46 protein-coding genes and 4 pseudogenes are annotated in these 45505 nt (G+C 57.5%); 30 read left to right on the forward strand and 20 right to left on the reverse strand.

Annotated features, from left to right (window positions below):
* The first annotated feature begins 347 nt into the window (after positions 1–347).
* The 3 genes from PMI32_RS00765 to PMI32_RS30135 all read left to right on the forward strand — a co-directional run bounded on the left by PMI32_RS00765 (position 348) and on the right by PMI32_RS30135 (position 2489).
* Positions 348–1625: a peptidase MATCAP family protein gene (locus tag PMI32_RS00765; RefSeq protein ID WP_008035502.1), complete on the forward strand. Its 1278-nt coding sequence runs from the start codon at positions 348–350 to the stop codon at positions 1623–1625.
* A gap of 224 nt (positions 1626–1849) precedes the next feature.
* Positions 1850–2140 carry a hypothetical protein gene (locus PMI32_RS00760; RefSeq protein WP_008035503.1) on the forward strand — a complete coding sequence of 97 codons (291 nt, stop codon included), beginning with the start codon at positions 1850–1852 and terminating at the stop codon, positions 2138–2140.
* A 187-nt stretch (positions 2141–2327) separates the two neighbouring features.
* On the forward strand, positions 2328–2489 hold the full coding sequence (locus tag PMI32_RS30135; RefSeq protein ID WP_008035506.1) for a DUF2986 domain-containing protein: 162 nt from the start codon (positions 2328–2330) through the stop codon (positions 2487–2489).
* 8 nt (positions 2490–2497) lie between these two features.
* Here PMI32_RS30135 and PMI32_RS00755 read toward each other — a convergent pair whose 3' ends face one another.
* Positions 2498–5395 (reverse strand): sensor domain-containing phosphodiesterase, encoded by a 2898-nt coding sequence (locus PMI32_RS00755; protein WP_008035508.1) that lies wholly within the window; start codon positions 5393–5395, stop codon positions 2498–2500.
* A 220-nt stretch (positions 5396–5615) separates the two neighbouring features.
* On the opposite strand from PMI32_RS00755, the gene PMI32_RS00750 reads away from it, so the two are divergent.
* Complete coding sequence (locus PMI32_RS00750) at positions 5616–6128, forward strand: GNAT family N-acetyltransferase (protein WP_008035510.1); 513 nt, start codon at positions 5616–5618, stop codon at positions 6126–6128.
* A gap of 389 nt (positions 6129–6517) precedes the next feature.
* Here the strand turns inward: PMI32_RS00750 and PMI32_RS00745 are convergent, their stop codons facing one another.
* The gene (locus tag PMI32_RS00745) at positions 6518–6859 is read right to left on the reverse strand and encodes a hypothetical protein (RefSeq protein ID WP_008035511.1); all 342 of its coding nucleotides are present in this window, start codon (positions 6857–6859) and stop codon (positions 6518–6520) included.
* 209 nt (positions 6860–7068) lie between these two features.
* On the opposite strand from PMI32_RS00745, the gene PMI32_RS00740 reads away from it, so the two are divergent.
* The 4 genes from PMI32_RS00740 (at position 7069) to PMI32_RS00725 (ending at position 9114) form a co-directional block, all read left to right on the forward strand.
* Entirely contained in the window at positions 7069–7305 is a 237-nt protein-coding gene (locus tag PMI32_RS00740) for a hypothetical protein (RefSeq protein ID WP_008035512.1), read from the forward strand.
* Positions 7306–7459: 154 nt separating this feature from the next.
* Positions 7460–7678: a DUF4287 domain-containing protein gene (locus PMI32_RS00735; protein ID WP_008035513.1), complete on the forward strand. Its 219-nt coding sequence runs from the start codon at positions 7460–7462 to the stop codon at positions 7676–7678.
* Positions 7679–7837: 159 nt separating this feature from the next.
* Positions 7838–8467: a LysE family translocator gene (locus PMI32_RS00730; RefSeq protein WP_008035514.1), complete on the forward strand. Its 630-nt coding sequence runs from the start codon at positions 7838–7840 to the stop codon at positions 8465–8467.
* Between the two features lie 110 nt (positions 8468–8577).
* Entirely contained in the window at positions 8578–9114 is a 537-nt protein-coding gene (locus tag PMI32_RS00725; protein ID WP_008035515.1) for a P-loop NTPase family protein, read from the forward strand.
* A gap of 174 nt (positions 9115–9288) precedes the next feature.
* Here PMI32_RS00725 and PMI32_RS00720 read toward each other — a convergent pair whose 3' ends face one another.
* Positions 9289–9864 (reverse strand): TetR/AcrR family transcriptional regulator, encoded by a 576-nt coding sequence (locus tag PMI32_RS00720; RefSeq protein WP_008035516.1) that lies wholly within the window; start codon positions 9862–9864, stop codon positions 9289–9291.
* Positions 9865–10010: 146 nt separating this feature from the next.
* Here PMI32_RS00720 and PMI32_RS00715 point away from each other — a divergent pair, with 146 nt between their 5' ends.
* From PMI32_RS00715 to PMI32_RS00700, 4 genes are all read left to right on the forward strand, one after another.
* Entirely contained in the window at positions 10011–11111 is a 1101-nt protein-coding gene (locus PMI32_RS00715; protein WP_008035518.1) for an alkene reductase, read from the forward strand.
* Positions 11112–11182: 71 nt separating this feature from the next.
* The gene (locus tag PMI32_RS00710; RefSeq protein ID WP_008035520.1) at positions 11183–11971 is read left to right on the forward strand and encodes an SDR family NAD(P)-dependent oxidoreductase; all 789 of its coding nucleotides are present in this window, start codon (positions 11183–11185) and stop codon (positions 11969–11971) included.
* A 47-nt stretch (positions 11972–12018) separates the two neighbouring features.
* Positions 12019–12888, forward strand: a complete 870-nt coding sequence (locus PMI32_RS00705) for an alpha/beta fold hydrolase (protein WP_008035522.1) — start codon at positions 12019–12021, stop codon at positions 12886–12888.
* A gap of 77 nt (positions 12889–12965) precedes the next feature.
* Positions 12966–13964: an NADP-dependent oxidoreductase gene (locus PMI32_RS00700; protein WP_008035523.1), complete on the forward strand. Its 999-nt coding sequence runs from the start codon at positions 12966–12968 to the stop codon at positions 13962–13964.
* A 291-nt stretch (positions 13965–14255) separates the two neighbouring features.
* On the opposite strand, the pseudogene PMI32_RS00695 reads toward PMI32_RS00700, so the two are convergent.
* Positions 14256–14633: pseudogene (locus PMI32_RS00695) on the reverse strand (tetratricopeptide repeat protein); the annotation flags it as partial.
* Between the two features lie 190 nt (positions 14634–14823).
* On the opposite strand from PMI32_RS00695, the gene PMI32_RS30830 reads away from it, so the two are divergent.
* Positions 14824–15222, forward strand: a complete 399-nt coding sequence (locus PMI32_RS30830; RefSeq protein ID WP_081501806.1) for a hypothetical protein — start codon at positions 14824–14826, stop codon at positions 15220–15222.
* Between the two features lie 156 nt (positions 15223–15378).
* Here the strand turns inward: PMI32_RS30830 and PMI32_RS00690 are convergent, their stop codons facing one another.
* Positions 15379–16233, reverse strand: coding sequence for a LysR family transcriptional regulator (locus tag PMI32_RS00690; RefSeq protein ID WP_008035527.1), 855 nt, complete (start codon positions 16231–16233; stop codon positions 15379–15381).
* Positions 16234–16329: 96 nt separating this feature from the next.
* On the opposite strand from PMI32_RS00690, the gene PMI32_RS00685 reads away from it, so the two are divergent.
* On the forward strand, positions 16330–16971 hold the full coding sequence (locus PMI32_RS00685; protein ID WP_008035528.1) for an FMN-dependent NADH-azoreductase: 642 nt from the start codon (positions 16330–16332) through the stop codon (positions 16969–16971).
* Positions 16972–17303: 332 nt separating this feature from the next.
* Here PMI32_RS00685 and PMI32_RS00680 read toward each other — a convergent pair whose 3' ends face one another.
* Complete coding sequence (locus PMI32_RS00680; protein WP_157214387.1) at positions 17304–17822, reverse strand: hypothetical protein; 519 nt, start codon at positions 17820–17822, stop codon at positions 17304–17306.
* Between the two features lie 396 nt (positions 17823–18218).
* The gene (locus PMI32_RS00675) at positions 18219–18842 is read right to left on the reverse strand and encodes a glutathione S-transferase family protein (RefSeq protein WP_008035531.1); all 624 of its coding nucleotides are present in this window, start codon (positions 18840–18842) and stop codon (positions 18219–18221) included.
* Between the two features lie 294 nt (positions 18843–19136).
* Here PMI32_RS00675 and PMI32_RS00670 point away from each other — a divergent pair, with 294 nt between their 5' ends.
* The 4 genes and pseudogenes from PMI32_RS00670 to PMI32_RS30840 form a co-directional block, all read left to right on the forward strand.
* Entirely contained in the window at positions 19137–19760 is a 624-nt protein-coding gene (locus PMI32_RS00670; RefSeq protein WP_008035532.1) for a hypothetical protein, read from the forward strand.
* Between the two features lie 12 nt (positions 19761–19772).
* Positions 19773–20000, forward strand: a complete 228-nt coding sequence (locus tag PMI32_RS30835; RefSeq protein WP_274517655.1) for an OST-HTH/LOTUS domain-containing protein — start codon at positions 19773–19775, stop codon at positions 19998–20000.
* 174 nt (positions 20001–20174) lie between these two features.
* Entirely contained in the window at positions 20175–20768 is a 594-nt protein-coding gene (locus PMI32_RS00665) for an Sbal_3080 family lipoprotein (RefSeq protein ID WP_008035534.1), read from the forward strand.
* Between the two features lie 86 nt (positions 20769–20854).
* A pseudogene (locus PMI32_RS30840) lies at positions 20855–21085 on the forward strand (NYN domain-containing protein); the annotation flags it as partial.
* A gap of 53 nt (positions 21086–21138) precedes the next feature.
* Here PMI32_RS30840 and PMI32_RS00660 read toward each other — a convergent pair.
* Positions 21139–21660: a hypothetical protein gene (locus PMI32_RS00660; RefSeq protein ID WP_238541049.1), complete on the reverse strand. Its 522-nt coding sequence runs from the start codon at positions 21658–21660 to the stop codon at positions 21139–21141.
* A gap of 889 nt (positions 21661–22549) precedes the next feature.
* On the opposite strand from PMI32_RS00660, the pseudogene PMI32_RS30385 reads away from it, so the two are divergent.
* From PMI32_RS30385 to PMI32_RS30845, 4 genes and pseudogenes are all read left to right on the forward strand, one after another.
* Positions 22550–22684, forward strand: a pseudogene (locus PMI32_RS30385) (IS5/IS1182 family transposase); the annotation flags it as partial.
* Positions 22685–23342: 658 nt separating this feature from the next.
* Positions 23343–24152, forward strand: a complete 810-nt coding sequence (locus tag PMI32_RS00650) for an NYN domain-containing protein (RefSeq protein WP_008035540.1) — start codon at positions 23343–23345, stop codon at positions 24150–24152.
* Positions 24153–24435: 283 nt separating this feature from the next.
* Positions 24436–25242 carry a hypothetical protein gene (locus tag PMI32_RS0129330; RefSeq protein WP_032829243.1) on the forward strand — a complete coding sequence of 269 codons (807 nt, stop codon included), beginning with the start codon at positions 24436–24438 and terminating at the stop codon, positions 25240–25242.
* An 87-nt stretch (positions 25243–25329) separates the two neighbouring features.
* Positions 25330–25401, forward strand: a pseudogene (locus tag PMI32_RS30845) (transglycosylase SLT domain-containing protein); the annotation flags it as partial.
* A gap of 334 nt (positions 25402–25735) precedes the next feature.
* Here the strand turns inward: PMI32_RS30845 and PMI32_RS00645 are convergent.
* Both PMI32_RS00645 and PMI32_RS00640 read right to left on the reverse strand, forming a co-directional pair.
* A complete protein-coding gene (locus tag PMI32_RS00645; protein ID WP_008035543.1) occupies positions 25736–26104 on the reverse strand; it encodes a DUF6632 domain-containing protein in 369 nt (122 codons plus the stop codon).
* 310 nt (positions 26105–26414) lie between these two features.
* Positions 26415–26735, reverse strand: coding sequence for an isochorismate lyase (locus PMI32_RS00640; protein WP_008035544.1), 321 nt, complete (start codon positions 26733–26735; stop codon positions 26415–26417).
* Between the two features lie 554 nt (positions 26736–27289).
* On the opposite strand from PMI32_RS00640, the gene PMI32_RS00635 reads away from it, so the two are divergent.
* Positions 27290–27562 (forward strand): hypothetical protein, encoded by a 273-nt coding sequence (locus PMI32_RS00635; protein ID WP_008035545.1) that lies wholly within the window; start codon positions 27290–27292, stop codon positions 27560–27562.
* 166 nt (positions 27563–27728) lie between these two features.
* Here the strand turns inward: PMI32_RS00635 and PMI32_RS00630 are convergent, their stop codons facing one another.
* Positions 27729–28385, reverse strand: coding sequence for a TetR/AcrR family transcriptional regulator (locus PMI32_RS00630; RefSeq protein ID WP_032829244.1), 657 nt, complete (start codon positions 28383–28385; stop codon positions 27729–27731).
* Between the two features lie 129 nt (positions 28386–28514).
* On the opposite strand from PMI32_RS00630, the gene PMI32_RS00625 reads away from it, so the two are divergent.
* Entirely contained in the window at positions 28515–28940 is a 426-nt protein-coding gene (locus PMI32_RS00625; protein ID WP_008035547.1) for a hypothetical protein, read from the forward strand.
* 111 nt (positions 28941–29051) lie between these two features.
* On the opposite strand, the gene PMI32_RS00620 is transcribed toward PMI32_RS00625, so the two are convergent.
* The 6 genes from PMI32_RS00620 to PMI32_RS00595 all read right to left on the reverse strand — a co-directional run bounded on the left by PMI32_RS00620 (position 29052) and on the right by PMI32_RS00595 (position 36173).
* Entirely contained in the window at positions 29052–29399 is a 348-nt protein-coding gene (locus tag PMI32_RS00620) for a copper-binding protein (protein WP_008035549.1), read from the reverse strand.
* A complete protein-coding gene (locus PMI32_RS00615) occupies positions 29396–32554 on the reverse strand; it encodes an efflux RND transporter permease subunit (RefSeq protein WP_008035555.1) in 3159 nt (1052 codons plus the stop codon). Before PMI32_RS00615 ends, PMI32_RS00620 begins: the two co-directional genes overlap by 4 nt.
* Positions 32551–33849 (reverse strand): efflux RND transporter periplasmic adaptor subunit, encoded by a 1299-nt coding sequence (locus tag PMI32_RS00610; RefSeq protein WP_008035570.1) that lies wholly within the window; start codon positions 33847–33849, stop codon positions 32551–32553. Before PMI32_RS00610 ends, PMI32_RS00615 begins: the two co-directional genes overlap by 4 nt.
* The gene (locus tag PMI32_RS00605; protein ID WP_008035571.1) at positions 33846–35102 is read right to left on the reverse strand and encodes a TolC family protein; all 1257 of its coding nucleotides are present in this window, start codon (positions 35100–35102) and stop codon (positions 33846–33848) included. The genes PMI32_RS00610 and PMI32_RS00605 overlap by 4 nt, the downstream gene beginning before the upstream one ends.
* 99 nt (positions 35103–35201) lie before the next feature.
* Positions 35202–35543, reverse strand: coding sequence for a hypothetical protein (locus PMI32_RS00600; RefSeq protein ID WP_008035572.1), 342 nt, complete (start codon positions 35541–35543; stop codon positions 35202–35204).
* 177 nt (positions 35544–35720) lie between these two features.
* Complete coding sequence (locus PMI32_RS00595) at positions 35721–36173, reverse strand: Lrp/AsnC family transcriptional regulator (protein WP_008035574.1); 453 nt, start codon at positions 36171–36173, stop codon at positions 35721–35723.
* A 147-nt stretch (positions 36174–36320) separates the two neighbouring features.
* Here PMI32_RS00595 and PMI32_RS00590 point away from each other — a divergent pair, with 147 nt between their 5' ends.
* Positions 36321–36938 carry a LysE family translocator gene (locus tag PMI32_RS00590; protein ID WP_008035576.1) on the forward strand — a complete coding sequence of 206 codons (618 nt, stop codon included), beginning with the start codon at positions 36321–36323 and terminating at the stop codon, positions 36936–36938.
* 121 nt (positions 36939–37059) lie between these two features.
* Here PMI32_RS00590 and PMI32_RS00585 read toward each other — a convergent pair whose 3' ends face one another.
* A complete protein-coding gene (locus PMI32_RS00585) occupies positions 37060–37488 on the reverse strand; it encodes a hypothetical protein (protein ID WP_008035578.1) in 429 nt (142 codons plus the stop codon).
* Between the two features lie 110 nt (positions 37489–37598).
* On the opposite strand from PMI32_RS00585, the gene PMI32_RS00580 reads away from it, so the two are divergent.
* From PMI32_RS00580 to PMI32_RS00570, 3 genes are all read left to right on the forward strand, one after another.
* Complete coding sequence (locus tag PMI32_RS00580; RefSeq protein ID WP_008035580.1) at positions 37599–38087, forward strand: isochorismatase family protein; 489 nt, start codon at positions 37599–37601, stop codon at positions 38085–38087.
* Positions 38088–38297: 210 nt separating this feature from the next.
* Positions 38298–40427, forward strand: a complete 2130-nt coding sequence (locus PMI32_RS00575; RefSeq protein ID WP_008035582.1) for a TonB-dependent receptor family protein — start codon at positions 38298–38300, stop codon at positions 40425–40427.
* A 116-nt stretch (positions 40428–40543) separates the two neighbouring features.
* Entirely contained in the window at positions 40544–41887 is a 1344-nt protein-coding gene (locus PMI32_RS00570; protein ID WP_008035584.1) for an MFS transporter, read from the forward strand.
* 29 nt (positions 41888–41916) lie between these two features.
* On the opposite strand, the gene PMI32_RS00565 is transcribed toward PMI32_RS00570, so the two are convergent.
* Positions 41917–42396 (reverse strand): VOC family protein, encoded by a 480-nt coding sequence (locus PMI32_RS00565; RefSeq protein ID WP_008035586.1) that lies wholly within the window; start codon positions 42394–42396, stop codon positions 41917–41919.
* A 32-nt stretch (positions 42397–42428) separates the two neighbouring features.
* Positions 42429–43043 (reverse strand): dihydrofolate reductase family protein, encoded by a 615-nt coding sequence (locus PMI32_RS00560; RefSeq protein ID WP_008035587.1) that lies wholly within the window; start codon positions 43041–43043, stop codon positions 42429–42431.
* 193 nt (positions 43044–43236) lie between these two features.
* Here PMI32_RS00560 and PMI32_RS00555 point away from each other — a divergent pair, with 193 nt between their 5' ends.
* Together PMI32_RS00555 and PMI32_RS00550 are read left to right on the forward strand one after the other, a co-directional pair.
* On the forward strand, positions 43237–44415 hold the full coding sequence (locus tag PMI32_RS00555) for a GGDEF domain-containing protein (RefSeq protein ID WP_008035589.1): 1179 nt from the start codon (positions 43237–43239) through the stop codon (positions 44413–44415).
* Between the two features lie 118 nt (positions 44416–44533).
* Complete coding sequence (locus PMI32_RS00550) at positions 44534–45391, forward strand: hypothetical protein (RefSeq protein WP_008035590.1); 858 nt, start codon at positions 44534–44536, stop codon at positions 45389–45391.
* Positions 45392–45505: the final 114 nt, after the last annotated feature.

The following is a 45505-nucleotide window of genomic DNA, read 5'->3' on the forward strand; positions in this document are numbered from 1 at the left end:
CCGAGGCGCGCATTCTACAGCGCCTTTCATCAAACTGCAACCTTAAAAATTGATGATTTTTCTTAACTAAATCAACAACTTAAACCAGAACCAGCAGCGAACTGCTCGTTAGCGGGAGGCGAATAGTACAGTATTAAAATACGTGGTCAACCCCTGAGTGAAAATTCTTTTCCCACACCAAAGAGACCAGGTTGCCAGCGCCAGCGTTGGGTCGATAACCGTCTTACGCGAGAAGTAGAAAGGTTCAGTCGCCCGTGAACAACAGGAGGCCTCCTGATCGGTTACAACGCACCGCATCGGAACGACTAAGCTTTTTCGAATGAACCTCGTCTTTCAAGGGTGACTCCATGAGCAGCGCCCCCCTGTCTGAACTCGATGCCGCTCTACCCGGTCTGGCTCGCAAGATCCGCGTACTGAATGCCCTGTCCTGGCCGGATGGCGTCGAGGACGTTTTCCTGGCGCATTGGCGTAACGGGAAAGCCGAATTGCCCAAAGTCGAATTGTGCCCCCGCGACCACAGCGCCGACATCGCCGCTCTGGAAGCCTTTATAGGACGCTGCGATCAGGGGCACCCAGCCGGGCACTATCTCGCCATGACAGCGCGCAGTTATGCCACGGCCGGACGCATGCTGGGGGCGATTGGCACTCCCGCCTTCACTCAATACTCATCCGCGCTGTACCGACGCCCGGATTTCTATTATCCGAGCCAGAAACTCAGCATGCTGGACGCGGCCAATTTTTTTCTCACCACCACCGACGCCCTATTGGGTGGTGCCCGGATTCCACCGACTCAGGCTGAGATCCCGGCCGAGGTCTTCGCCGCCTGGATGCAGCCGGAGTTGGACCGTTTCTTCGGCGAGGGCCGGGTCACGGTCGTGCTCGACCCGACGCTGGCTGCCAAGGCCATCGCCGGGGCAAGTCGTATACGCCTGCGTACCGGTGCCCTGTTCTCCGAACTGGACAAGAATCAGTTACTGCAGCATGAGGCCTTCGTGCATGTTGCTACCGCACAAAACGGCGCGCTCCAGCCCAACCTCAAAAGTCTGGGTTTGGGAGCTCCACGCACGACCCAAACCCAGGAAGGCATTGCCACCCTGGCAGAACTGTTCACTGGCAGCATGGACATCAACCGCCTGCGCCGCCTGGCCCTGCGCGTGCTTGCGGTCCAGCAGGCGTTGGACGGCGCCGATTTCATACAGGTATTCGAGGGGTTTCTCGCCGCAGGCCAGTCACAAGAGGAGTCCTTCCGCTCAACCCAGCGGGTCTTCCGTGGCGCCGACCTGCGTGGTGGCTCGGCATTTACCAAGGATGCCGCTTACCTGACGGGTTTGCTGGGCGTCCATACCCTATTGCGCATCGCGATCCGCGACAATCGACCGGAACTGGTGGGGCATTTGTTTGCCGGACGCCTCAGTCTGGCCGATACCGTACGCCTGGCGCCTCTATTTGAATCTGGCTGGCTCCAGGGCCCCACCCATCTACCGGCCTGGGCCTGCGATTTACGTCTGCTCGCCGCCAACCTGGCCTTCTCTGCTTTTATTGCCCAGATAAAACTGGATGTGCTCGATCTGGAGGTGCTCATGACATTTGCAGACGAACACGAACACGATGCCAGCGCCCAGTGATCATGGGCACCAGCCAATTGACTCGATTGAGTTTCACGGAAATATCCTGACCGCAGCCTTTTGTGGCAGGCGGCAATCGGCCAGAAGCGGCCGGTGGTCGTTGCACTTCGCCAGTCGCCGGCGTGTGGCTAAGCTTAATTAATCGGGGTGAATTGAGACCTGAGAGATAGCGGCCATCAGCGAATCTGGACAGGCATCAAGACGGCGCCCCATAGGAGACGACTATGTATGCGGTGATAAGAACCTACTTGGGTACTGGAGCAAAGCAGCTTTTCGAGCTTTTGGAAGAGCGCAAGACCGACGTTGAAGCAACCCTGCGGACAGTACCGGGCCTCGTAAGCTACACGCTGCTGAATACGGGTGATGGTGGTACGTCGGTAACGGTTTGCACGGACAAGGCCGGCAGCGATGCGAGCTTGAAAGTGGCAAGCGAGTGGATCAAGAAAAATGCATCAAGTATCCACGCGTCCCCGCCGATCGTAACGGAAGGTCCGGTCATCGTGCAGATCAAATAACGCGCCCTTGCGATTGATCTCGCGACACGGTCGTTGTCGCAGGTTTTGCATGCTTGCCTGGCGCAAATGTGATCGTCCGCAAACCATCAGATTGGGTTTGATTGCGGTGCAAGCCCGTGTCTCACCCCTAGGCTTCGTGTGCAAACCTCTGCCATCATTCAAGCATTCACAAGCCGAGTAGAAATACATGAATCGTCAGAAAAAAATAAAGCAGCTATTAAAGGCTCACGCCAAAAAGGCCAGTGCCAAACTGGCACCGCAAAACAAGTCCAAATACATCAGCAAAGCTGACCGATTGAAACTGGCCGCTGAGTCCGCTCAAGACTCAATCACGCCCTCTGAGGGCTGATCCAGCCCCTAACGAACCATCAACGAACTCGCCAACAACGCCTCCAACCCCATCGGCTTCGCAAAATAATAACCCTGAGCCTGCCCTGCGCCCATTTCGCGTAGCAAGACCAGCGTCGCTTCATCCTCGACACCTTCGGCCACAACGCTGAGGTCCAGCGATTCGGCCATCCGCACAATCGCCCGGACGATCGCGCGACTGCGAGGGCTGGTGGTCAGTTCGAGGATGAACGATTTGTCGATCTTCAAACCGCTGAAGCGGTACTGATGCACGTAGCTCAGGGATGAAAACCCGGCACCGAAATCATCAAGCACCACCGACATGCCGTTGTCAGCCAATTGCTGCATGGTCAGTCGGGCAATCGCCGGCTCCGCCACCAGTGCACCTTCGGTCAACTCCAGGCAGATCCGCGAGGGCTCGACCCCGTATCGCGCCAACAGCGCAAGCACATCATTGGCAAAGTCCGGGCGCGTCATGCTGTAGCTGGAGCAATTGACGTGCACCGCAGGCCAATTGGCGTGTTCGGGTTGTGCGAGGATCGCGGCGATGCTGGTCAGCATGTACAGGTCCAGTCGACCAATCAGGCGCAGACCCTCGACATCCGGCAGAAACTCGCCCGGCGCGATCACCCGGCCGCCCGGCTGATGCCAGCGGATCAGTGCTTCAAGGGCCAACAGTTCACCGCTTTCGACACTGACTATCGGCTGGAAATACGGCAACAGTTCGTCGGTGCGTTTGAGCGCGTTGCGCAAGGCCCCTTCCCGTTCAACCTGGTCCGAGACTTCACGGCGCACTTCCTGATTGAACACTGCGTAGCTGTCGCGCCCGGCGCTCTTGACCCGGTACATCGCCGCATCGGCATCGCGCAGCAAGTCGGCGGGTTCCTGATGGAACTGACTGTCGGCGCTGACAATACCGATACTGCAGGACGAAAACACTTCATAGCCATTGATCAGGAACGGCAAGTCAAACGCCACCAGAATCCGTTCGGCGATGTCGATTACGACCTCCAGCGGCGCCTCGGGAGCCAGCACGGAAAACTCATCGCCCCCCAGGCGCGCGAGCATGTCGCTGTCGCGCAGACAACCGCGCAAACGGTGGGCGGCCTGCATCAACAGCAGGTCGCCAAAATGGTGGCCGAGGCTGTCGTTGACCATCTTGAAACGGTCGAGGTCGATGAACATCACTGCCAGGTGCCCGCCTTCGCTGCCGAACTGCGACCAGGCCAGATTGAGGCGCTGTTGCAGGTAGGTACGATTGGGTAGCCCGGTCAGCGCATCGTGGGAGTTTTCGTGTTGCAACTTGGCATTGGCGTGATCGAGCTCGCGGGTGCGGTTCTGCACCCGGGCTTCCAGCTTGAGGTTGGCGGCATGGATCGCTTCGGCGGCCGTGCGGCGCGACAACGCGGTGTCGATGTGCCGGGACACGAACGTCAGCAGTTCCTGGTCGCGCAGGGTATAGCGCACTTGCGAGGTATAGCTTTGCACCGCGAGTACGCCACGCACCACATCGCCATCGAACAATGGAATGCCCAGCCAGGAGTAGGATCGGAAGTACGCTTCGGCCAGTTCGATGTCGCCGTGCGCAGACAATCGCTCAGCTTCGTCGGCGTCTATCAGGCAAGGTCGACGCTGACGGATAACGTACTCGGTCAAGCCCCGGCGCCCTCGCCGTGCCACCGGGCAGGCCGTCTGCCGCTCATCGACATAATACGGAAAGGTCACTTCAGTGGTCGCGTCGTCGAACAGCGCAATATAGAAGTTCCGCGCGAACAGCAGATCACCGACGATGCCATGCAAGGTTTGAAACAACTCAGCCATATCACCAGGCCGGCTGGAGAGTTCAGCGATCTGGAACAGCGCGCTCTGCAGATGTTCGGCGCGCTCTCGCTCTGCCACTTCCTGCCTCAAGGCGTCGTTGAGCGCCGAGAGCTCCAGGGTACGACGCATCACCGTCGCTTCCAGATCCTCGCGGTGCAGAATCCGGTCCAGCGCCATGGCCACGTGGCGGGCCACCACCAGAAACAGCGCGCGATCTTCAGCGCTGTAGGTACGAGAAACGTCGTAGACCTGCATGGCAAGCATGCCAAACACCTCGTCCGAGGCATTTTTCAACGGTGCGCCCATCCAGAATTCGGGACGATCACCCACGCAGTAAAAACGGTCTTCGGCCTGAGCCGCGAGGATGCCGGCGGCGTCGATCAGCAACGGCTGGCCGCTGGTCAATACCTGGCCGGTCAACGAAAGATGCGAAGGGTCAAGGTATTCGTAGTGCGAGGACTCCACGGCATCAACGTCAATGATGTCGACGTAATACGGGTAGTCGATCTTGCCGCTGTGCGGGTCATACAGCGCGAGATAGAAGTTCTCGGCGTCGATCAGGCTCGCCAGTAACTGGTGAACCCCCACCAGGAACACTGACCGGTCGCGGGTCGAACTGGCCAGGTAGGTAATTTCGTACAGCACACGTTGAGTAATCTGCGCGCGGGCCAGGGTATTGGTCTGCACCTCAATGCCCAGGCGCTGGGCAAAACCGGCGAGCGCCGGTTCTTCGGCCTCGGCGATTGGCGCAAGCAGCCAGCCCAGCACACTTTCGCCGCTGCCGGTCGGCCAGCGGTGCAAGTGTCGGGTCTGGCAAAAGGCGTCGAACTGTTCATTCGCAACACTTGACGGCCACTGCGCCTGTGGGTCGCCCTGCCCCACCAAATGCATCTGTTCACCGGCACGGTAAACGACCCACGCGGTGGTGTGCGTCCAGTTGCGCGCCGAGTTCAGTAAGTGTTCGATCGTATCCTCGTTGCCAGCGCAGGTCATGCCGACAGTATCCGAATTCCCTTTAAGCTCAGAGGCGCCACTATCGCAATCGTTCGATTGTCGCGGGAAGTCGGTCAAAGGACGAAAACTCATCAACGCTCCCTGAGCCAGAAACTGGCGATACTCACTTACTGGTTACTAGCAATGCGCCAGTGAGCTTCCCGTTTATAGAGTTTTTATTCAATAGGTTTTTTCGAATTGTGAGTTGCTTCCTCAACAGGTCATTCTGTAAGGGCGCCAACTCGGCAAACGACTGACAAGTGTGCCTCTGCACCCTTATCCAAGTAGTTCCACCAGGAAAAGGAGCGTCCTTATGGAGACCGTCACAATTCGTACCCTGCAAAACACAGATGCTGAGGCATTGCTGACTTTTGAAAGGGACAATCGCGAGTGGTTCGAGCGCCACATTGACGCACGTAATGCTGCTTTCTATTCGGTGCAGGGTGTCACCGAGCACATTGCAGCCTATTTATCCGATTATGCCGCCGGCACCTGGCACCCCTTTGTCATCGTAGACGCTGACGGAAAAATAGTGGGCCGGGCGAACCTGAAAGACATCGACACGTCCGCGCGGTCGGCAGAAGTCGGCTATCGGATTGCTCAAAGTGCTTGCGCAAAAGGACTGGCGACGCGGGCGGTGAGGCATTTGATCGAGCAAGCGCAGTTGCGTTGGGATCTCAATCAACTGGTTGCCAACGTTTACGTCGACAATATCGGCTCGACAAAAGTGCTCGAACGCTGTGGCTTCGTGATTGAACAGACATCACAGCAAGCAGGGGCAGACCAGGAGTATCGGTTTGGCCTTTCGATTCAGACGAATGAATGATGGGTCAACAAAAGTCCCGGAAACGTCTCAAGATTCAGGCCGCGAGGCGAGCTGACGCTCGACCTCGTTGTTTGAGGGTGTACGCGTTCCCCTGTAGGAGCCGGCTTGCTGGCGATGAACTCAAGTCCCCCCGAGTTTAACCAGCGCTTACGCGTTATCGTTAACGACCATCGCCAGCAAGCCGGCTCCTACAGGTTTTGCGCTTATCCCATATCCAGTTCAGCTAAACGACGTCGAATTTGCGGGAGCTAGTATTTCGCCGTTCTTGTTTCTGCGCCGGGATTGCGTGTAGAACAAAAAAAAACCCCACAACCAAATGGGCTGCGGGGTAAAAAATTGGTTGGTTGCGGCCAACCAAAGGAGCTCTGTAGAAAGCGTACGGGCCGGGGTCAGATGCAATCCTGTGCGGCGCGTTCAAAACTTGAAGGCAGCAGGTTCGAAGCCAGCAAATGCCGCTCGTAGATGAACACCTTGCCGCCATTCCCGGCCTTGTAGGCTTCCAGCACGTTGTCGGCCGAGACTTTGCTCGGCACCACGATCCGGTAGCTGCGTTGGGTTTGCGAGACGGTCGGGTTCAACGCATTGCTCTGCAATTTCGGTACGACGCAATCGGCGTATTGGGCTGGGGTCTTGCTGGTCTGCAAGGTCAGGGTCGGGTCGTTCGGCGCGGAGGCGCAACCGGCGAGCAACAAAGAGCCAATCGCCATGGCGGGTACAAATAAAGAGCGCATCGGTCTTATCCAGAAAATAAAAGCTTCGGTTCATCCAGCAGCGGGACTGCGTTGCAGTGCATGTTCGTTGGAGGTGATTTTCCGCCTAATGCCAACAAAGCAGAACTTGTGTTTCGTAATGGTCACTATTACCTCTAGCAATAGTTGCGCGCCGTGCAGATGGGTACACACTCTGAATCACCACTAAAAAAATTGATGAGGATCTATCCTTGAGAACTTTTGACCTGATCCGCGATGCCGTTTTGCCCGATTTCCGCGACAGGGTGGCCGAGTACCTGATCCAGTACGAAACCGTATTGTTAGGCGAACACGCGCCCGACCCGGAACTTGTGCGGGCCACTGCCAATCAGTTGCGCGGTTATTTGCGCGGGTTGAACACCACGCGAGTGCTGGGCATGGCGGACTGGGAGGAACTGGATCGGCGGGTGGTGAATACGTGGCTTTAGTGCCGCACACCTCGACCGGCTGATGGGCCTTCATCGAAAGACTTTCTATACTGCTGTCGAATCCGGAAAGACGCAGGATTTGCCGTCATCGTAGTCGTGGTTCTCTCTGGGTAATGTCTCCCGATAGTTCTCAAACAAAAAAGGAGTTTGCGTCATGACCGACGATCCAAAAGTAAAAGGACCAGCGTCGTACTTTCCCTCTATTGAAAAAAAGTATGGGCAGCCAATCACCCACTGGCTAACCCTGCTCAAGACAGTCAGCGGCAAGAAGCATATGGAGATGGTTGCCTTGCTCAAAACTGAACACGGCATGGGCCATGGCCATGCCAACGCGTTGGTTGCGTACTTTTTAGCGAGCACTAAAACCGACTGACGAGACTGATGTAGCACAGGGTGCTCGATGCACCCGCTTGCGGCTCAAGCCAACCGGGCGCCATACACCTGACTGTTGCTATCAAATCCACCTCCACTGTATCTGCTTCAACCCAATGACTACGGTTAGCCTTGTTTCTCATCCAGGGAAATTTGCGCTATGCCGGACGCCACCAACCTTTACCTGTTCACTGTCGCCGCCCTGCTATTGCTGATCGTGCCTGGCCCGAACATGGCCATCGTTACCAGCCATGCCGTTGCCCATGGCTGGCGTGCCGGTATCGCCGCCGCATTGGGAATAACCCTGGCCGACGTGCTGATGACCGCCATGGTCAGCGCGGGGCTCGGTGCGTTGGTGATGAGTTGGGCGCCGGCATTTGATTTGCTGCGGTGGGCCGGGGCTTGCTATCTGATGTGGCTGGCGTGGAAGGCATTGAGTACTACACCAGCGGACGCTGATGCTCAACCTGCATTGGCATCGCGGCGCAAGATCTTCATCCGGGCGACCCTCAACAGCCTGTTGAATCCCAAGGCGCTGTTGTTCTTCATGGTATTCCTGCCGCAATTCGTCACCCTGGGAACTAGCAGCGTCACGGTGCAACTGATGGTATTAGGCGTGTTGCTTGCGCTGATCGCTTTGATCTTTCATTCCCTGCTCAGCGTCTGTGCCGGACAGCTACATGGGCGTCTGCGTGGGGGCAAAATCTCCAGCCGCCTGGGTGCTTATGGCTTCGCTGTCGTAATGACCGCGCTGGCGGTACGTTTGCTGGTGCTGAACCGGACAGCCTGAAGCAGCAGCTTCGAAATCGCCCAATAGACGTCTCTCGTCGAAGCCGCCTTTTACTGCGCCAACCAAAACCTGCACACTTGTCGGCTTTTTTCGCGACAGGAAGTCTCCCCATGCAACGGATTGTCATTCTGGGCAATGCCGGTAGCGGCAAATCTACCCTCGCCCGCGCCCTCGGCAAGCGCCTGAACCTGCCCGTGGTGCACCTCGACACGCTGTTCTGGGAACCCGGCTGGGTCGAACCCGACGCCGAGCAGTTCCGCGCACGGGTCCGCAAAGCGCTCACACCAGAGGCCTGGATTTGTGAAGGCAACTATGCGCGGCGAACCTTCGACCTTCGCCTGCCCCGGACCGACCTGATCATCTGGCTCGATACCTCGCGGCTCACCTGTTTTACCCGGGTGATCAGGCGCAGCGTCATGAACCGCCCTCGCCTTGACCTTGCAGCAGGCTGTACAGAGAAGCTCGACCGGGCGTTCCTGACCTTTCTGAATTTCGTGTGGAATTTCGATCGTGGCTACCGTCCAGGAATCGAGGCGGTGCGCCTGGCCATCGGCCCGCAAATTCCTGTGGTGCACTTGCGCGGTTCCCGGCAGATTCGCGCCTTTCTCGATAGCTTGGCTGCAACGCCTGAAATCTGCCTTGAATAGAGGGTGATTTTCGCTATTCCGGTAGTTGATCCGCGTACGCCCGGCAGGGGCTATGAGAGAAAACCTACGGCGACGAACGACTGGCTGCACAGCCAGTACGTGTCATCCAACGACGAAATGAAAGCGAGTCAGCACGTTTTGTGCGACATCCATCTATCCCCTCTACGACTGAATCTACGATTGAATGGATAATGATGCGGTCATTTGCGCGTGACACACCGCCAGAATTTCATCGGCCAGCGCCGAGTCGTCAGGACAGGCGCGCGATAACATGATCGCACCGACCGCACGCGCCAGCAGGTCGATCATTTTCACCCTCGCCTCCCCCGGCGCCGCATCCGGCCCGGTCGGGTATTTTTCGCCGAGTGTTTGCAGCGTGCGCTCGATGCCTTCAGCGAAAGCCGACTTCAAATCGCCCGACTGACGCGCCGCGTCACCGCACAACGCCGCCATGGTGCAACCCGTGGCGCGCCCGTCGCGATGATCCCTGGACACATACACATCGATGAAATCCTTCACGCTCAATGCTTCGGCGCCGACCAGTGACTGCGCAAGACTGTTGGCCGAGGCTTCGGCCATCAGGTCAGCCTTCGAACCGAAATGTTTGTAGAAACCGCCATGGGTGAAACCGGCGGCGCCCATCAGGTCGGCCACGCCTACACCGTCAAATCCGCGCTCGCGAAACACGACTGAGGCCGTTTTGACGATGTGCTCCCGATTTGCCTGAGCCTGGGCCTTGGACACTCGCATGTTCGATACCTCTCTACCGCTGAAATTCATCGGCCAATGATACATAGATGCCGATCATAATCAAAATCGTTGACAGCTTAGATTTCGATCATCATCCTAATCGCAACCGATATGACCATTTACCAACGGGCACGGAACAAACACCCATGAGCGACCTGAATCTGTTTACCCCCTACACGCTTGGCGCCCTGACGCTGTCGAACCGCGTGGTTCTCGCTCCACTGACGCGCAATCGCGCGGGCAAAGGCTTTGTGCCGAGTGAGTTTGCTGCTGCCTATTACAGCCAGCGGGCAAGCGCGGGCTTGCTAATTTCCGAAGCCTCGCAGATCTCGCAGCAGGGACAGGGCTATCAGGATACCCCGGGCATTTACACGCAACCGCAGATAGAGGGATGGCGCAAGGTGACCGATGCCGTGCACGCCAAGGGCGGGAGAATTTTCCTGCAGCTGTGGCATGTGGGCCGTGTTTCCCACGTGGATCTGCAACAGCAAGGCGCGGCGCCGGTAGCCCCTTCCGCTCTTCGTCCCGCGACCAAGGTGTTCGTCAACAATCGCTTCGAGGACGTTTCCGAGCCGCGGGCGCTGGAGGCTGACGAACTGCCAGGCATCGTCAACGATTTCCGCCAAGCGGCGGCAAACGCCATTGCGGCAGGCTTCGACGGCGTGGAAATCCACGGTGCAAACGGCTATTTGCTGGATCAGTTCATCAAGGACGGCGCCAACCTTCGTACTGATGCCTACGGCGGCTCGATCGCAAACCGTGCGCGGCTGCTGTTGGAAGTGACGGCCGCGGTGGCAGCCGAGATTGGTGCTGATCGCACGGGCATTCGCCTTTCGCCTGTCTCGCCGGCCAATGGTGTATCGAGCAGTGATCCACAGGCTCAGTTCGATTACATCGTCGACCAACTCAATGTTCTGGACATCGCTTATCTGCACGTCGTCGAAGGTGCCACCGGCGGGCCACGCGACGTGGCGCCCTTTGATTTCGACGCCTTGCGCCAGCGCTTCAAGAACACTTACATCGCCAACAACGGCTACGACCTGGACCTGGCCACGGCACGCCTTACGCATGACAAGGCCGACCTGATCGCCTTTGGCCGCCCTTTTATCGGCAACCCCGATCTGGTGGAGCGACTCAAGACCGGTGCGCCACTGTCCGCCTTCGACCCCTCCACGCTCTACGGCGGCGGTGCGGCGGGATACATCGACTACCCGACACTTGCGGAATCAAGCGCTGCTGCGAACTAGGCATTGGCTGATCGAGCCTGGTTTTATTCGTGCATCAATCCAATCCATATTCCTGATAAAGAGCTGACATCATGACCACTCGCCCTACCGTTCTCATCACTGGCGCTTCCACCGGCATCGGCGCGGTTTACGCCGAGCGTTTCGCCCAACGCGGGCATGATCTGGTGTTGGTCGCCCGCGACCAATCGCGCCTGGAAACGCTCGCCGCGAAGTTGCGTGGCGAACACAACGTCGCCATTGAAGTGCTTCAGGCCGACCTGACTCAACTCAGCGACCTGCACACCGTCGAAGCGCGCCTGCGGGATGACGCGCGCATCGGCATCCTCGTCAACAATGCCGGCGCCGCACAGTCCGGCAACTTCATCGAGCAAAGCACCGACAGCGTTGCGCAACTGGTGGCCCTCAACACCACCGCGCTGGTGCGGCTCGCCAGCGCCATCGCGCCACGCCTGGCCAAAGCAGGTGAAGGCGCGATCATCAACATCGGTTCGGTTGTGGGTCTGGCGCCTGAGTTCGGCATGTCGGTCTATGGGGCGACCAAGGCGTTTGTGCTGTTCCTTTCCCAAGGCCTGAGCCTGGAACTTTCGCCTCTGGGTGTTTATGTGCAAGCCGTACTGCCCGCCGCCACCCGCACGGAGATTTGGGATCGCGCCGGTATCGACATCAACACCTTGAGCGAAATCATGGAAGTGGGTGATCTGGTCGATGCCGCACTGGTTGGCTTCGACCGTCGCGAGCCGGTGACCATTCCTCCGTTGCATGAAGGCGAGCGCTGGGATGCCCTGCAAACCGCGCGTCAGGGTCTTTTGTCGCAGATCAGGCAATCCGCCGTGGCGCAACGCTATTTGACTCAAGTCTGACCCATGTCGAGCAGGTCCGCCTCGCCCCGCAATCGGACGGAGTAAACATGACCCTTATAGCGACACGTAATCACCCGGGTTCGCAGTCGTCATTTATCAGCGCGGCGAACCAGTCGGTTCTGATTGGCGGGATACCCTTCGCCTATCGTGACCTGGGACCCAGGACGGAGGTCCCGCTGGTCATGCTCAACCATTGGGGGGCAGTGTTGGATAACTTTGACCCCTGGATCATCGACGGCCTGGCAAAAAACCGGCGTGTCATCACGACTGATTACCGCGGTCTCGGTGGCTCGGGGGGCGCCGCGCCATTGACCGTCGGTGAGATGGCTGACGATGCAATCGGCCTGATTCGTGCGCTGGGTTTTGACAAGGTTGACCTGCTTGGCTTTTCACTCGGCGGCTTCGTCGCTCAAGACATCGCTCTGAAAGCCCCCGAACGAGTGCGCAGATTGATCCTCACCGGAACCGGACCGGCCGGTGGCACAGGCATCGACAGGGTCGGTTCGGTGACCTGGCCATTGATCATCAAAGGTTTGCTGACGCTGCGAGACCCCAAGTTCTACCTGTTCTTTACTACCACGGCCAACGGCCAACGTGCCGCGTCCGAGTATTTGCAACGTTTGAAAGAACGCCAGCAAAACCGGAGCAAAGGCCCGACACCCGGCGCATTTTTACGGCAGTTCAAAGCCATTACTGCGTGGGGCAAGCAAGCGCCGCAAGATCTCAGTCGCCTGCCGATGCTGACCCTGATAGCCAACGGGGACAACGACATCATGGTGCCCACCGTGAACTCGATTGATCTGGCAAAGCGAATCCCCAACGCGCAACTGATCATTTATCCGGATGCCGGGCACGGCAGCATTTTTCAGCACCATACCGATTTCGTGGCCAAGGCTTTGGCGTTCCTCGACTCCTGACAGCCTGCACATCTAATCGCATCAACGTTATCGGGGCCGCGCCCCATTCTCATTCCACCGACAAGAGCAGCTGCAACATGAAGGCATTTTTTATCGACCGCTACGGCAAGCAGAACGGAATGATTGGCGAAGTGCCCGACCCTGCGGTCGGTGTGCATGACGTTCTGATCCAGGTGCATGCAACGAGCGTGAACCCGCTGGACTCGAAGATCAAAACGGGGGAGTTCAAACTGATCCTGCCCTATACATTTCCATTGGTATTGGGCAATGACCTGGCCGGAGTGGTCGTTCGCACGGGTTCTGCGGTGAAGCGATTCAAGCCAGGAGACGAAGTCTATGCACGTCCTCCAGAGGCACGGATCGGGACGTTTGCTGAACTGATCGCCGTGAACGAAAACGCGCTCGCGCTAAAACCCTCGAATCTCGACATGGCCGAAGCGGCTTCCATCCCCTTGGCCGTCTTGACGGCCTGGCAGGCGCTGATTGAGACCGCCCATGTGAAAAAAGGCCAGAAGGTGTTGATTCATGCCGGATCCGGCGGTGTCGGCACGCTTGCCATCCAGCTCGCCAAACACCTCGGCGCCTTCGTTGCGACCACCACCAGCACGGCGAATGTCGAATGGGTGAAAGCACTCGGGGCGGATGTGGTCATCGATTACAAACATCAGGATTTTGCAAACGAGTTACGCGATTTCGACGTGGTGTTGAACAGCCTCGGCGCCGATGTACTGAAGAAATCGATCAAGGTTCTCAAGCCTGGTGGACAACTCATTTCCCTTTCGGGGCCGCCGACCGCGCAATTTGCCCAAGAGCAAGGCTTGTCCTGGGTGCTGGGGCAAGTCATGCGCCTGCTGAGCAGCGGTATTCGCAGAAAAGCCCGCAAACATGGGGTGAGCTATGTATTTTTGTTTATGCGTGCCAACGGGATACAACTGCAAAAAATCACCTCGCTTATCGAGGCTGGCGTCATCAAACCGGTCATCGATCGTTCCTTCCCTTTTGAATCGACTGCAGAGGCGTTGCGGTACGTCGAGCAGGGCAGATCAAAAGGCAAAGTCACCGTAACAATCAAATAAGCGCACTACAAAAAATGTCAGTAGATAACGTGCATGCCGCCAAGTATCAGACTCCAGCGCCTGAACCAGAGGAGCCGCCACCGCACAACAGACACACACAGGAGCAGTTGCAACCGGAAGTCGCACCTGTAGAAAAACCTATCATCATTTGGCGTAGCTTGATGCTTGAGCAGTAACGAGAAAGGGGTCATGTCTCTCTTCAATTGAAACAATGCTGACTTCGCCACGAGCTCGTGACGAATGGCAAGTTTGCAAAAGCGGACACTCAGAAACTCAACCGCGCACCAGGTAGGATTGGGCCTGCTGCGCTGCCTGGATCAATTGGAAGTTACGGTTACGCAACTCGACGTTGCGCCCAACCCGCATGTTCGAGCGCGCCACCAAGGTTTCAGCCTGCTGGTACTGCCCCTGCTGAAGACGCAACACACCAAGGTAATGCAGTGTCGCGGGATTGTTCGGCTGGATATGCAGGGCACGCTCCAGCGTGGCGGCCTGGTCCAGTTGGCCATTTTCATACTTCCGCGAGGCTGTTTCGATCAGGGTGGTTGATGCGCTGTTGCTTTGCGCGGGCGCTCTTCGCTCTGCAGCGACAGAACAAAACGACGCGACGCGACGACGCAGAACACCAGAATGCTTCACGCAGAGCAGAAAACGGCCAGAAGCGGGCATGGACAAAGCAAACTTCAAAAAGGGGTCGAACAGTGAGATCGCCGGCTATTTAAACAGCGGCGCCCTAGAACTTTTCCCTATTTACAGGTCTATGTGGACAGGCACATTCGCTCGGTAAGCGCTAACCCGCAGGCTTCCCGCAGCCAGATGGCTACACATCAACATGTCAATTCAGAGGTTGTCTTCGCTCATGAAATTCCATGACCTACGGATGGTGCTCTTCGGCCTGTTCGCGTTCGCGGCAGTGGGCTCGGCATCAGCAACACAGATGAAGACCTCAACCCCTGTTTTCGCAACTGAAGTGGCGGCCGTTCAGGCGCCGGCCCAGGCTGCCGGCAGCCCTTGGCCGACCGTGGCCAGTATGGCCGGCAACCAGCCAGGGCCGTTGCTTGCCCATGATGACCGATACTGGCATGACGACCGTTGGCATGATCGTAGAGACGATTGGCGCCGAGACGATTGGCGTAGAGAACAGTGGCGTAGAGAGCAAGCCCGCCGGGATGCCGAACGCCATCGTTATTGGGAGCGTCACCAGGATCGGTCCATGCGGCACCGCTACGAGGACGATCGCCGCTACTATCGTCGTTAAATCTGCCTGTAACACCAGGCTGTAGAAATCAGGCTGAAAACCTCGACGAGGTATGAATCGGATATTCGCTCAGTGCTTCCCAAGTGAAGTCTGAGCGTCCGCAACCAATGAAGATTATCGACCAAGCGCATTCAATACTGGCCTTTGAAATGACCATTAAGCCCTGCGCGTGGAGCAATACTCCACGATGAGCTGAGTAACCGCCGCCACCATCGCCTGATCCGCTTCAGGCGAGGTAAACAGCCGAAACTCTGCATCCGGCAACTCCGGTAACCCTTGTTCAGCCCCAAGAACCACCAACCCTTGCCCCAACTGACTGAGTGTCATGGGCGCAACCGCGAAGCCTGCAAGCGCCGCCGCCCGCAACCCGGCGGTGCTGCTGCATAACATCGCCGTGCGTTGGGCGATCCCAGCCTGAGCCAGTCGCTTCAACGCAACCTCGCGATAAGGGCACGGCTCGGGGAACAGGGCCAGTGGCAACGGCGTCGGTAACCGGGTGACGGGTTGCGCCGACCAGGCCCACACCAGCGGCTCTTGCCACAACAATTTCCCCGCTTCACTGGTTTCGCACAGTGAGCCGATAACCAACTCCAGATGCCCTTGCTTCATCAGCGCCAGCAACGTGCCGGGAATGCTCACCTGCACGTCGATCTCCATCCCAGGGTACTGCGCCGCGAAATCCTGAAAAGCGCGCAGTAGTCGGGACTCGACAAAATCCTCGGATATTCCGATCCGCAGCCGCCCGTGAAATGGCGTACGCGTCAGTTCCGCCCAGGCATCACGGTTCAGCACAAGGATCGTGCGCGCATAAGAAAGCAAGCGCTCGCCATCGGGCGTCAATTGCTGGGAACGGGTGGTACGCGTCAACAGGGGTTTACCAATCTGTTCTTCCAATCGCCGCACATGGCCGCTAACCGCAGACTGAGTCAGGTGCAGCTTTTGCGCTGCACGGCTGAAGCCTTCTTCGTCGACCACAGCGACAAATGTTTTGAGTAGCAGCGAATCAAACATAGTTTTTTACGTGATTAATCGACTAGTAATTTACGATTTATATTTCAAATACAACTATGTTGCAATGCCTCCCTACCCCACCACTCGAGGCGTGCCATGACTACTCTGCTCCATATTGAATGTTCTCCACGCAAGCAGCGCTCGGCGTCCCTTGAAGTCGCCCGCAGCTTCATTGCGCGTTTTCGAGAAAACACCCCGGACACCGACATCATCACCCTCGACCTCTGGAACATGGCGTTGCCGGAATTCGATGAGCTGGCAATGGAAGCCAAATACGCAGGACTCAACGGCACTGCCTTGAGCCCAGCGCAACAGGAGGCCTGGAACACCTTGAAGGACCTGGCTGCGCACCTGCATCGCGCGGATGTGCTCGTGATGTCCGTACCGCTTTGGAATTTCAGCATCCCGTACAAGCTCAAGCATTTCATCGACCTGATATCGCAGAAAGACATCCTGTTCAGCTTCGATCCGGAACGCGGTCTGGAAGGCATGCTGCACAACAAAATCGCCGTAGTGGCGTACGCCCGAGGCCTGGATTTTTCGGCGCAGTCGATCACGCCGGCGGAACGCTTCGACTTCCAGAAGCCCTACGTGGAAGCCTGGCTGCAATTCATCGGCGTGACCGATGTGCATTCGGTGATTGTGGAGAAGACCATCCTGGGGGAAGACGTGGATCTTGATGCACGTGAGGCTGCGACTCAGCAGGCCAGAGGATTGGCAGATACTCTTTGTCGCTGACGGGTATTTATAAGGTACGGGCGCCCACTCAAACATGAGAGCCAGAGGCAGTTTTCGACCCAATGCTGCCGATGAAGGCCGGCAGAAATCGGTCAAAAGAAGTTGCAAGCCCCGTGACGCTTCGGGGCTTGCGACTCATTGCCAATACGTCCTTCAAATTCTCGGACGTTTGCTACGGGTATGCCTGCCGTGTTCATTGCGAAACGTGCAGGCCTAGTTTTGTACCTCAACCGCGTCGATATCCGGCGCGTCTGGGGCATCCGGGGCGTCCGCCACATCCTCTCTGGCGTCCCTCGCCTCAACTTTGGCAGCCTCTCTGGCTGCGTTTGCCTCTACCTTGGCAGCGTCCCTCGCCGCATCTGCAGCAGCCCGGGCGGCATCTCTGGCCGCATCGGCTTCTGCTTTGGCTGCGTCCCTGGCTGCGTCGGCAGCGGCCCGGGCAGCATCTCTGGCTGCATCTTCGCCCGGTATGCCAGCAGCTTTTGCAGCGTCCCTGGCTGCATCCGCCTCAGCTCTGGCGGCATCTCTGGCTGCATTTGCAGTAGCCCTTGCAGCATCCCGGGCTGCATCTGCATCAGCTCTGGCAGCATCTCTGGCTGCATTTGCATCGTTTCTGGCAGCGTCTCTGGCTGCATCTGCGGCATCGTTGTCATGCGCGTTGCCCGGGCCTCTGTTCCCGGCAACACCACCATGACCGTCACCGTCATGGCCTGTTGCACCATGACCACCACCATCTCCATGGCCGCTGCCACCGTGACCACTGCCTCCGGAGCCTCCACTACCGGAGCCGCCACCGCCACCGTGACCACCACCGCCTCCGCTGTTACCGCCGCCACCACCGCTGCCGCCATCTTTGGCATACACGCTGGAGAAACTACTGATGTAATCAGGCACTAGAACAGTCGATGCCGACAGGACCCCGCCAATTGCCAGAGCCAACAAACATTTCTTGATCAGCATGATGCACCTCCGCTTGGAGTTGCGCAGTCATGTCCCTATCGAACGCAATATCCAGTGAGTTCCCGGCCGCCCATTGGAGCGGCCAGCCAACCGGCACGGCCATAAATCTGCAGCATTAACCAGCAACTGCGGTTTCCGCACGATCCCTGAGAGCCAGTCAGCATCTTTGTGTGGGACGTTACCCCACATTTTTAGATAGGTGCTGTCAGCCCGAGTTCAACAAACGAATATCAGGACTGAAGCATGCGTTGAGCAAAAAGCCTCTAAAACTTCCGGACGCCAACAGTTTACCGCGAGCTGAATGCCTGAAATCCCCTGACCACACTGGGTCGAACACCTACCCTTTCGTACCAGCGGCGAAGCTTGGGCAAGCGATCCCACGGGATATCTGCCTCCACTGACGACATGATGCTGTAGGCCGCGATATCCGCGATGGAAAAACAGCTTCCCGCCATATAAGCATCAGCACTGACGAACTGCTCAGCCAACTCAATTGACGAAAGCATGCGCTCGACCAGCCGCGCAGAGCCGTCGTTGAGCCCTTGGCCGCGAAGGAAGAACGCCGAATGGCCCGGTGCGATGACATCGGTCAAAAAGAAGAAGAATCGCTCATACACCGTAGCTCTGTGGCCAGCGGCACTGGGCAAGAGCCGTTCTGGAGCCTTTTCGGCAGCGTAGAAAATGATCGCGTTCGACTGAGTGAGCACAAAGGCAGGCTCATCGCCCTTTCGTTCGACCAATACCGGGACCTTCCCAGCCGGATTCAGGGACCGATGATCCGCCCCTGTTTGCTGGCCTTTTGAAAGATCCACCAGTCGAACCGTGTACGCCAGCCCCGCTTCTTCGAGGGCGATGGCTGCCCGGATGCAATTGCCTGTGGGCGCACCGTGTAATTCCAGTAAGGCGTTCATGACGTATTTCTTCCTCCTTGCGGGCTCAGTTCAGTCATCCGCTAAAGCGCGCCGACTGTCACACAAGCCAGGCTCGACGCTGCGAGTCGTCACGCATAGACGTCCCGGTTTTGTTCGATGAAAGCCTGCACAGACGCAGATATCGACTAATTCTTTTGAAAAAGTCCGAACGGATTGACTCAACCTACACTGAGCTTGATAGGCGTCCGATTTACGCGTTGCAAGCCTTCCTGGCAGGGCAAGCGTATTGCGGTGAACGCTCCAGTCCTACCACTTATGCCTGAGTCGTTAATCATGGATGAAGTCACTACCGTGCCCTCGGATGATGTACCTGCTACTCAACACATAGTGCAGCGCAAGCTCGGACGCTGTCTGTTGCGCTTGCAACAATACGAACGGCAGCTGAAAGCCATTGTCGTGCATTGCGAACTGACCGGTCTTGTAGATCAGATTTCTGAGATCCGTCGCCATAAGGTCAAATGTGCAAAGAAAATGACGATGGGTACGTTGATGGGGATGTTGACCGAAAGCTTTCTGACCCCGCCGCTCCCAAATGAAGAAGAGTCACAGACCGAAGCCGATGTCGGTGACCAGATCTGGCTCAGGCATCGATACCAGTTGGAAATGACAGCCGAGGACTACGAGGCTATGAAGGCCGATCTCAAGGAGCTGGTTGACCTGCGCAATAGCCTGGTCCACCAATTCATTGAGCGTTTCGATCTCTGGTCTGAATCGGGCTGCCAGGCGGCGGATGGTTTTCTGGAGGAAAGCTACGAAACCATCAATCGGCATTGCCTGAGTCTGCAATGTTGGGCCAAAAACATGATTGAGGCACAAGCTAAATTGGCTTCGATTATACAGAGCCAAACATTTGAAGATGCTCTCGACGGTATCCGGGTGGATGGCTCAGTCGATTGACCTGGCAGTGGGATTTGCTGCTGTTTACGTGAAGCAGAAACGAAGCTTGCCGAAGGTGGCTGGACCCGACTGGAAGCATCCATTCGCTGGATTGGTGGTACCTATCCCGAACAGACGCCCAAGCGCTACGGTTGCAGCAGCTGGAGGCATGTCCTGCACGAATCACGGCAGTTCGAAATACGAAAATTCCAGGCTGATAATGAACGTACTACCGTCTGGTATCGCAGCAAGGTCAGTTGAATGGGAAACTGAATCCTCCCTCCTTTTGTAAGCGCACTAAGTGACTGCTCCTGGCCGTTAGTTGCCCTCCGCGAAGGGCCGCTATGGGTCGTGAACGCACAACCACAAACAACTCAGCTTGACCGGAAAGACCCGTGATACCTTCCGAGGCTCATTCATGACACGGAGGTCGCCATGCGCACTCTTTATATCCCGATCATCCTGGCGGCAACTTTTTTGGCATCTGGCTGCAGCATCAAGCAAACCGTGACGCCTGCTGAGCTGTCTTCCGAGATGACGCCAGAGATCTGTCTGATCCCCGCCGAAGGACTGCGAGAAGGATTCAACACTGCCTATGAAAACCTGCTCAAAAACAAAGGATTCCATACGCGTCGGCTTCCGCCAGGCAGTAGCCCGTCCAGCTGTCCTCTTTCAACGACTTATATCGGTACCTGGTCGTGGGACTTAGCTATTTACATGAGCTATGCAGATATCCGCGTTTATCAGTACGGCCAGCAGGTGGGCCAAGCTGAATATGACTCGCGTTGGGGGGGCGGCCGGGTCATTGATAAATTCATTAATGCTGAGAAAAAAATCACAGAGCTGACCAATCAGCTGTTTCCAAACGGTGCCGCAGGCTTGAAGGGAGCTAAGGAGTCAAATTCCGGGACCGGTGCCGCGCTCATGACTAAAGACGCGTACCAACAGCGACAGCTCAAACAGCTTGAACAACAGGGCCTCCCTTATGATGAGTACCAGAAGCGCTACAAGCTGATCATGGCTGAGTAGGCTCCGTACCGGTCCTGACAGGCAGTTGAGGGTCGATTTCAGCCGGTCGTGGAAGGCAGAAATCGGCCAAAAGCGGTCATTCCCAAATTCCTGCAAGAAACAGAAGACTTGCCGTTGCAGCAATTGCCGAATGTTTACTCGAAGAAGTCGCCAAGTACGGCGTCGCCAATGTCAAACGGATCAATGGCGACCGGATTGGTCTTCAGTTGGGTGGATGGAAGAAGGTGCTACTCGACCATTAGATTCAGCCCATCCAACAACTTGCGTACACCAAAGGTAAGAGTGCAATAGACAGCTCCCTGATCTTCAACGTAATGGGCTGCTGTTCCCGAGTGTTGGCAGTAGCATATAAAAAACTCTAGCGATAAACTCAACATGGGCCCTTCGCGCAAGTCCCGAAGACAATATGTTTAACCGCCCGATAAATCCTTAATACTCTATCGTTAGAAAGCATTCTTTCACCAGGGTGCAAATCCACTCGCAATCTAATTTCCCCTTCATAAGTCCCGCGAATAGAGCAGGTAAACCGAAACATACAATCATAGTAAAAATATTTTTCATCACGCAAATCTTTAAAAATCAATTCTTTCTTGCGGTCAACCTCATCAAAGCGATAGACCACGAAATCATTCGTCGCCTCCACCACCTCCAAGGTCCTCCCCCCTCTTGTGTTGAATTCGTAAGCAGACCTACCTGGGTCATTCATGCCAACATCATTACGATCAACAAGCACCGTAACCTTTCCAACACTACTACCAACGATATCTACACCGTTGATCAAAAGCGTCTGATGCGCCCCCTTTGAACTAACTCCTTTAGAAATCAAATCTGAATTTAAACAGTACTTCACGCCATCTACCAAAAAATAATTGACCTGCTGACTTTCAGTCATGACACTACGCCACATCCACACAGTAGCTAACACTACCGCAACCAGAATAAAAAACCTCACAGCATCGCTCCCTCACACTTCCAGAAATATGGCGATCTAGAGGAATTAGCACACAACCAATCACTCTTCCGCTATCAGTTTTACTTCAGCTGAAACCGCCCCCAAAGTGCCAACTGAATACCCTACCCTATCACCACAACTGTATCCTTCAACAATCGAATCCTGATGTTATATAAAAGACCACGTCTTTCATCTTCGATCGCATCATTGGACACTCTGGCAGCGTCGGCGACCGTACCTTCATCCTTATCGACAGTCGTGCCCAAATGTACGCGACTCGGCTCTGCCCCTGACGAAGGGACACTAATGCGAGCGTAGACTAGGTGCGTCGGGTGAATTAAAAACTCTTAGATCAAAATGCTATCACGGCATTTTTTGTTTAGAGCCGATCATTGCTAGTCCGCTGCGCTCCTACCCCGTCTAGGGGCTCAAATCCTAGCTAGGCCGTACTTGTTTGCCCACTTTGTTTACTCGTACGTGAGCGAATCAGACCAGTGACAAGATGCTATGTAACGAAGAGAGGTGCCGCCCTGAACTGGTCAATTGCAACCACATGCGAGAGACCGCTATGGGTCGAATGTTGTCTGTCGCGAAGGACGCAACCGACCCAAAGCAGCCTCTGACTACCGACTGCTGTCGGTCGATTGAAAGTCATTGTTTAACCGGTTCCGTTTTGCACATTACCGCAAACTCGTAGCCGTTGGTAAACACGCACTATAGTGTGCTGTTTTCGAAATAACTTACCCACGCACCTTCGCCTCCATCACATCGTGTGCTCACCGGATCTTGCTCAAGATTTCCTCTCCCTCTGCGTTCCAAACGTACCGGGGAGGTCGCGCTTCGGGTGATCAAGCGCCAGTTCGGTTATCTGAAGGTACGCTATCGTGGAGTGATGAAGAACACCGCTCAGTTGGCCACTCTGTTCGCCGTGTCCAACCTGTGGATGGCTGATGGGTATGGGTGAGTTGCGCGTGTAGCGCATAGAAATGAGCTGAAAGCCCGAGAATAGGATGCTTTCGCGACAACTTGGCGCTGAACGTCATGGGACTTTCAACTCGTGGCAGGTGCCTTGCAAGTTGATCTGAGCTTCCGTAAAGAAAGGTTGAGGAGTGTCGCTAATGGCTGATTTTGCGTGGTTCTTGTTAGGTTTTATACCGGCACTAGCATTCGCGACCCACTCATTTGTCGATTACAGAAAGGCCACAGGAAAGCCTATAGGTGAAGCATTCAAATTTTTTAATAAGGCGCTGGCCGTTCTAGTTGTACTAGAGCTTATTTTCTTCGTCTGGATGTTTATCGCTAGATCCTAATATTAAGGTACTCATAATGCATGTCGCATGCTGATTTCCAGTATTAGTGCAGAATTCGATACTCCGACATCCCGATCATGCTGCTTTCAAAATAACTTACCCACGTACCTGAGCTTCCATTACATCGTGTGTTCGCCGGTGCGTAATTTTCAGGGCGCTCACCAGGAGTTCTCCAAGGTAGGAATGGCACCTGAAGTCTAGTGCACGTACGGAGAGAGTTATTTCGCGAACATCACACTAGCGCGAAGCCGTGGCCCCTTTGTTCATCCGTGATTTAACGGTATGTTGGAGCCCTCAACTCAAGGACGACCCATGGCCATCCACGCTCCCACTCCCACCCAAAAACATTTGGCAGTGTTGATCGACGCCGACAATGCCCCCGCAGCAATTGTTGAAGGTTTGTTCGAAGAGATCGCCAAGTATGGCGTCGCCAACGTCAAGCGGATCTATGGCGACTGGACTGGTCCTCAGTTGGGTGGATGGAAAAAGGTGCTACTCGACCATTCGATTCAGCCCATCCAACAGTTCGCGTATACCAAAGGTAAGAACGCAACAGACAGCGCCTTGATCATCGACGCAATGGACCTGCTGTACACCCGACGCTTCAACGGCTTCTGCCTGGTTTCGAGCGACAGTGACTTCACACGCCTCGCTTCGCGGCTACGTGAAGAAGGTTTGACCGTCTACGGGTTTGGTGAAGAAAAAACCCCAAGACCGTTTGTGTCAGCCTGCGACAAGTTCATCTATACCGAATTGCTGCGCAGTGAAGCGCTTGTTGCTTCGAGCAATGGGCATGATCGACCCGATCCCGAGTCATCCGCCGCAATCCAGGCCGTCAAAGTCGCCAGTACCCTAGAGGTAAAGAAGCTACCCAAGGCACCCGTAAGTTTCATTGCAAAGATCCTGGATGACATTGCCGACGAGGACGGCTGGGCTCACTTGGGTGCGCTGGGCACCAACATCAGCAAATTGAGACCTGAATTCGATCCCCGCACCCATGGTTATAAAAAACTCAGTGAGTTGATCAAGGGGTATCCGAATATTTTTGAACTGCAAATGAGAGGAACGTCGGGAGTGAGCGGTTCAATACTCTATGCCCGGCACCGACAGCCAAGCTCGTAGCACCTGCCACCAACGTCCGCTTTTGGCTGTGGATTCAACCGGTCGACAATAGCTGCTTTGTACCAAAGTAGGTCTACTTTCCGTGCCAACGATTGAACGCCCGCCGTCCCCGCAGAACACCCCATGTCAGGGCTGGTCCTCCACCGCAAGCCTATTGCTCGGTGAAAACCACATCCAAATGAAAAGTTCGATTGTACTTTTTAATGCGAAGGACTTATTGAGCTCAAGCTATCAATATCGCGGCCGAAAAAGGACTGGCTATTTCTACAGGAAAAGGTGTGATATGGATTTTTCGTTAGTTTGCGAGATGATTGGTTATACACTCTTCGTGATATTAGGCATTTTGGGCCTTTATATCTTGTTTTGCTGGCTATACGTTTCTGGAAGCCGTACGTATCTAAGGCGGCTGAATGATATTGGCTGGAAAAAAGTCGACTATGTCTGGATAGCTATAGGCTCGATGGGACTAATGCTCCAATTCATTCAGATTGGCTTGGATTCTAAAATGGCTAGCTTAAGCATGGAAGAAAGCTTCGGTCGACTTGATGCTCAGAATCTAAATATTGCCGCGTCGGAGCTAAGCGGTTCGTCAATTTGCCTGCAAACACCTCCCGCTGACAATGATGAAGATTCCAATAACTTAGGTGCCGAGCTAGCGGATGCTTGCAAAACGTTTCAAATAATTCGTCCCGCCAAACCCAGAAGCACTGTAGTAGATCCGAGTATTTTTATGCATTTTGAAATAGTAAACGTAGATACAGGAAAAATAAAAAGTCAGGTTCTTGCTGCAAAGGTGAAGAATTTTAAACAAGCATTTACTGAATATGAAAATCAGGCGCAATCAATTCAGGATATTAGAAAAATTGCCAGCACATATAAAAGCCATCTCCTTTTTCTTAAGATTCTGTCAACGCTTTCGCTGATTGTGGCAATTGCCCTCAGGCTAGCAAAGGTGACTGGAGAAATTAGATTAAAAACACACCCTATCGTAAGTAAAGTGTCCGAAGCGATACCCAAGAATGAATTGAAAGAAAAATTAGAGAGTCTGGTCACCGTGCCTCAAGCGGCCAAGCTAGAGGACAAGATATAATTACGAATAATGGGGGGGGATTTATTTACTGCGCTCAAAATAGATCCGCCCCCCATTCCCCATCGTGGTCGAGCGAAACGGGGGGCTCCCTACGCCGAGACGCAATCCTACGTCACCCGCGTGCAGTCCTTGACCGAACGCTATTGCAACCATCGTTAGTCCTGTAGGGCGCATAACCCGGAAAGGTAATACGCTGGCCGCTCTACGGCGCATAACGCTGCGCACTGCGTAAAGGTGCGTAAAGACCGTAAAGCGCTGTAAAGCGCTGTAAAGCGCTTAAAGGGGACAGATTTATTTTTTCAGAAATAATTCTGCCCCCTTTTTTCTGTGAAAAAGCGTGGACACAGTCTTGAAGGCTGCGTTGCTACGTAAAATCTGTCGGCGTTGGTTGATCTGCAGACCAAAATTTTGCGTAGAAACGCGACTCTAGTCTCGATCCTGACAGTCAAACCTGCTCTTAGGCCCCATTGTGTGATCGGGGTCTAGCAGTCAATTACGAGCGGGGCGTCAAGATGGCCAAGGCAAACGCCACGATGAAGAGCGCCGGCACGTCACCTGCCAAGTGCCCCATTTGTCCCGGCTGGGTGACCGCCTGGACGGTCATGATTCCTCCGTGTACGGCGCTAGACCACACGGTGAACCAGATTAGGCTCAGATTGGCTAATGGATCGCGTGCGGCCAGGATCAAGAACACGCCAAGTGTGGCGTAGATACCAACGATCATCATCGGGTAGTCCGAGTGACCGATGTGCCAGGCCCAGCCGGACGGCCAGGACAACATAAGTGGGTAGAGAGCAAGGCACGCGAGGCCAGCCAAAACTAGAACGACGCGCAAATACCTGAGGCGATCGACTACAGTCATGGCGGACTTCCTCTTTGGGCCTAACTCTAAATAGACCCCAAGTGGGGTGATAACGCCTTCACGGGCTTGGTGGAAAACATTCCTTTTTCTGTCGTCTATCCCTGAATAGGCCGGGCATTGTGACAGTCGGGTGACCGCTGAAGGGGTTTATACACCATGGACGGAAAGCCCAATCTGCTCAATCAGTTCCGGCAGTAGACCAAGCATAGCCACTCATTTGCTATCGCTCCGTCCACCGGCTGCTTCTGGCCGATTGCAGCTGACAGGAAGGGTGGTTGACGCCCCATGGCGGACAGTCTGGACACTAAAGTCAGGTGTGGGATTGATGCGCCGCCCAGTGTTTCATCTCTTCTGCAATGAAGTGGTTCACCAGGTCACTGAACATCTTCTCGATTGCATCCGGGCTCAGGCCCTCAGCCTCGGCCCACTCGCGTCGTGTCGCCAACATGGCCTTGAAGCGCTCCGGAGCATGCACCGAAGTCACTGAGGTCTTGTACTTCGAAGCAGCCAGTACATAGTGAAAACGCTTGCCCAACAGTTTGATAACAACCTGATCAAGGGCATCGATTTCGCGTCGAATATCCTCCATGCCTGCACACTCTTCGGGTTGTAACTGATTGATGACGTCCATGTAGGTGACTCCGTTTGCTGAAAAATTCGTGGGCCTTCGGAAGAAGTATCGGCGCGCTGTCTTCCATGAGTGATACAGCCTGAATACCATAAAATCCGATGTCCGCTGCACGATGAGCGGTATTTGGCTAAGGCGGATCGGTGAACTCTTTAGGCTACGTTAATCGATAAGGCATTAGGCAAGGGTTTCGGTGTTTGAGTGGCTGCTTCTGGCCGATAACACTCGCCAACGGAAGAGGCATAACGTTCCTAGGTCGCTGTAAAAATTCCTACACAAACCTCGGAACTCCTCACCTTGCCCGCCGTTCCGATGAAGCTTAAAGTCCGCCCCGTCGCCCAAAATGGCGATTCGGGCTTGGCGACATGCGAGGGCTCTACGCTTTATTGCAGGGGTCGTCGCACCCGCAAGGCCGCTGTAATGGCGGCTGTGCGCGGGAGACCTTCGGGTCTGCCGGTGTTCTCTGTGCCGGTTCGCCAACCTGCGCACAGCTGCCACCCAATCGTTTGGCGACGACTGAGTGACGGCCTTTGAGCCAATCAAACAGAGATCTTCAAATGAATCGATACATGCCCCTCACTGGAATCGACCTGGTTCCGGCTTCCCTGCTCATCGACACCGAAGCCCCACTCGACGTATTGCAAGCCGCCGCTGACTACCGAATTCGCGCAGTTACTCAGGTGCTGGAGAACATCGCCTTTCGTGCCGAGATTGGTTGCGACACGGTGGTGTTGTCGGACTTCTCCAAACTGCTGGCCATTCCGTTGCGCGATGGCTGTGACTTGATGGATGTGATTGGTCGGCGATTGCGGGCGCTGGCGAAGGAGTGAATGAAAACGGGCGCTGAAGGCGTCCGCTTTTTTTCAACTATAAAAAGATCTGGCATCGCTATTCTGCGGCATGACTCCTGCCCGCCATCGGCCAAAAGCCGCCACCCATATTACCTGAGCAAACATAGGCAACTCAGTGTCGCGCAGAAGAAACCCGCAACCCGGCCTACACGGAATTGCGCTTTCGCCGAACCTCTTCATTCTCCTGCAACGCCTGTCGAACCAGCGCCCTCGCCGCCCACGCGGCGGTGTCGAGTGATTCTTCGACGCTCGCGCCACTGATGTCGCGCACGGCGATCAACGCCTCGGTGCCGATAACGATCGACAGCGCCTGCCTCAGTCGCTTGCGTGCGCGGGGCGGGAGCACGTCCTTCAGCGAGTCGACGATCGGTTCGATGTAGCTCATGCGTCGGCCAGGGCGCAGGGGCTCGTGAGTCTCACTTTCGAGCCACACCGACATGAACGAACGTTCCATCACGTGCAGGCCGATCTCGTCGTCGATCAAGAGTTTGTTCAACGCGTTCGCGGCCAGGCCGATGCCCTTGACCGGGTCGTCTCCCGGCCGCCAGAAGCTCTCCAGCGGCTTCATTTCACGATCCGCCGCCGTCTCGCTGATCAATGCCTCGGTCGAGGGAAAATAGCGATAGGCCGTGGCGCGCGAGACCATCGCGCGTTCGGCCACTTGCGCCACCGTCGGGTTTTGGCCCTCGTCGCGCAAGGCGATGGCGGCATCGATCAGCGCCTGACGCGTTCGCAGCTTCTGGTTGGCGCGGCCTTGCGGATCGCCGCCGGGTTCAGACGGGGTTGACTTCGGGATCGACATGGAATATATGAGACTCTGTCTATTCATGAGACTTGAGTCTCATAATAGGCACGCGACAATCAACCGACAAGAGGTCGCCCGTTATATTTCAGCAACTGAGCGCGCCTCTGGGCGCATGAGGTGAATGCCATGAATCACAACCCCCGTCCACGGACCTGGTTTCGGCTCTCTGCCCTCTACTTCGCCATTGGCGTGATGCTGGGCGTGGCGATGGGCGCTTCCGGCGACCACTCGCTTTTCGCGGTACATGCTCATGTCAATCTGTTGGGATGGGTGTCGATGGCCCTGTTCGGCATCATCGGCACAGCGCACCCGTCAATCACCGAAGGACGCGCGGCTGCCGCACAGTTCTGGATGTATAACATTGGCGTCCCGGTGATGCTTGGCGCACTGACGTTGCGGCTCAAGGGCGTCGCGGCCATCGAGCCGTTGATTGGCGTCGCCTCCATTCTTGTTGGTTGCAGTGTGCTGCTGTTTGTGTGGCTGGTGTTTTCGCGCATCGGTGTAACGGCTATGGGTTTGAGCAGCGCAACACATGAGTCGCGCGCGTCTTGAAGTCAGCTGTTTTTCGGCAGCGTATCGATGCGGGGTGAGAGTCGCCCCGCACCGGTAGCTGTCCTTACGACCGGCACACAAAATGTGCCGGCCACTTGCACCACCGCTGCCCTATTTTTTGATTGAAACAATCGTCGCGCTGCCACCCTCGACCCGGAAAACAAACGAGACACGGTCGCCGGCCGACAGCCCGGCCATCTGATCATCCGTCACGGAAAAGGCCATGGTCATCGGCGGCCATTGCACGGCGGGTACTGCGCCGTGGGAGATGGTTACCGTGTGTCTTGCAGCATCGATAGCCTTGATCGTTCCGTTGGCATTAGCGACGGGCGCCTGCTTTGTCTCTTTTGTCTGCATGCCCTCCATACCGTCCATTTTCATACCCGGCATGTCCTCTGCACGAGCCAAGAAAGACAACGCAACCAAGGCACCTGTCACTGCAATATGGGTCAGTTTCATACGACGTTTCCTTTAAGGTGAGTGGATTCAATGACGAGATGTCGGCGGCGCATCAGGCGATAGGCTGCCGGAATGACAAACAGGGAAAGCAAAGGAGCCGTGATCATGCCGCCGACCATGGGCGCGGCAATGCGGCTCATCACTTCACTGCCGGTTCCGCTGCCCAACAGGATGGGTAACAGGCCGGCAATGATCACGGCCACGGTCATGGCCTTGGGTCGAACCCGCTGCACAGCGCCTTCACGAATCGCCGCAATCAGGCCGCGCTCAGTGCTGTCGCCGAGGTCTTCACGTTCTGCCCAGGCGTTTTTCAGATAGAGCAGCATGATCACGCCAAACTCGGCGGAAACACCGGCCAGGGCGATAAAGCCGACACCGGTGGCGACCGACAGATTGAATCCCAACAGATAGATGAACCATGCCCCGCCAGTCAGCGCGAATGGCAGCGTGGCCATGATCAGCAAAGCCTCATCGAAGCGCGCAAACGTCAGGTAGAGCAGCACGAAGATGATCAACAGCGTGGCTGGCACCACCAGTTTGAGTCGTGCATTGGCTCTGTCGAGAAACTCGAACTGCCCTGAGTAGCTCAGGCTCATGCCAGGCTGCAACTTGACCTGCTCGTTTACGGCATGGCGCAAATCAGCGACCACCGAGGCAATGTCCCGGCCACGCACATCGATATACACCCAGCCTGAAGGCCTCGCGTTTTCACTTTTGAGCATCGCCGGGCCGTCGCTGATTTTGACGTTGGCCACTGTCCCCAGGGTGATCTGGATGCCTGACGGCGTGTAGATCGGCAATTGCTCCAAGGCACCAAGCGAATCACGCCACTCCCGTGGGTAACGTACGTTGATCGGGAAACGTGCTAGCCCTTCAATGGTCTCCCCGACATTTTCACCACCGATAGCGCCGGCCACGATGGACTGCACATCAGCGATATTCAGCCCGTAGCGAGCGGCGGCCTTGCGGTCGATATCCACGTCGATATAGCGGCCGCCGGTCAAGCGTTCGGCCAGCGCTGAACTGACACCGGGTACGCCTTTGGCTACTCGCTCGACCGCCTGGGTGACAGCATCGATGTCCGTCAATTGGGTGCCGGCGACTTTCACTCCGATCGGACTTTTGATTCCGGTGGCAAGCATGTCGATACGGTTGCGAATCGGCGGTATCCAGATATTGGTCAGCCCTGGAACCCGAACCACGCGATCCAGTTCTTCCACCAGTTTTTCCTGGGTCATGCCTGGCCGCCATTGCTCGTGCGGCTTGAATTGAATGGTGGTTTCGAACATTTCCAGCGGTGCCGGGTCGGTGGCAGTTTCGGCACGCCCCGCTTTGCCGAACACGTGCTCGACTTCGGGCACCGTCTTGATCAGGCGGTCGGTCTGTTGCAGCAACTGCGCAGCTTTCTGTGCCGACAACCCCGGGAGAGCGGAAGGCATATAGAGCAGATCGCCTTCGTCCAAAGGAGGGAGAAACTCACCGCCCAGGCGCGACATCGGCCATAGCGCACTGACAAACACCACCAGTGCTACCAGCAGAGTGACGTTGGGACGGCGCAGTACCGCCTCCAGGGCCGGCTGGTAGATCCTGATCAACCAGCGGTTCAACGGGTTTTGTTGCTCACCGGGAATTCGCCCGCGAATCCAGTACCCCATCAGCACGGGCACCAAGGTCACCGACAACCCCGCCGCCGCGGCCATCGCATAGGTTTTGGTGAACGCCAACGGGCCGAACAGTCGCCCCTCCTGCGCTTCCAGGGTGAACACCGGAATGAACGAAAGCGTGATGATCAACAAACAGAAGAACAGCGCCGGGCCGACCTCTGCCGCTGCTTCGGTCATGACGTGCCAATGACGCTCGCCCTTCAGTTCCTCCCCCGGATTGGCCGCGTGCCAGGCCTCAATCTTCTTGTGGGCGTTCTCGATCATCACCACGGCGGCATCGACCATGGCGCCGATGGCGATGGCAATCCCGCCCAAGGACATGATGTTGGCGTTGATCCCTTGGTAACGCATGATGATGAAGGCCATCAGCACGCCCACCGGCAGGGAGATGATCGCCACCAGTGATGAGCGCAAGTGCCAAAGGAAGATCCCGCAAACCAGCGCGACGACAATGAACTCTTCGATCAACTTATGGCTGAGGTTTTCCACCGCGCGGTCGATCAGTTTGCTGCGGTCGTAGGTGGTGACGATTTCCACTCCGGCCGGCAAACTGCTTTTCAGTTCGTCGAGTTTGGTCTTGACCGCCGCAATCGTCTCGCGAGCGTTCTTGCCGCTGCGCAAAATCACCACGCCACCGACGGTTTCGCCCTCGCCGTCGAGCTCGGTAATGCCCCGCCGCATTTCCGGCCCCAACTGAATAGTGGCGACATCGCCAAGGGTCACCGGCACACCATCCGCCCCCAACTTGAGCGGGATCGCCCGAAAGTCATTGAGCGTCTTCAGATAACCGGAAGCGCGCACGATGAACTCGGTCTCCGCCATCTCCAGTACCGCGCCACCCGTTTCCTGATTGGCCTTGCCGATAGCCTCGGTCACCTCTGTCTGAGTGATGCCGAAGCTGGCCAGTTTCAGCGGATCGAGTTGCACCTGGTATTGCTTGACCATTCCCCCCACGGTGGCCACTTCCGCAACGTTGGGCAGGGTCTTGAGTTCAAACTTGAGGAACCAGTCTTGAAGCGCGCGCAGTTGCGCCAGGTCGTGTCCACCGCTGCGATCCACCAGTGCGTACTGATAGATCCAGCCCACCCCCGTTGCATCCGGTCCCAACGCCGGTTTGGCGCTGGCCGGCAACCGGCTTTGTATCTGACTCAGATATTCCAGCACCCGCGAACGGGCCCAGTACACGTCAGTGCCGTCTTCAAACAGCACGTAAACGAAGCTGTCACCGAAGAAGGAATAACCACGCACCGTCTTCGCTCCTGGCACTGAGAGCATGGTGGTGGCCAACGGATAGGTCACCTGGTTCTCGACAATCTGCGGCGCTTGTCCCGCAAATGGAGTGCGGATAATCACCTGAACATCCGAGAGATCCGGCAGCGCATCGATGGGTGTGCTCTGCACTGACCAAATGCCCCACGCCGTGACGAACAGTGTCGCCAGTAACACCAGGAACCGGTTGGCGACTGACCAACGAATCAGGGCCGCAATCATGGCTGGCTCCCCGATTTGTCCCCATCCGCCTCATGAATACCAGAGGCTGCTGCGCTGGGTGGCGACTCGTCCTCAGTGCTGGCGACAATGCCCTTGAGACTGGCCTCCGAGTCCAGCAGGAACTGGCCAGACGTAACCACCTTCCAGCCTTCTTCCAGACCTTTCAAAATGGCCGTCTTGCCATCGCTTTCCTGTCCGGGTTGCACCTCTACCGGGCGGTAGTGGCCGGTGTCTTCGGCGAGCATCACCAAGGCCCGCCGCCCCGTGCGAATAACCGCCTCGCTCGGCACCCACAACACACTGTGTTCGCTCGAACGGTTCAGGCGCACCTGCGCCGTCAAACCCGGCCTGAGGCGGCCGTCCGGATTGGGCAGTTCCACCCGCACACGCAGGGTGCGACTGTCCGCACTGGTCTCGGGCAAAATAGCGCTGACCTCGCCGTTGAGCACCGTCCCTGGGAAGGCTGGCAGCCGTGCTTCGACCATCTGCCCCACTGTGATCGATCCGGCCTGCGACTCTGGAACGGCCACGGCCAGCCAGACACTGCTCAAGCCATTGACGCGTGCCAGCGTGTCGCCCGTCGCCACGGTCATGCCCGTGCGTACGTTCAACGCTTGCAGCACACCGGCGATGGGACTGGTCAGCGTCAGGTATGGCTGAACCTTACCGCTACGCTCTATCTGAGTGATCAGCGCTGCCGGCATTCCGGTGAGCTGCAGTCGCTGGCGGGCCGCCGCCAACAGGTCAGCGTCGCCGTTACGCTTCAGGGCAAGGAACTCTGTCTGAGCCGCAGCCCATTCCGGCACCAGAATATCCGCCAACGCTGCGTTGGCGTTCAGCACATCTCCGGGAGCATGGGCATAGACTCGCTCCACAAAGCCAGCGGTGCGTGCCTGAATCACCGCAACATCACGTTCGTTGAGCGCCAGGACACCTGTCACGTCAAGGCTGGAATGAAAGGTTCCACGGGTGACAGTCGCAAAACGCAGCCCGAGATTCTGTGTCACCCCCGGGTCGATACTGACAGTCGCCCGGTCTCCTGCGCCGCTGGCGTATTGGGGAACCAGTTGCATGTCCATGAAGGGGGACTTGCCCGGTTTGTCGAACTTTTGCTGCGGGTACATCGGGTCGTACCAATACAGGGCTTTGCGTTCGGGCACAGCATTGATGTCTTGCTCCGCCACGGTATTTGGCGCTGCGCTCATACGCTGGTGCGCGAGCCCGTAACCACCGGCAACACCCAATGCCAGCGAAAGGCTAACCAGCAATGCCCCGTTCCATTTTTCAAGTTTCATTGGCTGGCCTCCCCGTAAGCAAAATACAAACGCGCACTGGTCAGCGCGCGCTGCTCTTCCACGTCGATTTGTTTGAGCCGAACTTCGATGAGTTCACGTCGGGCGGTCACAACGGTGTCTAAATCGCCTTTGCCGGCCCGGTAGCTGGCCATGCTGAGTTCGACCTTTTCCTTGGCCAGCGGCAACAGGCTTTCCTGGTTTCGGCGCACGGCACGATTCAGGCGCTCGTAGTCAGCCAGTTGGTTCTCCAGTTGCTGGGTGTGCTCGCGTGACAAGGCTTCGCGCTCGGCCTCAAGCTGGTTGAGTTCAGCGTGTCTGGCTGCGATTTTCGGGTTTTGGCGAGCGTCAGGAAACAACGGCAGATCCCAGGAAAACTGCACGCTGACCATGTCGCCGAACTGTCGGCCACGATGCTGATAGTCAAGCTCCCAACTCCAATCCGATTGCTTCTCCGACTCGGCTTCACGAACCCTGGCTTGCGCTTCGCGGGTCATCGGCGCAAACGCTGCCAGCTCCGGATGGTGTTGCAGTTGATGGGAGTAGCTTGAGCTATCGACGGGCCATTCAGGCAGGCTGCCCACAGGCTTGTCGTTGGCGGCTGAGCCAATCCAGCGTTTGAGGGCGGCTCGGGCCTGGGCTCGCTGCAGAATCAGATCGTCCTGCTGCTCTGCCAACTGAGCGGCTTCCTGTTTGGGTGTCACCGCATCGGCGGGCTGGGCGCGGCCGCCAGCAATCCGGGCCCGGACGGTATCGGTCAGCAGGCGGTTTTCTTTGTAGAAGTCCTGGAACAACGCATCTTTACGCTCGATTGAATAACTGCTGATCCAGGCCAGTGCGGTGGACTGGCGGACCTTCAGACGTTCGACCCGACGCTCGGCGGCGGCGCGATCAACAGCCGCATCGGCGACCTCGATACGGGCTTTGCGTTTGTCGCTGTTCGGCATCTCCTGCCGGACCCCGACCATTTGCATCGTCATGAAATCCTGGTCGAGGCTCCAGCGATCCGGACCGCCTATGGGGTAGTTCTGCACTCCCAGAAGCAGCTTGGGATCAGGTAGTTCACCCGCCGGGATGGCTGCGCTGCTGGCAGCCTGAATCCTGGCGTCTTGTGCGGTCAGTGACGGCGCATTGTTTTCGGCCAGCCGCAACGCTTCATCGAATGTCAGTGCGGCAGCGAAGCTCGGCAATGCCAGTACGCTTGCCGCCAGGCCGGCCACGAGGGGCCAGCCTGTGCAATAGCACTTGGAGTTCATGTCTACGATTCCTGTGATCATCAACTGCGCGCGTCAAAAGACATGCGCACAGCCAGGTCATCCCGCTAATGCGGAATGAGGTTCGATGTGGGACAGGAATCAAACGCGGGGCGGTCGCCATACCCCGGACGGGGTTTGCACGGGCAGGGAATCGCTGAAGAAGGAAAGCGCTACGGGGCTGAATGCGGTTATGGGAGGCTTGATAATCGAGACTTGCAGCATGCCGCCCGTCTTGCATTCCTGGCCTGGTTTGCAAGGCTTGCCGTGCTCGGTGGGGCTTTTCATGTCGTTGCAGCAGTCCATCCCCATGCCGTCCATCATCGCCATGCCCATCGTCTTCATGGGGCACGGTTCTGTCGGTGCCTGAACGCCCGCCATCCCGCTGAGGGGAAGCGCCAGGCTGATCATGAAAATGATGCAAAACCGCAGATAGCGTTTCATGGGCTGGAGTGTAGTCGCTGCAAATGGCTCTTACGATGGGTTTGAGTCGTCAGCAACCTGTCGTCAGGTTCCGACGCAGGCGATAACACCGGACATGAATTAAGCCAGCATTACGTGTTCATCGACCATCCTGAAATCCACGCGGGATCGTGTGCTTCCCATTGCCCGCCTCTCTCATCACAGGGGCAAAGGCCTGTCCTGCACCACCCGTTTCATGACCAGCGTCGACGTCAGCCGCTGCACGTTGGGCAAGGTCGAAAGGCTTTCATCGTAGAGCCGTTGAAAGGCCGGCAAATCCTGAGTGATGACGTGCAGCAAATAGTCCGGTTCGCCGAACAACCGCTGGGCATCGACCACCTGCGGGATGTCGACAAGCGCCGTCTCGAACGCCTCGACCGCTTTGCGGTCGCCCTCACGCAACGTGGCAAACACCATCGCGGAAAAGTTAAGGCCCAATGCGCTTGGGTCCAGTTGTGCTCTGTAGCCGAGCAACACACCCGACTCTTCCAGGGCCCGGACGCGTCGATGGCAAGGGGAAAGGCTCAGGCCCACGCGTTCGGCGAGTTCAGTGACCGACAGGCGACCGTCCTTTTGCAGCTCAGAAAGAATCTTGCGATCAATCCTGTCCATTTAGAATTTTCTCCTAACTCTGCGCATTCTGATGATCATTTTTGAAAGTAAATTCTAACAATATTTCCTTATTCTTCCTCGCACCCATATTTTTCGGAGCAGGACGATGCAGAGCACGGTGTATCAGCAGCAGAAGTGGTTAGCGCCATGACCTTGAGTGTTTTCGTGGCTTTTTGGGCGGTGTCGATTCTGTTCGTCATCACGCCGGGTGCAGATTGGGCTTACGCGATTTCGGCGGGGTTGAAGGGCCGGGTCGTGATACCCGCCGTGGGCGGGCTGTTGTCCGGTCATTTGATTGCCACGATGATCGTTGCCGCGGGCGTCGGCACGCTGGTGGCCAACCATCCCGTTGCCTTGTCGGTGCTGACCGTTGCCGGGGCCGGTTATCTGCTGTGGTTGGGCATCAACATGCTCGCCCGCCCCGCTACACCGCACTCAGATGATGCTCAGGCGCCGGGCTCCTGGCAGCGTTGGGCGATCAAGGGGCTTTGTGTGAGCGGGCTGAATCCGAAAGTGTTTTTGCTGTTTTTGGCGCTGTTGCCGCAATTCACCGACGCGGCAGCGGCCTGGCCTGTGCCGATGCAGATGATTGCGCTGGGGCTCATCCACACGGTCAGTTGTGGCGTGATTTATCTGCTCGTGGGATTCGGCTCACAGGCCGTACTGCAAGCACGCCCCGCCGCGGCCCGATGTGTCAGTCGTTTCTCCGGAACGGCCATGATCATCATCGCGGTCGTTTTGCTCGGCGAGCAGTTGTTGGGTTAAGCCAGTGACAAGGCCAGCATTGCACAGCGCTTTTGCCCCACACCCACACTGCACAGGCTGGCGAACGAGAGTGGCATTACCGCCACTCTCCAGCGGCGCTGGCACCTTCCGCAACGCCTGCTTACCGAGCGAGAATCGCAGCTGTCGAGTGGGTCATTCTCTCGATCAGCGAGGCGACGTCCTTCGCACCAAAACAGCGGAATTTAACGCTGCCAACGTCGGTGTCCAGTCGGACGATCTTCGTGACAAACCCACCTTCCACGCTGACCTTGCGGACCAATGCCAGCGGGAGTTCAATATCCATCGTTCCATCCTGAATGGCACGGTTCAGGGCATTGGCGCTCAAGCGAACCACGGAGTGAGTCACCTCCACCTTCCCGCCAACCCAAAGTCCACCGTATGCGTGCCTGAAGACCTCAAGCACATCGGCCAGCGCGTCCACATCGCCAACCCCCGCCTCGTCGTACAGATCGCTCACGGTGTCGTAGTCCACTCGGGCGTCGGGCACCAGAAAATTGACCAGCTTCGACTTCAAAATCTCTTCGACCATCTTGGTGTCTCCTTGATATGAGTAGCAGTCCTGTCAATCAGACACCTGCTGTGCACTGGCGCTGAGTGCACGGGGTGATAATGTAGCGCGCCGAATGGAGAATCCAGACCATGCGCCAAGTTCTTCTCGTTGTGGATGTTCAATCCACCTTCTCGCCGCCTGAATGGCTCGTGAAGGGTATTCAAAAACTTGCGGACGTTGTCCCGGCGGTGGCGACCGTCGAGCTGCATGACGAGCAGCGCACCCCGTTCCATCAACAGCTCGGCTGGCACCCTGCGGCGCTCGACAGCAGCGCGGTAAAAACAGAGCAGGTTTTCGTCAAGCACGGCTATGCACCTTCGCCAGAGACCATGGACTATTTGAAGCGCCTGAAGCCGGATCGCGTCCTGGTTTGCGGTATCCAGACGGACACCTGTGTCCTGGCCGCAGGCTTTGCACTGTTTGACGCCGGCCTTTATCCAACGCTCGTCACCGACCTCACGGTGGGTTCATCCCTGGACCGCTCCGGGCAACTGGGTATCAGCCTCTGGACCCACCATTTTCGGCACACCACCACCTCAGCTGAAGTTCTTTCAGGATTGATCGCCGAGCAAAAGTGACGTGATCACGAACAGGAAAGCCACCGCAGCAGGCATTCGTGGATAGGCGCACGTCTCTTGTGCGGCAGCCTGTCGGCGCAGGGTCAGGATGGCTGCACCGAAGCGGATGAACGTTGACCTGGCAAAAAAGCAAAATTGCCATGTGTTCCACTCGTTAGTTCATACGTCGCAGTTCTCACTGCCCGTTTCTATCTGTCTGGAGTTCTCTCGATGCCCTCGCCCAAATCCGTGCCCGCTGCGCTGCTGGGGCTGGCGCTTGCCTGTCCGGCCATGGCCGAGGATGCCCAAGGCCTGGAGCTGGGACAGGTGCTGATTCAGGCTGAGGAGCAGCGCGGCGAAGACCAGACGATCGAGGACGCCGAGGCCCGGCTTGCCCAGGTGCCTGGCGGCACCAATGTGGTCGATATGCGCCGCCCCCTTCAGGGCCGCGTGGCCAGCAACCAGGATGTGCTGGCCTATCAGCCGGGGGTCTATGCCCAGTCTGCGGGCAATGAAGGGGTGAAGATTTCGATCCGTGGCTCGGGGATCAACCGTGCACCGGGCGCCCATGCCTCGGGGCTGTACGCCATGCTCGATGGTCTGCCGCTGACCGGCCCGGGCGGCACGCCCTACGAGTTGCTGGAGCCGCTGTGGCTCGATCATGTTGAAGTGCTGCGCGGCGCCAACGGTTTCGACAGGGGCGCGCTGGCCTTGGGCGGTGCCATCGATTACATCAGCCATACCGGCTACGACGCACCGCTGTTGCAGGTGCGCTACGCCATGGGCAGCCACGGTTATCAGCAGCGCCAGGTCAGCTCCGGGCAAGTGCTGGGGGATTTCGACTACTACGTGTCCACGACCGATGCGCGCGCCGACGGCTATCAGGATCACACGGCCAGCGAGAGCCAGGGCGTCATCGCCAACTTCGGCTATCGCTTCAACCCGAAGCTGGAAACGCGTTTCTACCTGCGCTATCGCCAGACCGACAACGACCTCGCCGGACGGGTGACCAAGCACTCCATCGAGCACGACCCACGGGCGGCCAACCCCGCTTACGTGGCGCGGGACGACCGTCGCGAACAACCGGGCAGCACCTTCTTCGGCAACAAGACCACCTACTACATCGATGACGATTCGAGTATCCAGACCGGCCTTGTCTACCACGACTACCCGATGGATTTGCGTGAGGGTCCCAACCGCTTGAAGGTGGCGTACACGGACGTCAGCGGCACCTTCGACTATAAGCGTCGCGACACCCTCTGGGGCCTGGAAAGCCAAAGCACGCTGGGCCTGCGCGTGACGAAGCACCTGCCCAATGCCGGCGCCAGCGAATCAGTGCGCATCCCCACCGGCAACACCGCCGGCTATGCGCCGGGCACGCCCATTCGCAACTTCACCTACCAGGGTTCAGACACGGTCTTGCATATGGGCAATGACCTGGAGATCGCCGACGACCTGTGGCTGACCACCGGCCTCGCAGCCATTTACACCCGCCGCGAAAGCGCCGTGACCTTCCCGGAAGGTGGCGGCAAAACCAGCCTCAACGACTGGGACTATGCACCACGCGTGGGCCTGCGCTATCAACTCACGCCTGACTTGCAGCTGTTCGGCAACCTGAGCCGCTCGGTCGAAGCGCCGCACCCGTGGTCGCTGATTTACAGCTCCAACATTCGCTTCCCTGATCGTAGCGGTGTCGCCACAGGCGCCCAGCGCGATCCGGTCAAGCTGCAAAACCAGACCGCGACCACCCTCGAACTCGGCGGCCGCGGCGACAGCACGATGGGGCAATGGAGCCTGGCCTGGTACTACGCTCAGGTGCAGCACGAATTGCTCTCGGTGTTGCCGGATGCCAATGCCGTGACGCCTTACGAACTCAACGCCAGCCCGACCGTGCACCAGGGCGTGGAAGCCAGCCTGCAAAGCAACCTGTGGTCGTCCGGCGATGGCGGTCAACTGAGCTTGCGCCAGAGCTACACCTTCAGCGACTTCCACTACCGCGACGACGACCGCTTCGGCGACAACCGCCTGCCGGGCTTGCCGATGCACTACTACCAGGGCGAACTGCGCTACGACTGGCCCCAGGGTTTCTTCGCCGGGCTCAATACGCAGTGGGTGTCGAAAACTGCGGTCGATTACGCCAACAGCTATTACGCCGACCCTTACGCGCTGTTCGGCGCGACTGTGGGCTACAACGCCCCCAAGGGCGACTGGCAGACCTGGCTGGACCTGCGCAACTTGACCAACAAGCACTACGCCGCCACCGTCACACCGGGCTACGACGACAAAGGTCTGGACGCGGCACGGTCGACGCCGGGCGAAGGTATGGCGGCGTATGTCGGGGTGTCGTGGAGTTTGCGCTGAGGCCTGGGCATGTTTTTGAGTCGGTCCTGACTATGCCGACGACACTTTTGAGCTGAGACGTTTCAGCGACTGCCGCGATAATCGAACGCTAAACCCATGAGACATCGAGGTTCAGCATGACAAGCGCCGCGACAGAGCAGGTCAGCCCGCAAACCCTGAGAAAAGTGATTGTCGCCGCCGGCATCGGCAATTTCGTCGAGTGGTTTGACTTTGCCGTCTACGGCTTCCTCGCGACGACCATCGCCCAGCAATTTTTCCCCAGCGGCGATGCCAGCGTTGCGCTGCTGAAAACCTTTGCGGTATTCGCCGTGGCCTTTGCGTTTCGGCCCCTGGGCGGGATTTTCTTCGGCATGCTCGGTGACCGGATCGGTCGCAAGCGCACCCTGGCGATGACCATCCTGCTGATGGCGGGCGCGACGACCCTGATCGGTTTGTTGCCGACGTACGCCGCGATCGGTGTCACGGCACCGGTGCTGCTGAGCCTGATCCGCTGCGCCCAGGGTTTTTCCGCCGGGGGCGAATATGCGGGTGCCTGCGCCTATTTGATGGAACATGCCCCCAGCGATAAAAGAGCCTGGTATGGCAGTTTCATTCCGGTGTCGACCTTTGCCGCGTTTGCATCGGCAGCCGTGGTGGCTTACGCACTCGAGGCGTCACTGTCGGCCGAAGCCATGGGCAGTTGGGGCTGGCGCCTGCCGTTCCTGATTGCCGCGCCGCTGGGCCTGGTCGGTCTTTACCTGCGCTGGAAGATGGATGAAACCCCGGCGTTCCAGGCCGTCACCCAGCAACATGCCGTCGCGCACTCCCCGCTCAAGGAGACCCTGCGCAACCATGGTTCGGCCATCTGCTCCCTCGGTGCGTTCATCTCGTTGACGGCCCTGTCGTTCTACATGTTCACCACCTACTTCGCGACTTACTTGCAGGTCGCGGGCGGCCTGAGTCGCGCAACGGCGTTGCTGGTGTCGCTGATTGCACTGATTTTCGCCGCACTGATGTGCCCGTTGGCCGGTTTGTATTCGGACCGGGTCGGGCGGCGCATGACGGTGATGACGGCCTGCGCGCTGTTAATCGTGGCGGTGTATCCATCGTTCATGATGGCCAGCTCCGGCTCGTTCGCAGCCTCCATCGTTGGCGTCATGCTCCTGGCGATTGGCGCCGTGTTGTGTAACGTGGTGACCGCCGCCCTGCTCTCGGAAACCTTCCCGACACGCACTCGCTACACCGCATCGGCGATCACCTACAACATGGCCTACACCCTGTTCGGTGGCACCGCGCCGCTGATGGCGACCTGGCTGATCAGTACCACCGGCAGCAATCTCTCGCCAGCGTTCTATCTGATTGCGATTGCAGTGCTGGCATTGGTTGGCGGCCTGGCGTTGCCGGAAACTTCGAAGATCTCCCTGCACGATGTTTCATCGGGCGAGAAGCCAACAGAGGTGCCGGCGGTGGCACGAGGGTGAAACTCACCCTCGTGGTTTGTTCAACCCGGCTAACCCCTGAGCGCCGCTTCAATCGCCGCGACGTCGATCTTGCCCATCTGCATCATCGCCTCAAATGCACGCTTGGCCGCGGCAGGATCGGGATCAGTGATCGCCGCCGTCAGCACCCGAGGGGTGATCTGCCAGAACAAACCCCACTTGTCCCGGCACCAGCCGCAGACGTTTTCTTCGCCGCCGTTCCCCACTATCGCGTTCCACAAGCGGTCCGTCTCGGCCTGATCGTCAGTCGCCACCTGAAACGAGAAGGCCTCGTTGTGCTTGATCGACGGCCCGCCGTTCAGCCCGAGACACGGGATGCCCATCACCGTGAACTCCACCGTCAGGACGTCGCCCTTCTTGCCCGCCGGATAGTCGCCGGGGGCGCGGTGGACAGCGTTCACCGCGCTGTCCGGAAATGTTTCGGCGTAGAACGTCGCGGCGTCCAGCGCGGTGCCGTCATACCACAGGCAAATCGTGTTTTTGCTGACCATTTTTGTTCTCCAAATGAATGTGGCGGTTTTTCCTAGCCAACGTCTTCGAACGTTCCCGTACGTACTTCGCCGCTGCGTTCGTAGCGGCTGATCAATACACCCGCTGGCGTGGTGATCGAGTGCGCCAGGGTGAACGCCGACGCCAGCGCATCGTCGCCGAACAGGCGCTTGCCGCGCCCCAGGACCACGGGAAACGTCATCAGCCGCAGCTCGTCGACCAACCCGGCGGCCAGCAATTGGCGCACCAGATCACTGCTGCCCTGGGTCAACAAACGGGGGCCGTCCTGCTGCTTGAGCACGCGTATCGCGTCGGCAAGGTTGCCTTTCAGTGCATGGCTGTTCTGCCAGTCGAGCGTATCGGGTCGATGCGTGGCGACGTGCTTGGCCACGCGATTGAACAGGTCGCCGATGGGATGCTCGTTTTTACCGGGCCAATACGCCGCGAAAATGTCGTAGGTGCGGCGCCCCAGCAGCAACTCGAACGGCTGCGCGAACAGCTCGTTGATGGCCTGGCCGGAGGCTTCGTCGGCGTAAGGCACGATCCAGCCACCGAAACGGAAATCGCCGTCGGGATCCTCTTCGGGCCCGCCGGGTGCTTGAATAACGCCATCAAGACTGATGAAAGCGGCAACGGTGAGCGTGCGCATGGTCTTCTCCCGGTTGGTCTTCGTGACAGCGCTCTTGCAGGAAACACCGACGATCAGGCGCATTCCTTAACCGTAGTCGAACGAGACGCCGGGAAATCGACAGTGCGATATACGGATGACGAGCCCTGCGAAAAACAGTCTTGAACGCTACAATCACAGCCCTCTCCCGCAGATCAGGCAGACCCGTCCGGCTATGGCGCTCGACCCTCCAACGATGTTGACACTCTCTATCGCCCTCGCAGCGGCCGCCGCGCTGTATCTGGCGATCGAGTGGCGCAGCATTCGCGAACCTTCGCTGCTGTTCTGGAGCGCAGGATTTGCCACGATCACCGTGGGTTCGACCCTCGCCTTGCTGCGCATCAGTGGCCTGTTGCTGATCGGTATCTGGTTCGCCAACGGCCTGTTGGTGACGGCGCACTTTCTGTTCCTGTTGGGCGTCGCGCGTTTTACGCAGGTGCGCCTGTCTCGTGCCTGGTACCTGATTTTTGCAGCCTGGTTTGCCATGTTGTTGCTGCCGGACGAAGCGTCGTGGTCGAAGATCATGCTGGTGGCCAATTCGCTGCTGGTCGCCCTGCCGACGCTCAGGGCCAGCTTCCTCTTGCGTCCTCATGGCAAGTCTTTGAGCGTGGGCGCGGTGCAACTGCGTTATGTGCTGCTGACCCACGGGCTGTTTTATCTGGCCAAGGCGATATCGGTGGTCGTGCCAGGCACGCTGATCGATCTGGCGGCCTTTCGTGGCGAGATCATCCAGATTTCGCTGGTTGAGGGCGCGATGGCGATCATGCTGATCGCGCTCTCGATGACCGGCACCGAGCGCTACCGGCGGGAGAAACGGATTGAACGACTGGCGGCACGCGATCCGTTGACCGCCTTGTACAACCGCCGCGCCCTCGAAGTACGGGCACCGCGCCTGCTGGAGAACGTCTCGGGCACGCGACCGGGCGCGCTGCTGCTGATCGACATCGACAACTTCAAACTGGTCAACGACCTCTACGGCCACACGGCCGGCGATCGATTGCTGGTTTCGCTGAGCGAGATGATTCGCGCGGTTTTGCCCGGCGGTGCACTGGCGGCCCGGCTGGGCGGCGACGAGTTTGTGATCCTGCTGAATGACGCATCGAGTGAGCGAGTCGTCGGGTTGGGCAACGCGCTGCGGGACCGGTTTCACCAGGCCGCCGCACAGGCCTTCACCACGCCTGAACCGGTCACCTTGAGCATCGGCGCCAACCTGTTCGACCAGCCGCCGGCGAGCCTGACCGCCTTGATCGAGCAAGGCGACACCGCGCTTTACGAATCCAAGCGCGGCGGACGCAACAGCCTGCGCCTGGTGGACCGGACCCTGGCCGGCGACGAGCTGTCACCTACCCGCTGACTCTCCAGTTGTGTTGATACGCATGCATGAGTGATAGGTTCACAAATACTGCGTATCTTGTCCGATACAAAGCGATCCAATGCGGCCATTTGCGAGCCGCTCTCGTCAAGGAAGAACAATGATCACGGCTTCAACTTCGACTTCAACGAATGCGGCGATGTCGGCCTACACCTCTGCTGCCGAGGCGAAGGCTGCGGCGGCTGCGCAACAGCAACGCGTGGCTCAGGATGATCCGGCCAAGACACCGAACGACGATTCGGTGAGCCTGTCCAGCACCTCCACCGCCTACAGCAATTCGATCGCCGGCAACGCGCCGTTCTTTCCGGTGCGTTCGGGAATGAACGCTGACGCCCTCGTCCTCGGTGCCTCCAAGCCTGGCGCGGTCTCCAGCTCCAAAGACAAGACGTTTTCCGAAGTGGCCACCGATGCCCGCAAGCGCATGGATGAAAAATACGCGCTGATGAAAGCCAGCGGCAAACCGTACACCGGCAGCGATGAAGACCGGAATGCGTTGATGGGCGATCTGGATCGACGCTCGCTGAACGCCGTCGCCACCAATCAGGGCGGGACCTTCACCGCAGAGGAACAAGCCTCGGCACAAGCCTTGATGCGCCAACAGGCGCGCCTCGCCACCGGTTATTACAGTGGCCCGGCGGACCAGCAAAAAAACTGGAAAGACCCGTTTATCAACGACCCTTACGGTCGGGCCCGCGCCGCCCTGGATTTCATGGACAACATGAGTCCCGAAGAGAAAGCCAAGCCTGAGTGGCTGTCCCAGCATTTGTCGCTGGAAGCGGCGCTGAATCAAAGCTCGAGCCTGGACCCCGCCGAGAAAAAGACCGGGCATTTCCACAACCTGGCTGAAATCCTCGCGGGTGTGGTGACAGATGGATCTGACAACGAACAATCCGGCTCAGCCAAAAACACAGATCCAAGCGTCGGGATTATGAAAAAGCTGCAATCACTGGTTTCGTGACACCGCCGATCCTGTAGGAGCCAGCTTGCTGGCGTTTGGGCCTTGAACATTGCGTTGATTTCGTGGGCCTCATCGCTGGCAAGCCAGCTCCTACAGGTTCCGGGGTGTCTGGTC

Origin of the sequence: Pseudomonas sp. GM60, from assembly GCF_000282415.1 — a bacterium.
Taxonomy (GTDB): Bacteria; Pseudomonadota; Gammaproteobacteria; order Pseudomonadales; family Pseudomonadaceae; genus Aquipseudomonas; species Aquipseudomonas migulae.

Bases quoted from the DNA above. Each gene is read 5' to 3' on its own strand.
- PMI32_RS00645 (WP_008035543.1), bottom strand. From the start codon at position 26,104: ATGACTGTAGTCGATCGCCTCAGGTATTTGCGCGTCGTTCTAGTTTTG.
- PMI32_RS00670 (WP_008035532.1), top strand. From the start codon at position 19,137: ATGGATGAAGTCACTACCGTGCCCTCGGATGATGTACCTGCTACTCAA.
- PMI32_RS00620 (WP_008035549.1), bottom strand. From the start codon at position 29,399: ATGAAACTGACCCATATTGCAGTGACAGGTGCCTTGGTTGCGTTGTCT.
- PMI32_RS30830 (WP_081501806.1), top strand. From the start codon at position 14,824: ATGAAATTCCATGACCTACGGATGGTGCTCTTCGGCCTGTTCGCGTTC.
- PMI32_RS00735 (WP_008035513.1), top strand. From the start codon at position 7,460: ATGACCGACGATCCAAAAGTAAAAGGACCAGCGTCGTACTTTCCCTCT.
- PMI32_RS00710 (WP_008035520.1), top strand. From the start codon at position 11,183: ATGACCACTCGCCCTACCGTTCTCATCACTGGCGCTTCCACCGGCATC.
- PMI32_RS00725 (WP_008035515.1), top strand. From the start codon at position 8,578: ATGCAACGGATTGTCATTCTGGGCAATGCCGGTAGCGGCAAATCTACC.
- PMI32_RS00690 (WP_008035527.1), bottom strand. From the start codon at position 16,233: ATGTTTGATTCGCTGCTACTCAAAACATTTGTCGCTGTGGTCGACGAA.
- PMI32_RS00580 (WP_008035580.1), top strand. From the start codon at position 37,599: ATGCGCCAAGTTCTTCTCGTTGTGGATGTTCAATCCACCTTCTCGCCG.
- PMI32_RS00675 (WP_008035531.1), bottom strand. From the start codon at position 18,842: ATGAACGCCTTACTGGAATTACACGGTGCGCCCACAGGCAATTGCATC.
- PMI32_RS00720 (WP_008035516.1), bottom strand. From the start codon at position 9,864: ATGCGAGTGTCCAAGGCCCAGGCTCAGGCAAATCGGGAGCACATCGTC.
- PMI32_RS00715 (WP_008035518.1), top strand. From the start codon at position 10,011: ATGAGCGACCTGAATCTGTTTACCCCCTACACGCTTGGCGCCCTGACG.
- PMI32_RS00760 (WP_008035503.1), top strand. From the start codon at position 1,850: ATGTATGCGGTGATAAGAACCTACTTGGGTACTGGAGCAAAGCAGCTT.
- PMI32_RS00625 (WP_008035547.1), top strand. From the start codon at position 28,515: ATGAATCACAACCCCCGTCCACGGACCTGGTTTCGGCTCTCTGCCCTC.
- PMI32_RS00630 (WP_032829244.1), bottom strand. From the start codon at position 28,385: ATGTCGATCCCGAAGTCAACCCCGTCTGAACCCGGCGGCGATCCGCAA.
- PMI32_RS00680 (WP_157214387.1), bottom strand. From the start codon at position 17,822: ATGGCGGCAGCGGTGGTGGCGGCGGTAACAGCGGAGGCGGTGGTGGTC.
- PMI32_RS00705 (WP_008035522.1), top strand. From the start codon at position 12,019: ATGACCCTTATAGCGACACGTAATCACCCGGGTTCGCAGTCGTCATTT.
- PMI32_RS00595 (WP_008035574.1), bottom strand. From the start codon at position 36,173: ATGGACAGGATTGATCGCAAGATTCTTTCTGAGCTGCAAAAGGACGGT.
- PMI32_RS00550 (WP_008035590.1), top strand. From the start codon at position 44,534: ATGATCACGGCTTCAACTTCGACTTCAACGAATGCGGCGATGTCGGCC.
- PMI32_RS00575 (WP_008035582.1), top strand. From the start codon at position 38,298: ATGCCCTCGCCCAAATCCGTGCCCGCTGCGCTGCTGGGGCTGGCGCTT.
- PMI32_RS00755 (WP_008035508.1), bottom strand. From the start codon at position 5,395: ATGAGTTTTCGTCCTTTGACCGACTTCCCGCGACAATCGAACGATTGC.
- PMI32_RS00615 (WP_008035555.1), bottom strand. From the start codon at position 32,554: ATGATTGCGGCCCTGATTCGTTGGTCAGTCGCCAACCGGTTCCTGGTG.
- PMI32_RS00590 (WP_008035576.1), top strand. From the start codon at position 36,321: ATGACCTTGAGTGTTTTCGTGGCTTTTTGGGCGGTGTCGATTCTGTTC.
- PMI32_RS00610 (WP_008035570.1), bottom strand. From the start codon at position 33,849: ATGAAACTTGAAAAATGGAACGGGGCATTGCTGGTTAGCCTTTCGCTG.
- PMI32_RS00570 (WP_008035584.1), top strand. From the start codon at position 40,544: ATGACAAGCGCCGCGACAGAGCAGGTCAGCCCGCAAACCCTGAGAAAA.
- PMI32_RS00650 (WP_008035540.1), top strand. From the start codon at position 23,343: ATGGCCATCCACGCTCCCACTCCCACCCAAAAACATTTGGCAGTGTTG.
- PMI32_RS00635 (WP_008035545.1), top strand. From the start codon at position 27,290: ATGAATCGATACATGCCCCTCACTGGAATCGACCTGGTTCCGGCTTCC.
- PMI32_RS00765 (WP_008035502.1), top strand. From the start codon at position 348: ATGAGCAGCGCCCCCCTGTCTGAACTCGATGCCGCTCTACCCGGTCTG.
- PMI32_RS00555 (WP_008035589.1), top strand. From the start codon at position 43,237: ATGGCGCTCGACCCTCCAACGATGTTGACACTCTCTATCGCCCTCGCA.
- PMI32_RS00730 (WP_008035514.1), top strand. From the start codon at position 7,838: ATGCCGGACGCCACCAACCTTTACCTGTTCACTGTCGCCGCCCTGCTA.
- PMI32_RS00685 (WP_008035528.1), top strand. From the start codon at position 16,330: ATGACTACTCTGCTCCATATTGAATGTTCTCCACGCAAGCAGCGCTCG.
- PMI32_RS30135 (WP_008035506.1), top strand. From the start codon at position 2,328: ATGAATCGTCAGAAAAAAATAAAGCAGCTATTAAAGGCTCACGCCAAA.
- PMI32_RS00640 (WP_008035544.1), bottom strand. From the start codon at position 26,735: ATGGACGTCATCAATCAGTTACAACCCGAAGAGTGTGCAGGCATGGAG.
- PMI32_RS00745 (WP_008035511.1), bottom strand. From the start codon at position 6,859: ATGCGCTCTTTATTTGTACCCGCCATGGCGATTGGCTCTTTGTTGCTC.
- PMI32_RS00665 (WP_008035534.1), top strand. From the start codon at position 20,175: ATGCGCACTCTTTATATCCCGATCATCCTGGCGGCAACTTTTTTGGCA.
- PMI32_RS00600 (WP_008035572.1), bottom strand. From the start codon at position 35,543: ATGAAACGCTATCTGCGGTTTTGCATCATTTTCATGATCAGCCTGGCG.
- PMI32_RS00750 (WP_008035510.1), top strand. From the start codon at position 5,616: ATGGAGACCGTCACAATTCGTACCCTGCAAAACACAGATGCTGAGGCA.
- PMI32_RS00605 (WP_008035571.1), bottom strand. From the start codon at position 35,102: ATGAACTCCAAGTGCTATTGCACAGGCTGGCCCCTCGTGGCCGGCCTG.
- PMI32_RS0129330 (WP_032829243.1), top strand. From the start codon at position 24,436: ATGGATTTTTCGTTAGTTTGCGAGATGATTGGTTATACACTCTTCGTG.
- PMI32_RS00660 (WP_238541049.1), bottom strand. From the start codon at position 21,660: ATGACTGAAAGTCAGCAGGTCAATTATTTTTTGGTAGATGGCGTGAAG.
- PMI32_RS00565 (WP_008035586.1), bottom strand. From the start codon at position 42,396: ATGGTCAGCAAAAACACGATTTGCCTGTGGTATGACGGCACCGCGCTG.
- PMI32_RS00700 (WP_008035523.1), top strand. From the start codon at position 12,966: ATGAAGGCATTTTTTATCGACCGCTACGGCAAGCAGAACGGAATGATT.
- PMI32_RS00560 (WP_008035587.1), bottom strand. From the start codon at position 43,043: ATGCGCACGCTCACCGTTGCCGCTTTCATCAGTCTTGATGGCGTTATT.
- PMI32_RS00585 (WP_008035578.1), bottom strand. From the start codon at position 37,488: ATGGTCGAAGAGATTTTGAAGTCGAAGCTGGTCAATTTTCTGGTGCCC.